This window comes from Roseinatronobacter sp. (assembly GCF_051859525.1).
Taxonomy (GTDB): Bacteria; Pseudomonadota; Alphaproteobacteria; order Rhodobacterales; family Rhodobacteraceae; genus Roseinatronobacter.
The window spans coordinates 1-44633 of the sequence record NZ_JBHYFM010000024.1 but is presented as its reverse complement, the minus strand read 5'-3'; the positions used below and the strand labels follow the sequence as shown (position 1 = coordinate 44633).

Genomic DNA, 44633 nt, shown 5'->3' with positions numbered 1-44633 from the left:
GAACCGTCGCAATAAGCCGCAGCATAAACTGCCCGCCAAAATCGTGGGAGCGCCCCCCCGCGGTCGGGCACTTCGCGTCCCCCCGAACGTCCGCAACAGGCAAACACCAGCAGCCCTACACTTGCATCCGCGATTGCACACCACAGCTACAACAGGTGTCGCTGGTGGATGATCTGGGGAATTTTCTTCTTCACCTTGAAAAACCCCGCTGTGGCATGCGGCCAGATGGCCAGATCCCAGCCGCGCTGCCATTCGCACAGCCGGACGCCCGCTGCATCCAGCGCGGGCACGGCCTGTTGCACCCAATCGCGCAGCGGGCCTTCGGGGATATAGGCTGTGATGATCTGCGACGCCCCTGCGTCAGTGGCCCAACGTGCCAGATCCTCCGGCCTGCCCGCGCGCAAGGCCACCGCATGCGGCGCCCCCACACGCAGTGCGGCGTCGTGCAATGCGCCGTCTTCAAACGCTGTCACGGCAGGTGACACGCTTTGCGATGATCGCAGATGCGATCCCGCAAGCGTGGCCACGCCGCGAATATCATAGGGGCCAAGGTCAAAATCCTCTGGCCGGCAATCTTCTTCGGTGATCAGCAAAACAGCGGGGTGACGCGGGTCCGGCGCTATGGGCTGCCGCAAAGGGGCAACGGCGGGCAATCCGTCAGGTTCACTCCCCTCCAAGCCCTGCACATCACGGCACAATTCGTTGTCACGCGGGGCAAAACGCCCGCCGGTGAATTTTGCAATATTCCAGCCCTGCGCCGCATAGGGTTTGCCGCGCGTATGCAACCCCGCCACCCAACGCCAGCCCAGCGTGTTTGACGCAGGATCGCCATCCAGCAAATGCCGCAAGAAGAAATCCGCCCCCAACCGCCACGGCAGCCCCAATGTGAAGATCCAGATCGAGGCGAACCACATGCGCGCGTGATTGTGCAGATACCCTGTTTGCACCAGTTCGCGCGCCCATGCGTCAAAACACGCCAGTCCGGTGGTGCCTGTTTCTGCATCGGCTACAGCGCGGCGCAATCCACGGTCACGTTCCAGCACGGCCAGATCATGCAACACGCCCTCGCGGTAACTGGCCCAGATTGCGGGTCGGCGCTCCAGCCAGCCCTTGAAATACCCGCGCCAGACCACTTCCTGAATGAATTTTTCTGCCTGCTCGGGCCCATGCGCCGCCAATGCGGCGGCGACCACATCTTCTTCCAGCACCAGCCTGCGGCGTAGATAGGGCGACAGGCCGGATACATCGCGGTGCCGGTCCGGCCCGTAGTCAAAATTCCGGCCCGCGGTGTAATGCCGCCCCATACGCGGCACAAAATCATTCAGCAGCGCCTGACCCGCAGCGCGCGTTGCAGTCTGGTCGCGCATCCGCCCTGCCCCCTTGTCATATCGGTCCCATACCTAGCCTGATGCGCAGGCGGTTCAATGGGGGCGCGGGTCTGTCATTCCGGTGTTCTGGTGAAATCGAAATCATCCAGCCGCGCGCCACGCCGCGTGATCTTGTCGGCGGAAATGCGAATGCCCGACAGGTCGTTTTGTACCTGCGCGAAATGACTTTCCAGCTTGGCCACACGCGCGCCAAGGCGGTCTGCATCCTCGACCAGCAATTGCACTTCACGGCGCACGGCGCGCGCCTCGGACCGCAGGCGGGTGTCTTTCATCACGGCGCGCAGGGTATTGAGTGTGGCCATCATGGTGGTGGGCGACACAATCCAGACCTTGGCCGCAAACCCGTCGCGCACGACATCGGGCAGGTTGGCATGCAGTTCTGCGTAAATCGCCTCGGATGGCAGGAACATCAGCGCCCCATCTGCGGTTTCACCGGGCAGGATATAGCGTTCGGAAATTGCCTTGATATGCGCGCGCATGGCCTGTGCCAGTGCACGGCGCGCCGCCACGCGCGCCGCATCATCTGGGGCGCGTGTCAGCGCCTGATACGCCTCCAGCGGGAATTTCGCGTCCACGGCAAGCGGTTGGGTCATATGGACCAACGCATCCACCCGCCGCCCGTTCGACAGGCTGGCCTGAAGGCTGAAGGCATCGGGCGGCAGGGCGTCAGACAACAACGCTTCCAGTTGCACTTCGCCGAATGCGCCGCGCGCCTGTTTGTTGGACAGGATATCCTGCAAGGACAGGACATTGCCCGACAGCGCCTCAATCTTGGCCTGTGCGGCGTCAATGACTTGCAGCCGTTCGCGCAAGGCCCCCATGCTGTCTGCCGTGGTTTGCGCATTGCCCGCCAATGTGTCGCCCATATAGCGCCCCATATCGGCCAGCCGCGCCTCGACCAGTCCAATCACCTGCGTCTGGCTTTGGGCAACATGCGCCAGCCCGCCTGCAAGCTGGTTCTGGCTGTCCGACAGGCGGGACAGGCGCGCATCCAGCCCCGACAGACCGGAAACCGCGCGCAGAACGCGCCACAGCACAAGAACCGCAACCACGCCAAGCGCCAGCGCAATCAGCAGCGGGTCGTTCCAGTCAATGGTCATTTGCGACCAAACAGCTTTTCAATATCATCAAGGCCCAGTTCGACATAGGTGGGCCGCCCGTGGTTACACTGGCCCGAATGGGGCGTTGCCTCCATCTCGCGCAGCAGGGCATTCATTTCGTCCAGCCGCATGGCACGGCCCGACCGCACCGAGCCGTGACAGGCCATGCGCGACAGCACCGCGTCAATGCGCGCCTGCAGGCTTTGGCTTGTGCCCAGATCGGCAAGGTCGTCCAGTATGTCGCGGATCAGCGCGCGCGCATCCACTGTACCCAGAAGTGCGGGCGTTTCGCGCACCACGATTGCGCCGCCGCCAAATGCCTCGATCACCAGTCCCGACGTCGCCAGATCATCCGACAGGGCCAGAAGTTGCGCGGCATCCGCATCGGGCAGTTCAACGATTTCGGGGATCAGCAGCGCCTGCGCGGCAACACCGCTTTCGGCACGCTGGCGTTTCAGCCGCTCATAGACCAACCGCTCATGTGCGGCGTGCTGGTCCACGATGACCACGCCGCGCGCGGTCTGCGCGACGATATAGTTCTGGTGCAACTGCGCACGCGCGGCCCCAAGGGGCGCATCATCGGGCACCGGAACAGTGGTTTCCGGCGCTTCATGGCGTGCTGAAACCGCCTCGGCCCCCGACCAGAAGGCAGCGGGCGCATCATCCATCTGGAACGGGGCCTGTAACTGGTAGCTGGCGGCGCGGGCCTGTGGTGACGGGCGGTCCATTTGATAGGGCGCTTGATGATACGGCGCGGGCGGCGCGGTTTGCGGGTGCATCGCGCCCAGCATTGCGCCCGCAACTGTGCTGGAGGCGCGGTGCCCCGCATTGGCCAGCGCGTGGCGCAACCCGCTGACAACCAGCCCGCGCGCCTGCCCTGGATCGCGGAAACGGACTTCGGATTTGGCAGGGTGGACATTCACATCCACCAGTTCGGGCGCGCAGGTTATGAACAGTGCGGCAACAGGGTGGCGGTCGCGCGACAGGAAATCCATATAGGCCGCGCGCAACGCCCCAACCAGCAGCTTGTCACGCACGGGGCGGCCATTGACGAACAGATATTGCGCCACGGCTGCCCCGCGCGAATAGGTAGGGAGGCCCGCAAGCCCCGTCAGGTGCAGCCCGTCGCGTTCCGTATCAATGCGGATGGCGTTGTCGGTAAATTCGCGGCCCAGAATCGCGGCCATCCGGTCTTCCAGCGCGTCAAACAGCGCGCCTTGGGCGGCATCGGCGCGGAAAATCTGGCGCGGGGTGTCATTGGACACATCGGTCAGGGTAAAGCTGACATAGGGTTCGGCCATGGCCAGACGTTTCAGCACATCGGCGATGGCCTGTGCCTCGGCGCGGTCGGAGCGCATGAATTTCAGCCGCGCGGGCGTGGCATGGAACAGGTCGCGCAATTCCACAAGCGTGCCGTGTTGTGCGGCCTCGGGCCGGACCGGCCCCACGCGCCCGCCATTGACGGTAATGCGCGCGCCATCCCCGCCTTGACTGCGCGAGGTGATGGACAGCCGCCCCACCGCCCCAAGGCTGGGCAACGCTTCGCCGCGAAACCCGAAGGACCGGATATTCAGCAGATCGGTCCCGTCAATCTTGGAGGTGGCATGGCGCGACAGCGCCAGCGGCAGGTCATCAGGGGCCATGCCATGCCCGTCATCGCGCACCCGTATCAGGGTCTTGCCACCATCACCGTAAGCCACGTCAATGCGGGTCGCGCCCGCATCAAGTGCGTTTTCCACCAGTTCCTTGACCGCAGATGCAGGCCGTTCCACCACTTCGCCTGCCGCGATGCGGTTGGCGCAGGCTTCGTCAAGCTGGCGGATCTCGGGGCGTATATTGCGGTGCGCGGTGTTCATGCCACAACATAGCATGGGTGCCGCGCCCCTGCCAAGGCGCTATTCCAGCCCTTCGGGTTGGCCCACCACGACGAAATGCAGCGCATCCGCGTCAAACAGGCGCGCGGCCATGGCATTGACCTGATCCAGCGTCAGCGCGTCAATCAGGTCGTTGCGGATATTGACATAATCAATATCGAAGCCCTGATATTGCATCGACGCCATGGTGGATGCAATCGCGGCATTGCCGTCAAAACGCAGCGGGTAAGCGCCCGTCAAATAGGTCTGGATGCGCGACAGGTCGTCGTCCGAGATGCCGCTTTCGGCAATTTGCGCCCATTCTTCGCGCAACAGATCGATCGCCGCGGCGGCATTCGCATTATCCGTGGACATGCGCCCCTGATAGCTTTCGCCCAACAGCCCTGCGGCCAGAAAGCTGCCCACCCCATAAGTCAGGCCGCGCTGGACACGCAGACTTTCCATCAGCCTTGTGCCAAAGCGGCCACCGCCGAACACTTCGTTCACGACGAAAGCGGTCAGAAAATCGGGGTCGTCGCGGGCAATGCCATCATGGCCAAAAGCAATGACGGATTGCGGTCCATCGAAGGGAATCACCGCTATCCCCGGGGGGGCGGAAAATTCGGCGCGCTCCGGAACAGGCGCACCTTCTTGGGGAATGCCGTCAAACAAGCGGTCAATCAGGCGTGCAAGTTCGGGGGCATCAATATCGCCTGCCGCGCCAATGAACACACGGTCACGCGCAATCGCCCCCTGATGGGCCGCCTGCAATCCCGCGACATCCAGCGCGGCCACAGTGTCCACGCTGCCGTCACTGGCCCGCCCATAGGCGTGGTCGCCATAGGCCGCCTGCGCAAAAGCTTGCGACGCCAGCGTGTTGGGGTCCAGCGCATCACGGCGCAGTTTCGACAGCATCTGACTGCGCACCCGTTCAACCGCATCCGCATCGAAACGCGGATCGATCAGCGCCGTGCGCACATGGTCAATCACATCATCCGCATCTTCGGTCAGAAACCGCACCGAGACGGACACTGTATCGCGCCCCGAGTCGAAGCTGATACGCGCGGCCAGTTCCTCGCTGCGGGCGGCATAGGCCTGGGCGTCCATATCCCCCGCCCCTTCGGACAAAAGCGCGGTCATCAGGCTGGTCGCGCCTGCGGTGGCGTCCCCGTCCAGCGTTGCGCCGCCCGCAAAAATCAGTTCCAGCGCCACAAAAGGAATGCTGCGTTCCTCGACCAGCCATGCCTGCAAGCCAGAATCCGATGTGACAGGGGTAATGGACACTTCGGCACGCAGGGGGGCGGCAAGGGCAATGAACAGACCAGCGGTCAGGGCCAGCAAACGGGTCATTGTGTCACCTCGGATGGGCTGCTTGCGGTGGGTTGGGTCAGGTAGCCGGTGACAGAATTGCGGCGGTCCAGCAGAAACTGGCCTGCGGCGATCACGTCATCGGGGGTCACGGCGTCCAGCGCGTCAACCCAGCCCGAAATATCATCGACGCCAAGCCCCACGGACAGGCCGACACCATATTGACGCGCGCGCCCCTGCATATCATCCAGCGCGTATATTTCCGACGCCCTGATCTGGCGGCGCACGCGGTCAAACTGCGCCTGATCGACACCGTCTTCCAGAAAATCGGCCACGGCTGCGTCAAGGGCCGCTTCCGCATCCTCCAGTGACACCCCGTCCACCGGCGCAATCCCAAGGCTGAACGTGCCATAATCACGCGCCATGCCATTATATCCGGCCCATGCGGACAGTGCGATACCCTGTTCAAAGTTCAAGCGCCGTTCCAGAACCGATGTGGTGGAACTGCCGCCCAGAAGTGCCGCCAGCATTTGCAGGGCCGCCGCCTGCGACTGGTCGCCTGCGCGGCGCACAGGTGCCAGATACATGCGGCTGACATATGGCGTGCCGACGCGCGCATCTTCAAACACCAGCCGGCGTTCGGCCAGATGCGGCGGCTCATTGGGCCGGATAACAGGCGCAATGTCGGGATTGGCGGGCACGGGGCCATAAATCTGCTGCGCCATGTCCAGCGCGTCTTCGGTGTCCACATCGCCCGCAATCACCAGAATCGCGTTATTCGGGCCATAATGCAGGTCATAAAAATCCATCGCATTCTGACCGGTCAGGGTTTCCATTTCATGGCGCCACCCGATGATGGGAGTGCCGTAAGGATGCGCCTTGTAAAGTGTGGCCATCATGGCCTCGTTGAACTGTCCGCCCACGCGGCTTTCCAGCACCTGCCCGCGTTCTTCCAGAATGACGGCGCGTTCGGGCAGCCAGTCGGATTCGGTGAAGGACAGGTTGACCATGCGGTCGGCTTCCATCTGCATCATCAATTCCAGACGATCCGATGCGACGCGCTGGAAATAGCCGGTATAATCCCAACTGGTGAAGGCATTGTCGCGCCCGCCATTGGCCTCGACCACGCGGGAAAATTCCCCCGATTCCATGGTGTCGGTGCCTTTGAACATCAGGTGTTCCAGAAAATGCGCTATACCCGATTGCAGCGGCGGTTCATCCGCGGCGCCGATCTTGTACCACACCATATGCACCACCACGGGGGCGCGGCGGTCCTCGATGATGACGACCTCCAGCCCGTTATCCAATGTGGTGTGGGTTACAGGCTCCGCATTGGCGACACGCAGTGCCAACAGGCCGATCACGAAAAAAGCTGTCAGTCGGAAAAACATAGGATTCGCATACCTTTGGGCCGGAATAGCTGAACTGCCGCAGAAGGTACTGCCACCGCGCACAGGTTCAAGGGGGACCAACGCGGTTGTTACCGCGTCAGACCTGACGGATGCGGTTTGCAAAATACCCCGAACCGGGGAAGGCGCGGATCAGTTTTCCAGCAATTCGCGCGGGGGCGCCGTCGGCGTGCGCGCCCCTGCACGGCGCCAGCGTTCCAATTCGGCGTATTTGTCCAGCCACATATGTTCATAGGCGTCATAATAGACATTCACGCCAAACACACGTTCCAGAAGTCGCCCGCGATTGCGCTGGCGGTGTTCCAGATCCTCGGCAGCGAGTTGGGCGCGAATATCGCCGCTGCGGCCGAAACGGCTGGCGTAATTGACGATACCGCCATCAGCCACACCGGGATTAAGCGCCGCCGCAGGGCTGCCGCCCAATGCGCGCGCGACATCGGCGCGCGGCTGCGGGTCAACACGGTTGCCACCGCCCGGATTTGGCGCTGGCAAGGCCGCCAGATCGTCCGGCATTTCCAGCGGAAGTGTGGGCAGGATTGCAAATTCATCAGGGCCGCGATCCTGTGCGCCTGCATGCATCAATATCGGATCACTGGAGTCCGAACAGGCCCCCAATGCCAGCACGGACGCGCCAAGGGCTGCGAAAACCACCTGCCTGACTGCCATCGCCCTACCCCCTTCACTTCTACCGTTCGCGCTTGGTCTTAGCGCATTCCAATCGTAACGTCACGCCCTGTCGCAACCCCAAAGCACAAATTCGCGCTTTAGTCTGCATCCTTGCCTTTTTCAGCACGTCCGGAAAACAGGATCAGACCAAACGCACCCGCAAAGACCGCAACATCCGCAATGTTGAAAGAATACGGATTTTGCAGTCCGCAACAAGACATGTTGATGAAATCAGCGACCGCGCCCCAACGCAACCGGTCAATCACATTGCCCAGCGCGCCCCCGATCAGCAACCCTGCCGAAACCTGCATCCATTTCCGCGCCCCGTCACGACGCACCCACATCCAGACCCATAGGCAAATGGCCAGTGCAATCGCAATAAGAACCGCGCGGGCCGTCCAGCTGCCAGAGCTGAAAAGCCCGAAATTTATGCCGGTATTCCAAGCCATCGCAAAGTTCAGATAGGGGTCGAATACCGGAATGAACAAGCGTTGCTGCAAGCCCATGACGTCCACAACGGCCCATTTGCTGGCCTGATCGGCCACCAGAACACTTGCCATAACCCCGATTGCGATGCGCATTGCCCCAGCCCCGTTCAGTGCCGGAAATGGCGTTGGCCGGTAAAGACCATGGCAAGGCCCGCCTTGTCGGCGGCTGCGATCACTTCGTCATCGCGCATGGACCCGCCCGGCTGGATAATGGCACGCGCGCCTGCGGCGGCGGCGGTCAGCAACCCGTCCGAGAACGGGAAAAACGCATCCGACGCCACGACCGACCCTTCGGTCGGTGTTGTATCCAGCCCCAACACCTCGGCCATGTCCTGTGCCTTGCGCGCGGCAATGCGTGTGGAATCCACGCGCGACATCTGGCCCGCGCCCACGCCCACGGTCGCGCCGTCCTTCACATAGATAATGGCATTGGATTTGACATGCTTGGCCACTTTCCATGCGAACAGCAGATCAGCCAGTTCCGCATCGCTGGGCGCACGTTTGGTCACCACTTTCAAATCATCGGGACCAATCATGCCATTGTCGCGGTCCTGCACCAGAAACCCGCCCGAGACCTGCTTGAAGGCAAGCCCGCCAAGGGCGGGATTGGCCAGCCCCTTGGTGGTCAGCAGGCGCAGGTTCTTCTTGGTGGCGAAATGGTCGATTGCGGCCTGATCGGCGGCGGGCGCGATCACGACTTCTGTGAATATGCCGGTGATGGCCTTGGCAGTGTCCAGATCCAGCTTCATATTCAGCGCGATAATCCCGCCAAACGCCGATGTCCGGTCGCAGTCATAGGCGCGCGCATAGGCTTCGGCCAATGTTGCCCCGCGTGCAACCCCGCAAGGATTGGCGTGTTTGATGATCGCGCAGGCCGGTCCGTCCGAAGGCAGGAATTCCGACACCAGTTCAAAGGCGGCATCAGTGTCGTTGATGTTGTTATAGCTTAACTCTTTGCCCTGATGCTGGACCGCTGTGGCCACGCCGGGGCGGTCGGACCCGTCACGGTAGAAGGCGGCCGCCTGATGCGGGTTTTCGCCGTAGCGCAATGTCTGCGCCAATGTCCCCGCGAAGGCACGCCGGCGCGGCGCGGCATCGTCAATGGCGCCCGCCATCCATGTGGACACGGCCGCATCATAGGCGGCTGTGCGCGCATAGGCGCGTTGCGCCTGCTTGCGCCGGAAGGCCAGCCGCGTCTTGCCATCCTGCGCGTCCAGTTCGGACAGCAGCGGCAGGTAATCTTCCGGATCGGTCACGACAGTCACGAAATCATGGTTCTTGGCGGCGGCACGAATCATTGCGGGGCCGCCAATGTCGATATTCTCGATCGCTTCTGCGTAATGTGCGCCGCGCGCAACGGTTTCTTCAAACGGATAAAGGTTCACCACCAGCAAATCGATGGCCTTGATCCCGTGCGCGACCATGGCGCCCACATGCGCTTCATCATTGCGCAGCGCCAGCAAACCGCCATGCACGCCCGGATGCAGGGTTTTCACGCGCCCGTCCATCATTTCGGGAAACCCCGTCAGGTCCGACACATCCTGCACGGCAAGCCCCGCTTCGCGCAAGGCGCGCGCGGTGCCGCCGGTCGAGACAAGCTCGACCTTGCGGGCGGCCAGTGCCTTGGCCAGATCAATCAGGCCGGTCTTGTCGGAAACGGAAATCAATGCGCGCTTCAATGGGGCAAGGTCAGTCATGGGGGAAGGCATCCTTGGTCAGGTCTTACGGGTCGGCATCTACAGGTCGGGCACAGCCAGCGGGTTTTCCTGCGCCGTATCACGCAGGGCAATCGGGGTATCCTGCGCTTTTGCAAGAACCCAGTTCACCTGGCTGGTATAGTCTTGCGCGCGCAAGGACAACACGATCTGGTAGCTTGCGCGCGGATTCAGGCGCGCTTTTTCAAGATAGACAGACGGCGCAAGCGTCAGGGCATGGCCATCGGCGCGAAACACCCATATTTCGCCCGACCGCAACACAATGGACACAGCCGTGCCGTTCATGTCCACCGAAGCGTCCACTTCGGGGTGCAGATGGAACCGCAAGCTGTAGACGATACCCGCGCCGCGCGTGCGCGCCAGAACATCGTCAAAGCGTTTGCGCGCCGCCCGTCCGCCCGACAGCAGCATGTCTTCGCCACTCAGGACGCGGCCATCTGCCGACAGGTCCAGAAAGCGCGTATGCTCCAGCCCGTGCGTGTCCAGATACCCGTCATGCGACAGGGCGACCGCGCGGGAATAGGATGTATGGCGAAATTCGCAGCCGACCGTGCGCGGCCCGTCTGTCAGCTTCAGCCGGTTGCGATCCGTGCCAGTGAACCGCGCCGAGGAATAGCCGTCAATGGACAGCGTCGAATGTGACGCACTGGCGCGGCTGGCGCGCTGCCAGTCAACGCCCAGACTGGTGCCGTCACCGCATGAAACAATGACCGGCCGCCGGTTGGATGTCAGTTCAAACGCCAGTGTGGACGCATGTGCGCGCGACGCGGCCGCCGCAACGGGTGGCGCGGCCGCATCAATGATGACCGTGCTGCGCCCTGCCGACAGGCGCGCAAACCCCATGGCCTGCCCTGCCGTGCCCTTCGGGGGCTGCGCGCTAAGGGCATCATGCACGGCAAGGGCGGCCATCAGGTCGGCCTCGTTTCCGCGCCCGCCCCCATGAAACCGCGCCAGCCCGCCATCTGCATGGCGCAGAACACGAAGCGCACCTGCCACACGCGCCAGCACCCCCAGCATGCGCCCGTCCGCCGCGCGGCCTTGTTCGTCCAGCGCCTGTGCCGCCCATGACAGCAGAACAAAAATCTGCAACAGATCTTCGGGACTGCGCGTGGCAATCCCGCCATCCGCGCCGATCTGGCGGTCACAATCGGCCACCAATGCACGCGCGGTCGGATCGATCCGCCGTTCCCACCCTTCCAGCGACAGCGCGGCAAACAGCAGGCCCGCATGCGCCGTAATTCGCGGCAGGCCGGGCGCGGCCCTGCCCGCGCGCCGCGCCAGAAAGGTCGCGTGATGCGACAATGCGCGCAGAAAACGGTCCTGAAACACCTTGTCCTGTCCCTGCATCAACATGATTGCATGGGTAAGCCAGTTCATAAGCCTGCGCCCTGCCACGCCCGCTGTCCAGCCCGGCCCCTGCCCGCGCCCGTAGCGCGCAAGCCAGTCCGCAAGTCCGGACTGTGCCAGTCTGCGTGCGTTCTGGTCGCCAACTGCGGCCAGATCATCCAGCCAGTCAAACCCGTTCAACGCATCAATCGCAACGCCCGATACCGCCTGAAACGGTACCGCCCCATCATGTTTCAGCAATTCACCGGCCATCAGGAAATTTCCCGCCAGCATCTGTTTGCCACGCGCGAATTGTCCGGTGCCGCGCGGTTGCGGATGGGCAACCAGCGCGGTCACAGGCTGCCCGCGGGCCAGCAAACGCGCGGCAAGCCGGTCCATGAAGCTTACCTGTTGTGTGCCTGTCATTGAAAACTGCGTCACTGGGAACCGGACCTGTCTGGAATCACACTCTGATTTCGGGGGCGCTTGTTGCGGTGCAGAATAGCCCAGATCCCGGCGCTTTGTCAGCCTTTGCGCGCAAGTCTTGCGGGCGGCAAGTCAAATTACCCTATATGTTGCAAAACTATCATATAGAACCCGTCCATACCGCCAAACTCCGGCCAGTAATCAGGCCGCGTGCGAATACCCCCTTCGGGCGTGCGCCACGCGTCAGGCAGGCCGCGCAGATCGACGCGCAGGGCCTGAACATTATGGCGCGCCATGGCGGCACTGGCCTGTGCCTCGCCTTCTTCGGGCAGCAGCGAACAGGTGCAATAGACCACGCGCCCGCCAGCACGCAAAAGCCCCTGAGCGGGGTCCAGCACACGGTCCAGCAACTGGCCCTGCAAGGCACATAGCGCCTTGATATCGGCACGGCTGCGCAGATGGGGCACTTCCGGATGGCGCCGGATTGTGCCTGTGGCCGAACAGGGCGCATCCAGCAAAACCGCATCAAAAGGGGTGTCGGGGGTCCAATGCAGCGCATCGCCCTGCGCGACATGGGCCGCAAGCCCGGTGCGTGCCAGATTTTCGTGCAGCCGCACCAGCCGCGGGCCGGAAATATCCAGCGCTGTGACCTTCGCACCGGCTGCGGCAAGTTGCATGGTCTTGCCCCCCGGTGCCGCGCAGATATCCAGCACCGACAGGCCCTGCATATCGCCCAACAGGCGCGCAGGCAGGCTGGCGGCCATGTCCTGAATCCACCATGCGCCAGTGTCAAAACCGGGCAAGGCGCTGACCTGCCCTGCCTGATGCAGGCGCAGGCTGCCGGTGGGCAAAAGCTGCGCATCCAGCCCTTCGGGCGGACCGGCGGGGTCACGCAGCGTCAGATCCAGCGGGGCGGGCTGTTGATGCGCAACCTCGATCGCTTGGGTGATCTGGGTGCCATAGGCGTTTTGCAGCGCCCCGCGCAACCATGCAGGCAGGCGCGGCACGGGGGTTTGCGCCCAATCCTGCGCGCTGTGCTGTGCCATCTGGCGCAAGACCGCATTGACCAGACCGGTCAGTTTCGGCTCCCCCGCCCAGCCGCGTGTCAGCGCAACCGCGTCATTGATGACCCCGTGCGCAGGCGCGCCCAAGGCCAGCATTTCAACCGTTGCAAGCCGAAGCACCCATAAGACATTTTCCGGCGGCGATTTGCGCAAGGCGCGGCGCAGCAGGTGATCCGCCCGCCCCATCTGGCGCAACGCGTCCTGCGCCAGCCGCGCAGCGCGCGCGCGCCCGTCAGGGGGCAGCGCTGCAAACCTGCCTTCGGGCGTGACGCGGGCCTCGGACAGGCTGCGATGGTGTTCGAACACGGCTGAAATCAGGTCCAGTGCGGCAGAACGCGGGGCAAGTGTGGCAGATTGAGGCATGAACGGTTTCTTGTCCTTTGGTGCAATCGGGGTATATCAGGGGAAGTGATATGACAAGCAGGCCCCACATGTCCCCGACAGACGCAACACCCACACCCGAAACAGATGCAGCTTCCGAAACCGACCGGCGTGCCACCCTGCCGCCCGCCGCCCAACGCGCACTGGCCGAGGCAGAAGCCCGCCGCGCAGCCGCGCAGCCGGACGAACGCCCCCGCGAATTGGGCGGGCGCAAAGGTCCGGAACCCGTGCGCTATGGCGATTGGGAGAAGAAGGGTATCGCTGTAGATTTCTAGCGCCTGTCGCGTTCGTTCGCATTCACGCGACATGATCCAACTTATTGGTTTTGCATGTTCGAGTAGCTCAAAACCGGTTCCCACGTTTGCGCAACATGCCTTTACGCCAGTCGCAGGCAACTACGCGCGCGCCCAGTGCCGTTTTTTGTATCGCTGGCTTGAGGCAGGCGATGGGCTTGGGTGAAGCCCTTGCTATCGGCGGGCCGGGGTCTGCCGCTCCGGCGTTGGTGTAGTTCACTTTATGCAGGCAGCATACTCCTGCGATAAATGCTTGGCCTGCCATCAGCCAAATCGGCGGGCCGCGGGACGGCCGGCCGATGGCGCGGCGGGCTGCGCCCTTGATTCCGCGCCTTAGAATGTTCCTCTCCTTACCCGCGCGTGGCCTGTGGTCAGTTCACAGGAACAACCATCCCCTTCTCGCGCGCAAGCGTGCGCATGCGGGCCTGAAGTTTTTCAAAGGCGCGCACTTCGATCTGGCGGATCCGTTCGCGGCTAACCTCGAATCGCTGCGACAGGTCTTCCAGTGTGACGGGGTCTTCGCTCAGGCGGCGCGCGGTCAACACGTCACGCTCCCGCTCGTTCAGTGCGTCCATCGCCTCGACCAGCAATTCGCGGCGCAGTTCCAGTTCGTCGCGTTCGGCATAATCATCGGCCTGATTGGCGTCTTCATCTTCCAGCCAGTCCTGCCAGCTGGATGCCCCGTCTTCGCTGCCAATGGTGGCATTCAGTGAACTGTCGCCGCCGGACAAACGGCGGTTCATGGCGACCACTTCATCCTCGGTCACATTCAGTTCGCGCGCGATCTGTGCGACATTTTCAGGGCGCAAATCCCCGTCTTCCAGCGCGCCGATTTTGGACTTTGCCTTGCGCAGGTTGAAAAACAGCTTCTTTTGCGCGCTGGTGGTGCCCAGTTTCACCAGAGACCATGACCGTAGCACATATTCCTGAATGCTGGCCCTGATCCACCACATGGCATAGGTGGCAAGGCGGAACCCCTTGTCAGGGTCGAACCGCTTCACAGCCTGCATCAGGCCCACATTCGCCTCCGAGATCACCTCGGCCTGCGGCAGACCGTAGCCGCGATACCCCATCGCAATTTTTGCAGCCAGCCGCAGATGGCTGGTCACCAGCTTATGCGCCGCATCCGTGTCCTGATGATCCACCCAGCGCTTGGCCAGCATGAATTCTTCCTCCGGTTCCAGCATAGGAAAACGGCGGATTTCCTGCATGTAACGGTTCAGTCCCTGTTCGGGGCTTGGCGCTGGAAGATTTGCATAGCTGCTCATGGAACGATTCCTTATCACGGCCGGATTTTGCAGGTATGCGTGACACAGTCACAATTCAAGCAAACCTACGTTAAATACATTTCTAACAAGTAAACGCACAAGCGCGAGGGATTGAAACACTCCTCACCCGGTTGTGTGATCCGGTGAGGTTTGCAGCGTGCCAAGCAGGGCCGCGAAATCCTGCGGCAAGGGGGCCGCGAATTCCATTGCTTCGCCGCTGACGGGATGAATGAAGCCCAGTGTGGCGGCATGCAGGGCCTGACGCGGAAAACGCGCACAGGCGTCAATCGCGTCTTCTGGCAGGGCCTTGGGGGATAATTTGCGCCGCCCGCCGCCATAGACCGGATCACCCACCAGCGCATGGCCCGCATGCGTCATATGCACCCTGATCTGATGGGTGCGTCCGGTTTCAAGCCAGCATTCGACCAGTGCCAGTTGGGCCGGTGTGCCAAATGCCTGAAGCACCCGCGCGCGCGTCACGGCATGCCGCCCGCCCGACCACATGACCGCCTGACGCTGGCGGTCGGTGCGGTGGCGCGCAAGCTGGCTGGTGATTTTCATGATATTGGACGCCTCGAAGCTGACGCCGCGCGCGCCGCGCAGGCGCGGGTCGCCCGCATCGGGGCAGCCATAGACCAGCGCCAGATAGCGCCGGTTCACGCTGTGGCGTTCAAACTGCGCCGCCAGACCGTGATGCGCGCGGTCCGATTTCGCGACCACCAGAAGCCCGCTTGTATCCTTGTCGATCCGGTGCACAATGCCGGGCCGCTTTTCACCGCCCACCCCCGACAGGCTGTCGCCACAATGGTGCAGCAATGCGTTCACAAGCGTCTGGTCGGGCGATCCGGGGGCGGGGTGCACCACCATGCCCGCCGGCTTGTCAATGACGATCAGGTCATCATCCTCAAACAGCACATCCAATGCGATATCCTGCGCGACAGTGGCAATCTCGGCCCCGTGCACGACATGCAGCACCAGCACATCCCCTTCGGCGACCTTGCTGCGTGGATTGTCCAGAACAACCCCGTCACGCCGGACAGCGCCATCCGCAATCATGCGCATCAACCGCGAGCGTGACAGCGCCGCGCCCTCTGGCACATCGCGGGCCAAGGCCTTATCAAGGCGCGCAGGTGGCTGCGGCCCGATAATGACCTGCAATTGTGTGAAAGGCGTTTCTGCCATGACCCTTCCCCCGGATATGCCCCCGCCAGAAGGACAATCCCCTGACGTGCGTCTGGTCAAACGGCTGGTCGTGGTATTGACCAGCGTGATGATCCTTGGCGTCATAGTCATCATCGGACTGCTTGTCACCCAGATAGCCCGCAGCCCTGCCCCCTTTGCCTTGCCGGACAATATAACACTGCCGCAGGACGAAGCGGCGCGTGCGGTCACCCTGTCGCGCGACTGGGTTCTTATTGTTACCGAAAACCAGACACTTCTTGTCTTTGACCGGCGCACGGGCTCGCTGACGCATAGTGCGACACTGATACCGTTGAACGGGCCGGAACAGGGCCAGTAGGAACGCGGCCCTGCGTATATGCCGGAACGGGCCGGCCTGCCGAAACCGGAATTATCCGGAAACAGACTGTTTCCAATTAAGAATATTGTCAAAAATGAGACAATGTTTAAGAAGTTTTAAGTAATTTTGTTGTGAGGTGGAACATGTCGTTATTCAAGAAATTAATCGCTGTGAAGGCAAGCAAGCTGTCGGTCCTGAAGCCTGTGGTCAAGCCTGCCCCTGTTCAGAAGGTTTGCAACATCAGCGAAGCGCGCGAAAAGCTGATCCAGAAGAAAATTGCGGAACTGGAAGCCAAAGCCGCCAAGCTGGAAGCGAAAGCCGACAGCGTGCGCGATCACTATCAGGACAAAGCTGATGGTGTGCGTGACCTGTATGAAAAGAAAGCCGATTTCTATTCCTGCAAAGGTGGCCGCCTGGGAGAGAAATTTGCAGCAAAATTCAGCGCGTTGGGTGACAAGAAAGCTGGTGCACTGGAAGCCATCGGCGAAAAGAAAGCCTTTGCGCTGGAATGCGCGGCTGACAAGCTGAAGGCCAAAGCAGACTTGCTGCGTGAAAAGCTGGCAAAAGACGAAGATCCCAGCGACGATGATCTGGATGATGACGATGATGACATCATTGATGATGAGGACGACAACGGTGATGAAACCGGTTCCGAGCTGCCGGAAGACGCGACTTCGGTCAAATTCTTTCTGGATGTCGAGGAAGATAACGGCCTGAACTACATGTATTACCTGACCATTCAGGCTGGTGAGGATGATGAAGACTTCACGCTTGAAAGCGCCTATGAACAGGCATTGGCATATCTGGAAGACAGAAATCTGGAACTGAAAGACCTGACTCAGGTCGACATCCAGAATGCCGACGGTGAAAAAATCGCCGAATATCAGTTTGTCGATGGCGCATTCGTCAAGGTAGGCGAATCGATTGACGGTCTTTGGGTCGAAATGTCGGAAGAACAACTGGCCGAAAGTATCGACGAGGACGAAGACGAGGACGAAACGACCGAAGGCTGATCTTGTCCTTCAACCTTCATATCGATGCTGGTTCAAAACAAAATGCGCCCCGGTCGGGCGCATTTTTTCATTCCGGCATTCTGGCGCGCCAGAATTCGACGCGGTCGCAATCAGGCGTACTCGATAACCGCGCGGCTGCGCTGCTTCTGCCCGCAAATCAGGATCGCATCCAGAAGGCGCGTTTGGGACACCGGCTTCATCAGCGTGCCATCGCATACGGGTCTACGCTCGCTGCCAAAATCATCGCCGCTAACATCATCAGATATCAGAATAATTTTCATGTCCGGCAATGCCTCGCGGATCGCAAGGCAGAAATTCATCGCCTTGTGGACACCGCCAAGATGCTCAACATCGACGATCACAAAGTCTAGTGTGATGCCACTATTCACCAGCCAATCAAGCGCACGATCAGAGTAGGACACCGCCATGATGTTCACGCGAAGCAGGTCATAGACCCAGTTCTGCATATCCTGCGCATCGTCACTATACCCCATGAAGGCCGCCGCCACCCCGTCGAAACGCGGGACCGGGGGAATACTCATATCATTTCCATAGTCATACATGAGTGCCATCTTTCATTAGGGTACAGGCTAAGGTTGTGCCTGAACGTACACGTCTATGTATTGATCCTAGCATGTGAATTATCACATTTACAACTTAAAAGTGTATTACAGGCTAAGAGATCACGTGATACTGATCAACTTGGGGTTGCGCATATCCTTGTCGACATCGTAGGCAGTCAGCGAAACCCTACTCGATACCCTTGAATTCAACGCCATTGCGTCGATAAAGGCAAGAAAAAAATGTGTGAAAATTCCCATCGGGCAGAACTGGCGCAACCGGCGAACCCGCTAGAGTTGTGGGTTCTTGAAACGCTGCTTACCGTCCAATCTGAATCAGGTGGCGAATTGAAACTAAAAGAGATTCTCGCTCTGATTGAGAAAGAGACGACAGAAACCCGTTAACCACAGGGTGATCTGCGTCACCATTCAACTGGCCACCCGTTGAGTTGTCATCGCGCAAGCCCAGCAGAATTTCCGGCGACACCTCCAGCGCGCGCGCAAGTTTGAACACTGTTGATATGCGGGGGCTACCTGTGCGGCGTTCTTCGATATCTTTCACAGCACGATTGTTCAAACCGGCCTTGCGCGAAAGTGATGCGGCCGAAAAGCCGCGCGATTTCATATAATAAAGTAAATTTCTACGGAAAACTTCTGATTCGGTTTCAACCTCGGACATCTGCTACCCGCTTATCAAATGCACTATCAATCTATACGGTCTTGGAAATTAACAGAATTTAAAATTGCAATATTTATAGTGATAGAGGCTGAGATGCCAAACAGCAAGCGATGTGTGACAGAAACCTGAAACACCAAGTCGTATCGGGCGCGCGGTTCCCCGGCGCCCGATAATTTTGCCCAGCGACCTACTGGTCCAGAAAGCTGCGCAACTTGCGCGAGCGGCTGGGGTGTTTCAACTTGCGCAGCGCCTTCGCCTCGATCTGGCGGATGCGTTCACGCGTGACGCTGAATTGCTGGCCGACTTCTTCCAGCGTGTGATCGGTATTCATGCCGATCCCGAAGCGCATGCGCAAAACACGCTCTTCGCGCGGTGTCAGCGACGACAGAACGCGCGTGGTTGTTTCGCGCAAATTGTCCTGAATGGCTGAATCCAGCGGCAGCAGCGCGTTCTTGTCCTCGATGAAATCGCCAAGCTGGCTGTCTTCTTCATCCCCGATGGGCGTTTCCAACGAAATCGGTTCCTTGGCGATTTTCATCACCTTGCGCACCTTATCCAGCGGCATTTGCAGCTTTTCTGCCAATTCCTCGGATGTGGGTTCGCGACCGATTTCATGCAACATCTGGCGGCCTGTGCGCACCAGCTTGTTGATGGTTTCGATCATGTGCACAGGAATACGGATGGTGCGCGCCTGATCGGCGATGGACCGTGTGATCGCCTGCCGGATCCACCATGTCGCATAGGTGCTGAACTTATAGCCACGGCGGTATTCGAACTTGTCCACCGCCTTCATCAGGCCAATATTGCCTTCTTGAATAAGATCAAGGAATTGCAGCCCGCGATTGGTGTATTTCTTGGCAATCGAGATCACCAGACGCAGGTTCGCCTCGACCATTTCCTTCTTGGCCTGACGGGCCTCTTTCTCGCCCTTCTGGACCTGACCGACAATGCGGCGGTATTCCTGAATGTCCACGCCCACATACTGGCCAACCTGCGCCATGTCGTTGCGCAATTCGTCAACCTTGTCGCGCGACCGTTCCATCAGCGCCTGCCAGCCGCGTCCGCCTTTTTCAATCATGCGGTCGCACCAGGTCGGGTCCAGTTCGGACCCGCGATATTCGTCAATGAATTCACGCCGGTTGATGCGCGCCTGATCGGCCAGTTTCACCATGGCGCTGTCAATCGACATGATCCTGCGGTTGATGCCATAAAGCTGGTCAACAAGCGCCTCGATCCGGTTGTTATGCAGGTGAAGCGAATTCACCATTTCCACAATCTCGGCGCGCAGTTTCTGGTATTTTTCTTCCTGCGCGTCAGAAAACCGCCCTTCTTCCAGAAGGGTGGCATTCATCCGCTGGTCCTGCATTTCCGACAGCAGTTCAAAATCGCGCGCAATCCGGTCCAGTGTTTCCAGAACACGCGGTTTCAGTGCGCTTTCCATTGCGGCAAGCGACACGTTTGACTGTTCGTCGTCATCCTCGTCGTCGTCATTGGACGAAATCGGGTTTCCGTCCGCATCCAGTTCCGGCTCGTTGCTGCGCTCGCGCTTGGGTGCGGCGGCGGCGGCGGTGTCGGGCAAGCCTTCGGTGACGGGGATGCCTTCGTCTTCGTCCAGCGCGTTGCCGAAGGTGGTTTCAAGGTCGATCACGTCGCGCAGCAGCACATCTTCGTTCAGAAGTTCGTCACGCCAGATGGTAATCGCCTGAAAAGTCAGCGGGCTTTCGCACAAGCCCAGGATCATTGTGTTGCGCCCGGCTTCGATACGCTTGGCGATTGCAATCTCGCCTTCGCGTGACAGCAGTTCAACCGACCCCATTTCGCGCAGATACATGCGCACAGGATCGTCTGTGCGGTCCAGCGTCTCTCCGCCCGACCCCGACGATACCGCAACCTCGCGAGAGCCGCCGGTTTCCACCAGCTCGCCGCCCTTGGCTTCCGGCTCGTCGCCCTCCTCGTCGTCTTCGACAACATTGATGCCCATTTCCGACAGCATCGACATCACATCCTCGATCTGCTCGGATGCGACCTGTTCGGGCGGCAGTGATTTGTTCAGCTGCTCATAGGTAATGTAACCCCGTTCCTTCGCCTGCGCGATCATGCGCTTGATCGAGGCCTGGCTGACGATCTGTCCGCCTTCGCTGTCCTGATCATCGGGTCTGGTGTCGTCGGTATCTTTGGCGGCCATGAAAGCTCCCGAAAAACTAAGGCGAGGCATACGGACTTGCGAATCGATTCGCCGAATCACAAGGCAACCTGCGCGGACTGACCCTGATGTAGGGAATAGAAACGTGTTTTTCCAGTTCCCCAACGCAATTTGACCACGCAAACCGTGCGGAACTGCAACGATTCGGTCACTTTTTCTGCTTTATCCAGACTTGTGATTCGATGAACCGGCTTAACTGGCCCGAAAGTGCGGCGCGATCCTCGCCCAGATCGGCGGAATCCGACAGGTTTGAACGCTCGGACCGGTTGCGCAATTCCGCCGCCTGCTTCAGGCGCCATGTCAGACCTTCATCGGGCAGATGGGCCAGATCCTCGACCGCGTCGCGCAATTCCGCATCGGCCCCGCGACGGGCCAGTAGTTTGGCAAATTCCTCGCGCAGGCACAGGCGCGCCAGATCAATGTCATCATTGCGCACGGGCGGCGCGATACGCACATGGCCCAGTTCCATCAGCGTGGAAACATGTTCGGCGTCAGGTGCGGGGTTTCCCGACAACAGGTCGCTGCGCAACCTGTTATTGCGCGCATCGCGCATTTCCGCGCGTTCCAGATCCGCTTCGAATTCATGCACAAGGTCGCGGTGTCGCAGCAGGATCGCCAGAATGATCTCCTCGCGCATTTTTTCCGCGACGGCGGTGCCCTCGGCACCGGCCAGCAAGGTATTGCGTGTTTCAGCCAGCGCGGTTGCGGGGGGCGGTTGCCATTTCCCGCCACTGCGCCACCCGCCACGTTTCGAAGTGCCGGAGCCGCGCAGGAATGCGGCACGCAGGGTCTTGAGTTCATCCGCGTAATGCGCGCGCAGGCCCGCATCAGCAATCTTGCCAAGTGCTGCGCGCAAACGGTTGTCCAATGCCGCGCGGCGTTCGGGGCTGTCGAATACCTGGCCTTCCGTCTCTCGCTGCCACAGCAACCGCACCAGTGGCACGGCCCCGTCCAGCAGCTTGCGCATGGCACCCGTGCCGCCGCTGCGCAGCACATCATCGGGGTCCATTTTTTCGGGCAGCAGGCAAAACCGCAAGGATTGCTCGGGACTCAGCAAGGGCAGCGCCAGATCCATCAGCCGGTGACCTGCCTGCAACCCTGCCCTGTCCCCGTCCAGCGCAATGACGGGTTCAGGCGAAATGCGCCAGATCATGCGCAACTGGTCTTCGGTTATCGCAGTGCCAAGGGGGGCCACAGCCGCCGAAAAACCGGCCTCGACCAGGGCTATGACATCCATATACCCTTCGGCGACAATCAGCGGCTGGTCCTTGCCCGCGGCCCCGCGCGCAGGCCCCGCATTATAAAGCGACCGCCCCTTGTCGAATAACTGCGTTTCAGGCGAGTTCAGGTATTTCGCGCGCGCATTCGGGTCCATGGACCGCCCACCAAACGCGATACAGCGCCCGCGCAAGTCACGTATGGGGAAAATGATCCGCCCGCGAAACCGGTCATAGGGCGCACCCCCATCATCAGGACGCGCGGCCAGCCCCGCATCGATAATCTTGTCTGGGGCCACGCCTGCCGCAGTCAAATGTTGCCACAAACCGTGGCGGCTATCAGGTGCGAAGCCAATCTCGAATCGGTCCAGCGCCTGCGCGGACAATGCCCGCCCCGCCAGATAATCGCGCGCGCTTGCAGCCGCATTCGTGTTCAGTTGCAGCCGGAAATACCGCACCGCCTGTTCCATGACCTGTGCCAGTTCCGACAGTCTGTCGGCCTTCTGCGCGGCCTTGGGGTCGCGGGCCGGCATGGTCATCCCAGCCTCGCGGGCCAGCACCTCGACCGCTTCCATGAACCCCATGTTTTCGGTTTCACACAGGAATTTCAGCGTGTCCCCCTTGGCGTGACAGCCAAAGCAGTAATAGAATCCCTTACGGTCATCTACATGAAAAGACGCAGACTTTTCCTGGTGAAACGGGCATGGCGCCCAATAATCGCCCTTCGCCTGATTGGATTTGCGCATGTCCCATGTAACCTTGCGCCCGACCACCGAGGAGATCGAGACACGATTGCGCAATTCATCCAGGAAACCGGGGGGCAGACTCATGGGGCGAATAATGACAGATCACGCAGCTTTGTTGAAGCGGTGAAGCGTCTTCGCACTAAATATTGAAACTGGATGACGCAGGACTGCGTATAATCAATGTATAAAGAAGGAGGATAACATGTTCAGCAGACGCGGTTTCATGCTTGCAAGCGCGGCGGCCCTGTCCGGCACGGCGGCAGGCGCGCAAGGCCACAGTTTTCCCCTGTCGCTGTCACCGGATGAGTGGCGCGCCCGCCTGACACCTGCGCAATTTGCCGTGTTGCGCGACCACGCAACAGAAGAAGCCTATAGCAACCGGCTGCTGGGTGAGCGTTCCCCGTTGCTGAACGAAGATCGCGCGGGCACTTATAACTGCGCGGGCTGTGGTCAAGCGCTGTACCGGTCGGAAACAAAATATGACAGCCGCACAGGATGGCCCAGTTTCTGGGATGTGATCGATGGCGCGACCGGAACGATGGAGGACCGGACCTTGTTTTTCATGGTGCGCACTGAAGAGCATTGCAGCAATTGCGGCGGACATCTTGGCCATATCTTTGATGATGGTCCCGCCCCGACCGGCCGGCGGCATTGCATCAACGGGCTGGCAATGACATTCACCCCCGACGACACTGGTGTGGTTGAAGGATTCCCCGTAAGTGCATAGCATATTTCAGAAAATCAAGGACGCGCTGATCCCTGAGGCACAGCCGGTCAAGCCTGCCATTCCGGACGGACAACACGCCATCGCCGCGCTTCTGGTGCGTGCGGCGCGCGCAAGCGAGGTGTATGACGACCGGCAGGTCGCACAGATTGATGCGGTCCTTGCGCGGCGTTTTGGCCTGCCGATGCCAGAGGCGGACGCGCTGCGCCTGCGCGCTGCCGAATTCGAGGAACGCACAGGTGACACTGTCCATCTGACGCGGGCCATCAAGGACATCATTCCGCTGGACGACCGCCCTGCCCTGCTGGAGGACCTTTGGCGGGTCATTCTGGCTGACGGTGGCAGGCACGAGAATGAGGACGGCCTGATGCGCCTTGTGTCCAACCTGCTGGGGCTGGCGGATCGCGATTCCGCCTTTGCACGCCAGAAGATCATGGCGCGCAAGGCAGCTATGGCTGACGATTAAAGCCCCTTGGCACGGTAGCTGGCAGCAACCCGTTCTATTGCCACGATGAAGGCCGCAGTGCGCAGATCCTTTACATCGTCGCGTTCATGCCACACTTCGGAAATGGACTGATAGGCCGTGCGCATGGTGTCATCCAACCCTGACCGCACCAGTTGCAATTCATCCGCGCCTTGCAGATACCTGCGCTTGAAATCGGGTTTCAATTCCCAGCCAAGTTGCTTGTCAGCGGACAACCGTTCCAGTTCCTTGACCAGCAGCAAGGCATGCGCTTCCTCGTTGCGGCGCTGCATTCTGCCAAACCGGATATGGCTAAGGTTCTTGACCCACTCGAAATAGGACACGGTGACCCCGCCCGCATTCGCGTAAAGGTCCGGAATTATGACGATATTCTTTTCACGCAGAATTTCGTCGCCGCCTGCGGTGATCGGCCCGTTCGCGGCCTCGATGATCAGCGGCGCGCGAATACGCTCTGCGTTGTTGATGTTGATGACCCCTTCAAGCGCGGCCGGTATCAGAATATCGCATTCCGCTTCCAGAACGGACGCGCCCTCGGCGATATACTCGCCCCCCTCGAACCCCTTGACGCCCCCTGTCTGCATGATCCAGTTGCGCACGGCATCGGGGTCAAGGCCCCGCGGGTTCACGATTGCCCCGTCACGTTCGATCACACCGGTAATCAGGGCCTCATCCTCATCGCGCAGGAATTTGGCGGCGTGATACCCCACATTGCCCAGCCCCTGAACAATCACGCGCTTGCCTGACAGATCCCCTGTCAGGCCGGTCACCTTGACGTCATCAGGGTGGCGGAAAAACTCGCGCAGGGCATATTGCACCCCGCGCCCCGTCGCCTCGACCCGGCCCTTGATCCCGCCCGCATTCAACGGCTTGCCTGTCACACAGGCGCGGGCATTGATATCCGTGGTGTTCATGCGGGCATACTGGTCCGCAATCCACGCCATTTCACGTTCACTGGTGCCCATATCGGGCGCGGGCACGTTTTGCGCAGGATGGATCAGGTCGCGCTTGGCCAGTTCATAGGCAAAACGGCGCGTGATCTGTTCCAGTTCATGTTCTTCATATTTGCGCGGATCAATACACAAGCCCCCCTTTGCGCCGCCAAAAGGGGTTTCGACCAGCGCGCATTTATAGGTCATCAGCGCGGCAAGGGCTTCAACTTCGTTCTGGTCCACCTCTGGCGCGTAGCGGATGCCGCCCTTCACGGGTTCCATATGTTCGGAATGGACCGCCCGGTAGCCCACGAATGTTTCGATCTTGCCGCGCAACCGCACACCGAAGCGCACGGTATAGGTCGAATTGCAAATCTGGATTTTTTCGGCCAGCCCGGGCGGCAGGTCCAGATGCGACACCGCGCGGCGGAACATCAAATCCACATTCTCGCGAAATCCCGGTTCTTTGACATCCAGCATGGTCACCTCTCCTTGAATTGCGCAGACGGGCTGCGCCGGTTCTTCATCCCTCAAGGATAACAGGTTAAAATGTTTAAGAAACACGAAACGCCAGAAATATGCGGAAAAAACAGGCGTTTTACGAACACCGCAATGCGGTCAGACCCCAACAGCCTTGCGCACCATATTCCAGTAGACATCCTCGACATGTGACAGGCTTAGCCGTCCGCCTTCACGATACCAGGTGTTGACGCCTGTCAGCATGGCAATCACTGCAAATGTTGCCAGTTTCGTATCCGGCAGCTGGAAAACACCTGCCGCGCGTCCATGTTCAAGAACATCTTGCAGGCGGGCCTCATAGTTGCGGCGCATGGCTTCGATGCGCTTGAAATTTCCCTCATCCAGATTGCGCAATTCCATATAGGCGATGAAAACGGCATCACTTCGGGCGCTGTGAAACCGGATATGAAACCGTGTGAATTGCTCCAGCCGCGCGACAGGGTCGGCGCAGTCCGGCAGGGCTGCGTGACTGTCCAGCAAGGCCTGCAAATGGTCATGCATCATATCATACAGCAGGCTTTGTTTGTCGGGGGTATACATATACAGCGCCCCCGCCTGCACCCCGACTTCGGCCGCGATCTGCCGCATGGACACTGCCGCATATCCATGGCGTGCAAAGAGGCGCTGCGCCGCAGAACGAATTCGCGGTCCGGTCACTTCGGCAGAGGAGTTTTTCTTGCGCGCCATTCCCCGCTTTTGGCCCCAAATCCCGCCCAAGTGCAAGCACAACCGGCCTGAAAGCTTCGGGCGCAGCGCAGCTAGCCCTTGCACCCGTGCAGGAAGTGACGCATTCTGACGGTCGGATTTTCTGGGCAAGTTACGGGTATTTCATTGCGTCAGCGCATTTGCAGAAACGGGCTTTTGCTGGTCGTCACAACGGGGCTTCTGGCCTGCACCAGCGGGCCGGAATTCCCCGAACGCACGGCCGCAACCAATGCGCCGGCCCCCACGCTTTTGCCCATATCGGCTGTGTTGCGCCAGACGGCTGACGGGCCGAATTCGGCCCTGCTGACCGACACATCCGCCGATGCACGCGCCAGCGCATTGCGCGCGCGCGCCGACCGTTTGCGCGGGCCGGTTATTCCCAATGCCGAAAGCGAAGGAATGCGCGCGGCAGGGACTGCGTTAAGGTAGCGTCAAGCGCGCCTGTCTTCAGGGCGTCCTACCGGTGCAACGGGGACCTGTTCTGCAACATGACATCACAACATCAAAAAGGGCCGCGACTGCGGCCCCTTCATTCATCGACTGCCCCAAGGGCGCGCAGGATTATTGCGGGCTTAATCCGCGCATCCGTTCGCCGCGGCGGCGCAGCAATTCAACCACGGTCAGCAATGCGATAGAGATCATCACCAGAATCGTTGCCACCGCCAGAATTGTGGGGCTGATATCTTCGCGGATACCGGACCACATTTCGCGCGGGATTGTGCGCTGCTCCACGCCCGCGACAAACAACACCACCACGATTTCATCAAACGAGGTGATAAAGGCAAACAACGCGCCGGAAATCACCCCCGGCAGGATCAGCGGCATCGTGATCTTGAAAAACGTGCGGGTGGGCGACGCCCCCAGATTTGCCGCAGCCCGCGTCAGCGAATGGTCAAACCCCACCAGCGTCGCCGTCACCGTGATCACCACAAACGGGGTGCCAAGCGCGGCATGCGCCAGAACCACACCCAGATAGGTCTGCGCGATATTGATGCTGGAGAAGAAGAAGAACATCCCCGCCGCAGAAATGATCAGCGGCACAATCATGGGCGAGATCAGAATGCCCATGACCAGCCCCTTGGCGGGCATTTCAGACCGCGACAGGCCAAGGGCCGCAAGCGTTCCAAGGGTGGTGGACAACAAGGTCGCGGCAATGCCGATCCCGAAGGAATTGCGGATCGACCGCATCCAGCTGTCAGACCCCAGAAAATCCCGATACCAGCGCAGCGAATACCCTTCAGGGTTCAGCGTCAGCATTTCGCGCGTGAAGGTGAAAAAGGGCTGCGCATTGAAACTTAGCGGGATCATGATCAGGATCGGCGCCAGCAGGAAAAAGAAGATCGCGAAACAGATTACCCGAAAGCCGTAATGCCACAGCTTGTCCTTGGTCGTGTAATAGGCGGGAAGTGCCATCTTGTTGCCCCTTTACCCGAGTTTCAGGCTGTCAGCGCCGACAAGCCGGTTGTAAAGCCAATACAGCACCAGCACCCCGACCAGCAGCATTGTCCCAAGTGCAGCCGCAAGGCCCCAGTTCAGGGACTGCTGGATATGGCGTGCAATCTCGTTTGAAATCATCCGGCCGGACTGCCCCCCCACAAGCGCGGGCGTGATGTAGTAACCAATGGAGATGATGAAAACCAACACCCCACCGGCCCCGATACCGGGCAATGTTTGCGGGAAATACACGCGGCGGAACGCTGTCCACGGGGTCGCGCCCAGACTTTTGGCAGCGCGGGTATATGTGACGGGAATGGTACGCATGACCGAATATAACGGCAACACCATGAAGGGCAGCAGAATATGCGTCATGGCAATGATTGTGCCAGTCTGGTTATAGATCATGCTTATTCGGTTCGCGTCCGATATCAGCCCGATATTCACCAGCAGTTCATTAATGACGCCTTGTTGTTGCAACAACACAATCCACGCAGATGTTCGCACCAGAAGCGATGTCCAGAATGGCAGCAACACCGCGATCATCAGCAGGTTCGCGTATCGCATTGGCAATGTCGCCAGAAAATATGCGATTGGAAACCCAAGTGCGAATGTCATAAAGGTAATAGCAAGACTTAATGCCAATGTGCGCCCGAACAGGGAAACATAGATGCGGCGGTTTTCATCACGCTGCACGATATTTCCGGCCTCGTCATATTCGCGGTCCAGCGCTGCGACATAGTAGGACAGGGTCAGCGGGCGCCCCTCTCGTTTGATGACGCGCCATAATTCCGGCTGCCCCCACAGGCGGTGCGCATCCATGAACGCGTCTGAATAGGGGGCTTCAAAATCCGACACGGCGCGCGCAGTCCGTGAAATCGCGCTGCGCGCCGCGCTAAGTTCATAGTTCAGGCGAATCCCCAGCGGGCCGATCGCCTGTTCGCGGCGCGGGCGGCCCAGATCCTCGACCATATCCGCATGCAGGGCCGCGAAAACTGCCTCATCCGGCACGCCCTGCCCGTCCCAGCTGTCCAGTGCCTGAAGGGTGCGTGGCAGCGCATTGACGATCTGGGGGTTATCAACCGACCGCCACATCATCTGCGCAATCGGGAAAGCAAAGAAAATCAGGATGAACGCCAGCAACGGGGCCACAAGTGCCAATGCTGTCAGTTTGCGGCGACGGTTCGCGCGCTCCAGTGCCCTGCGCAACGGCGTGCCATCGGCAGTCACCAGTTTTTCACGTTTGGGGGGCGCAGCTTGGGTCGCATCGGCCTGAGACATAGGTAAATTCCTTGCGGCATAGGCAGGACAGACAGTCACGAAGTCAGGTGTCGGGCGCGCGACTCTGCGCGCCCGACAAGTTCATTCAAACCGGATTATTGCAGCATCCAGTTTGCAAAACGCTCGCGCAGTTCGTCGCCGTAATCGACCCAGAAGTCGTTATCCAGAACGATTGGCGCGAAATAGTTGTCCGGATTGGTCGGCATATGCGGTGCCATGTCGATCCCCAGATCGGCATGTTCCCCCACCAGTTCGGCCGAAGATGCGCGCGCCGGACCATAGCTGATGAATTTTGCCTGATCAGCCAGACGCTGGGTGTCGGTGGCGAAATACAGGTATTCCATCACCAGTTCCTCGTTCGGGCCATCAGCGGGAACAACCCAACCATCCCATTCAACGACCTGACCATCCCAGATGATCGCAGCATCCATGCCTTCGACTTCGATGGCATCGAACATACGGCCGTTATAGCCTGTTGCGAAGGCAACTTCGCCATCGGCCAGAAGCTGGGGTGCCTGCGCACCTTCGGTCCAGAAGATGATGTGGTCCTTGATGGTGTCGAGCTTGGCAAACGCACGGTCCACACCTTCGGGCGTGCTGAGGACATCGTAAATGTCTTCTGGTGCTACGCCGTCAGCATACAGCGCCCATTCCATGTTCGTGCCCGGACGGTCTTGCAATGCGCGGCGGCCGGGGAAGTTCTCGACGTCGAACAGGTCGGCAATGCTGCTGGGGTGTTCGCCATCTTCAAAAGCACCCGGACGATAGGTCAGAACCGTTGAATACACGATCTGCGGGATGAAGCACTCGCCAAGGCTGCCTGGCAGGAAGTCCTCGGTCGGTGGTGTGCCATCCGGCGCAGCCGCCAGAAGCGCGTCATGGTCGATCTGCATGATGATGCCTTCGTCACAGGCAAGCTGTGCATCCGATGGCAGCATGTCGACCAGATCCCAGGTCACATTGCCCGCCTGCGATTGGGCGCGCAGACCGGCCAGCGCATTCGCGGACCCGTCATCGTTGTTGATGGTGACATGAGGGTTCATTTCCATAAACGGCTCATGATAGGCGCGCTGCTGGCTGGCCGTGTAGGCCCCGCCCCATGACACGATGGTCAGCGAAACCGGGTCTTGTGCGGCTGCACTCAGCGCCAGCACACTTGCAGCGGCGCTTAGACCAAACAGTTTAGTAGTCGATGACATAGATAACCTCCTAGGTTGGTTAATCACGCCAGATATACTCTGGCGTTTTTCAAGCTGTCCCGTCCCCGGTCCATGCATGTATTGGCCGCACACTGCCCTAAGCGTGGTCCAGCGCGCGACAATCCGTCGGCATCCAGCCGATTTCGATCATGTCACCCGGCTTGTGGCGCACCTGATCAGGCGCGTTGCGGGTTTTCATGATGAAATTCTCGTTTCCGGCCACTTTCAGGCGGGTGCGGAACACATCGCCCATATAGATGAATTCCTTCACCTCGGCCTTGATCGTGTGCGCATCCTCGGCCAGCCGGTCCTTGTTGGCCTCCACCCGCTCGGGGCGGATTGACACAGTTGTGCGGTCACCCACCTTGGTCACATTAACCGGCTTGGCGTCGATCACTTCACCGCCGTCCAGTTCCACAATGCAGGTTTCGCCTTTTATTTCTTTAACAACGCCGTCTAGTGTATTGTTTTCACCAATAAACTGGGCAACGAAGCTGTTGCAGGGCGCCTCATACAACACATCTGGCGGATCAAGCTGCTGGATGCGCCCGTCATCGAACACCGCGACATTGTCGGACATGGTCAGGGCTTCGGTCTGGTCATGCGTCACATAAACCGTGGTGATGCCCAGATCATGCGCAAGGCGCGTGATTTCGAACTGCATGTGTTCGCGAAGCTGTTTGTCCAGTGCGCCCAACGGTTCGTCCATCAACACAAGTTCCGGCTCGAACACCAACGCGCGCGCCAACGCGATGCGTTGTTGCTGCCCGCCCGACAGTTGCGCGGGCCGGCGGTTGGCGAAGGCCCCCATCTGAACCATGTCCAGCGCCCGCATGATTTTCTTTTCCCGATCGGACTTGCCCAACCCGCGCACTTCCAGCGGAAAAGACAGGTTTTCCCCGACCGTCATATGCGGAAACAAGGCATAATTCTGGAACACCATTCCAATGCCACGTTTATGCGGCGGCACCGAATTGATCGGGCGGCCATCCAGCAGGATTTCCCCGTGGGTGGCTGTCTCGAACCCTGCCAGCATCATCAGGCAGGTTGTCTTGCCGGACCCGGAAGGGCCAAGCATGGTCAAAAACTCCCCCCGTGCCACTGAAAGGTTCAAGTCCTTGACCACCAGTGTCTCGCCATCATAGCTTTTCTGGACGCCATCGAATACGACAAATCCGTCGCGCTTTTCTGATGCGCTCACGCTGATCTCCCCGTGTGTCGGCGGTATTCCGCTCTTTTCATGACACTAGTAAAACCAACGAAACCCTACATTGCAACCGGTAAGTATAGATAAGGCCCAATTACATTTATTTCAGCATTATTTCCGGAAAATCTGCATCAAACAAGGACAATGAACCGCGCCATTGCGGCAAGAGGGAAATTCGGGCCGCGCGGTCCACAGGCAATGAAGCGGACATTACCCTGTTGGCGACCGCTTGAATTCAGAAGATTTGGGAAAAATGGTGCGGTCGAGAAGACTCGAACTTCCACGGGAGTTACCCCACAGCGACCTCAACGCTGCGCGTCTACCAATTCCGCCACGACCGCACATGACTTGGTTTCGGCGTCATACTCGGTCAATCCGGACTTGTGAAGGGGAAAAACGCGCGTGTTCTGCGAAAGCAAGCTGCTGGCGCAGGGGGGCCATAGAAGAAGGGCGCGCAGATGCCCGCGCGCCCTTGCCTGGCGTTCGACCGGCGCCAGCGTGCCGGTGCGGCGGCCCTGCTTAGTCTTGCGGGATCGCAAATACCGGCAAGGCCGCTTCTGCGGCAGGTGCAGCTTGCGGCACCGGCTGGCCAAAGACCGCATCACGCAGCAAACTGTCGCGTTCAGGCTGCATCGGCGCAAAGACCGCGCGTTTTGCGGGGTCGAATCCCAGCTCGAACCATGCCAGCGCCAGATCATCACGCTTGGTCGCGCCGAACCCCTGAACCAGATGGTGGCCCATCAATTCACCATAGGCCCGTTCGCCAAGGGTTGTCAGCAGCAGCGCCGCGCCGACAGCAACGTCCATATTGTCCTGACGATAGCCCACGGCCAGACAAATGCGCGCAGTGTCGGTCAATTGTTGCGGACTCATGCCGGTTTGCAGAACAAAGGCACTGACAGATTGCATCACCTCGTCATGCGGCTGCACGGATAATGCGGATACAAACGGTTTCAGCGACGGCGCGAACGCAAGGCATTGATCGGCGATTTCAGCCGCGCTTACGCCCTGAACCTGCGCAATCAGTTCCTCGCCATCCGCCATGGCATAGGTGCGCGCAAGGCAGAACTGTTCATTCAGCACCTGCGCGGGGTCGGTCATGGTGTCGCGTGTGGTGAAGCCGCCATTGGCGTTGGTCAGCAGGTTCACACGGTCGCAATGCGATGCAAGCGACCGTTCGCCCTGCCCGCCCCCGCCGAAGAAATTGGGGATGGCGGGCGCCGCGACTTCGGTTGCACCGGCGTCGGGATTGCGCGCAGCCGGCTGTGCCGATGGCACGGACAAGGCCACTTCGGTCGTCGCCTGCGGGGCCTGCGGCGCGGCCGGTTGGGCGGCAGCAACTGTGACCGGCTGCTGTGGTGCGCCCAATTCGCATGTGCCGCGCGTACAGGTGAACATGGCAGGTGTCACATTGAACGCCTGAAAGTCATTGCGCACATACCCTTCCGGCGTCGATACAAATACTTGCACAGTGCAGGCCTGCGCGCTGCACCAGAACGCGCTGCCCGTTACGGAAGTGTCTAGAATATAGTCTGTGCGCCCGTCCCCGTTCAGGTCTGCAAGCTGGATAAAGCCCGCGCGCTGGACAAGCTGCATCGCGCTGGGATCGGAGGATGCGGCGATTTCGTCAACCGCACTGGCCACCGCAGCAGGCAGGCCGTAATTGCCCGCGCTTTGGGCCGGACTGCGGCCTGACATTTCATCGCGGACCACAAGAACAAGACCGCGCAACCCTTGCGGATGGCTGGACACGGTCTGCGCAACCTGCGGCCCGCCGGAAATTGCGCGCTGATGCGCCGTCAACAGGATATTGCGTTCGAATTCCGACAACTGGCCGGTGCCCGCAAACCCCAGAAACACCTGATACTCGGAAATGCCCGCGCGCGATCTGGGACCGATTGCGCCATCAGGGGTGCCGACGTTCCAGCCGAAATGGTTTAGCGCTGTCTGCACAGAACGGTTCTGTTCGCGCTGTGCGGTGTTCACGGCCGGGCGCGGCGCGGTGCGCTGGGGCTGTGCACGCTGCTGGCGGGCGCGCTGGTCATTGGCGATGGCACCGCCAATGATGCCCCCGATAATGCCCCCGACAATACCTTCTTGTGCGCGCGCATCATCCAGCGGGACGGCCGCGACGCTGATGGACAGCGCGGCTATTAGACTGTATCTGGCAAACATATGAATTCTCCTGGCTGAAATAACATACACTCACATTAGCGTGAGTTTTCGCGCAGGCCCATCTTTTTTTGCCCCACCCCCAAGAGGACCGAATGAGCACAGGCCCACGCGATACAGCCCCCCGCGATACAGCCCCCCGCGATACCGGCCCCCTCGAATGGTGCACACTGCCCGGATTGTCGGATTACGCCCAAACCCTGCGCGCGATGGAAGACCGCGTCGCACAGATTGCGGCAGGCCGCGCCCCAGAAGCGATCTGGCTGCTGGAACACCCGCCCCTGTATACCGCGGGCACAAGCGCGCGACCACAGGACCTGACGGACCCCGACAGGTTTCCTGTATTCAATGCAGGACGCGGCGGACAATATACCTATCATGGTCCGGGCCAGCGTGTGGCCTATGCCATGCTGGACCTGAACAGGCGCGGGCGCGACGTGCGGTGTTTTGTCCACCAGATGGAAGACTGGGTTATTGCAACCCTCGACCAGTTCGGAATACGCGGGGAACGCCGCGCAGGGCGTGTCGGCGTCTGGGTGGTGCGCCCCGACAAGCCCCCCGCCCCTGACGGCACCCCGCGCGAGGACAAGATTGCCGCCATCGGCATCAAGCTGCGCCGCTGGGTCAGCTTTCATGGGGTGTCGATCAATGTGGAACCGGATCTGGACCATTTCGACGGAATCATCCCCTGCGGCATCAGGGATCACGGCGTCACATCACTGGTCGATCTGGGCTTGCCCGTCACCTTGGAAGATGTCGATCTGGCGTTGCAACACACATTTCAGCAAGTCTTTGGCAATACACCGCCGGACCAGCCATGATTCGGCGCGGCAACATGTCACAGGCCCTTTGATCCAGATCAAAAAATCCCGCAATTGCGATATATTGACGTTGCCCAAACGCATGTCACATTCTAGAACCATGATATACCGTCCAAGCAGATTCACACGAGTCTGCGCACACAGGACGTAACACGCGCGGGCGGGGAACGTCCCCCGCTTACGAAGGAAAGCAGTCGCGAACAACGCGACAGGAACCGGGAACTGGAGTAGCCAATGGCCGACGCAGCCACCCATGATCACGGGCACGAAGACACCCGCGGGTTCTTCACCCGCTGGTTCATGTCCACGAATCATAAAGATATCGGGATCTTGTATCTCTTTACCGCCGGTATAGTCGGCTTTATCGCAGTCGCATTCTCGATCTATATGCGTCTGGAGTTGATGGAACCCGGCGTCCAATACATGTGTATGGAAGGCGCGAGCTTTACCGCACAGGACGAGTGCACGCCCAATGGCCATATCTGGAACGTGCTGGTGACCGCGCACGGTATCCTGATGATGTTCTTCGTGCTGATCCCTGCCCTGTTCGGCGGATTTGGCAACTACTTCATGCCGCTGCATATCGGTGCGCCGGATATGGCGTTCCCGCGCCTGAACAACCTGTCCTACTGGCTGTTCGTCGCGGGTTCTGCGCTGGCTGTCGCATCTGTTCTGTCACCGGGCGGCAACGGGCAGCTTGGGTCTGGCGTGGGCTGGGTTCTGTATCCGCCACTTTCCACCAATGAGGCCGGCTATTCCATGGACCTTGCGATTTTCGCGGTCCATGTGTCGGGCGCATCCTCTATTCTGGGCGCAATCAACATTATCACCACCTTCCTGAACATGCGCGCACCGGGCATGACCCTGTTCAAGGTGCCGCTGTTTGCGTGGTCCGTCTTCATCACCGCATGGATGATCCTGCTGGCGCTGCCGGTTCTGGCCGGTGCCATTACCATGCTGCTGACCGACCGGAATTTCGGAACCACCTTCTTCGATCCCGCAGGTGGGGGCGATCCGATCCTGTACCAGCACATCCTGTGGTTCTTTGGCCATCCGGAAGTGTATATCATCATCATCCCGGGCTTCGGCATCATCAGCCATGTGATTGCGACCTTCTCGCGCAAGCCGATCTTTGGCTATATGCCAATGGTCTGGGCAATGATCGCGATTGCGGTTCTGGGCTTCATCGTCTGGGCGCACCACATGTATACGGTGGGCATGTCGCTGACCCAGCAGACCTATTTCATGATGGCGACCATGGTGATCGCGGTGCCCACTGGCATCAAGATCTTCAGCTGGATTGCGACCATGTGGCGCGGGTCGGTGTCGTTTGAAACACCCATGCTGTGGGCCTTCGGCTTCCTGTTCCTGTTCACCGTGGGCGGTGTTACCGGTCTGGTTCTGTCACAGGCACCAATCGACCGTATCTATCACGATACCTACTATGTAGTGGCGCATTTCCACTATGTGATGTCATTGGGGGCGGTCTTCGCATTGTTTGCAGGCATCTATTTCTGGATGGGCAAGATGTCGGGGCGGCAATACCCTGAATGGGCTGGCAAGCTGCATTTCTGGGCCATGTTCATTGGTGCCAACATCACCTTCTTCCCGCAGCATTTTCTGGGCCGTCAGGGCATGCCACGCCGCTATATCGACTACCCCGAAGCCTATGCGCTGTGGAACTATGTCAGCTCGATCGGGGCATTCATCAGCTTCGCGTCCTTCCTGTTCTTCATCGGTGTTGTGTTCTACACGCTGAAATTCGGCCGCCGCGTCACCGATAAGAACTACTGGAACGAGCATGCGGACACGCTGGAATGGACCCTGCCCTCGCCCCCGCCCGAACACACGTTCGAGCAGCTGCCTAAGCGCGAGGACTGGGACAAGCAACCGGCGCATTGACGCGGCATAAGCAATGCCAGCATCATGGACGATAACACCAAAGGCCCCGGGCACTTCGCCCGGGGCCTTTGCCTTGGCAACCGCAACGGGTGCCGAATACAAGCTGCACCTTCGACCGAATATTTCCATGGGAAACCGTGGTTTTGTGAGGGTCATCGGGCTAAGCGCGTTTTTCCTTGCGCTGCCGCTGATCGGTGTTCTGGGGACACCGATTCTGTGGGGGTTATTGCCGTTTCTGGGTCTGGCGCTGTGGGCCTTGTGGTATGCGCTGATGCGCAACCGCACTGACCGCGAATCGTTGCAGGAAACCCTGCGCCTGACACGCGATGAAATCACGCTGACACATATCACCCCGCGCAAGCCGCCGCAGCATTGGCAGGCAAACCCGTTCTGGGTGCAGATTTCGCTGAAGGAAAAGGGCGGGCCGGTTGAAAACTACCTGACGCTGCGTGGCGGCGGGCGCGAAGTGGAACTGGGGCGGTTCCTCAGCCCCGAAGAACGCGCAACGCTGCATGACGACCTGTCGCGGGCGCTGCGTCATTTGCGATAGGGCGGTTATATGCTGTGGCCTGAAGGGGACATTGGGGAATACCCAAAGGCGCGGTGTCAAGGCCGCAGGCCGCCGCGCGCAGCGCGAACCCCGTTGGCCACAGCGGCGGCGCGCATACGGTCCTGCGCGCATTCCGGCCCCTGCCCCCATGGCCTGAACCGCAGGCGAAAGGCTTGCAGCCGTTTGTCAGCTGCCGCATCGGGGTAGCCAATCATATCAAGGCTGTCAGCCAAGGGGCGATCCTGCGCCACCCCTTCGGGCCAAAGCGCCAGCCCCTGCAACGCCAGTCTGCGCCAGTCGAACCGCGCGCCGGGGTCTTCCTTGCGGTCCGGTGCCATATCGGAATGCGCAATCACATCCACAGGGGCGATCCGCCACCGTTCAAGGATCTGGCGCAACAGGGTTTCCAGCACCGTCATTTGCAAATGTGAAAACGGCCGGTCGCCACGATTGGCCAGTTCAATCCCGATAGAACGTGAATTGATATCGGACGTTCCGCACCACTGACCGGCCCCTGCATGCCACGCGCGCTGGTCTTCAGCCACCAGTTGAAACAACGTGCCCTGCGGCGAAATCAGATAATGGGCGGACACCTCGAAGGCGGGATCGCACAAACGTTGTAACGCCGCCTGCGTGGTTTTCATGCCAGTGTAATGCAGCACCACCAGTTCGGGTTGCAAACCATTGCGCCGCGGCCCGAAATTCGGCGAAGGGTGCCACAGGGCCGTCATCTGGCCCTATTGACGCGCGCGCACAGAGGTTGCGGCCTGACGGAACGGTGTCGGGTCCCACCAACAGGCAAAACCGTCGCCATCAGGGTCCAGATGGTTCGGGTCGCGTTCCGGCCCTCCTGCCATCAGAAACGCATCTTGCGCCAGATCCTGCGTTGCGAATTGCGAACAGGCCGCTTCCCAACGCTGCCAGCGCAGCGGGTGGCGGCGGGTGTAGCGCTGTTCGCCGACATTGTGGCGTGTGGACAGGGCATAGACGAACAGGTTTGGCCCGTCGCCCGTGCCAATTTCATCCTGACTGACGCGCACCTGCGGAACATGGTCGCGTGTCACGACGCGGTTTTGCTGCGGCGTGCCAAAAGGTTGCGGGGTAAATTGCTGGTCACTGACGCCTGCACTGCCGCCGGACGGTGCCTGTGACGGCACCTGTGGTGCGGCGCTTGCAACCTCGAACTGGCCCGTGGGCTGCTGTTGCTGAACCGGCGCCGCAGGCACAGGCTGGCCGCCGCGCAGCGCCGCCACAGCTTCGGCACCAATGGTGTTGCCTGTCTGAACCTGCTGGGGGGCGACCTGCTGTTGCGCGGCGAATTGCGGGGCAGTGCCCTGCCCCTGCGCGGCCTGCTGGCGCCGGATGCGTGACAATTCTTCTTGCGCACGCATATATTGCGCATAATCGCTGAACCCGACACCACGTCCGGTCGCGTCAACCACGTTGGAATAAGGTGGGGCAGTGTTACAGGCCGCAAGTGCGACCAGCGCGGCCATTGCGAAAGCAGGGGCAAGGGAAATTCGTGTCACGTTCATTGTGCCTCGGACAGTTTTGCCGGAACTTACCACCATTTTTCGGGTTTGGAAACAAATCCGGCCGCCCCCTCAAGAACATGTGCAGTCTTCAACAACTCGCCTTCTTCCCAAGGGCGGCCGATCAGTTGCAACCCGAGTGGCAGGCCCTGCGCATCCAGTCCGGCAGGCAGGGCAATGCCCGGCAAACCCGCCAGATTGACCGTGACGGTGAACACGTCATTCAGGTACATCTGAACGGGATCGGCATTCGCCATTTCCCCCAGACCAAACGCGGCGGACGGTGTCGCAGGTGTCAGGATCGCATCGATCCCATCCGCGAACACCGTGTCAAAATCGCGCTTGATCAGGCTGCGCACCTTGCGCGCGCGGTTGTAATACGCATCATAGAACCCCGCCGACAGAACATAGGTGCCGATCATAACACGGCGCTGCACTTCCGCCCCGAACCCTTCGGCGCGGGTTTTTTCATACATCTGGGTAATGCCGTCACCTGCCGCCAGTTTGGCGCGGTGCCCATAGCGCACCCCGTCATAGCGCGCCAGATTGCTGGACGCCTCGGCGGGGGCAATCACATAATAGGCAGGCAAGGCGTATTTCGTATGCGGCAGGGAAATATCAACAATCTCCGCGCCCGCATCGCGCAGCATCTCGGCCCCTTTGTCCCAAAGCGCCGCAATTTCGGCAGGCATGCCGTCAATACGGTATTCGCGCGGAATACCGATTTTCTTGCCACGAATATCGCCTGTCAGCATTGCCTCGAAATCCGGCACAGGCAAGTCGGCGCTGGTCGAATCCTTGGGGTCATGACCGCACATCGCCTGTAGCATGATGGCCGCATCGCGCACGGTTTTCGTCATTGGCCCTGCCTGATCCAGACTGGACGCAAACGCCACAATACCCCAGCGTGAACACCGCCCATAGGTCGGTTTAATGCCCACAGTGCCGGTAAACGCCGCTGGCTGCCTGATGGAACCGCCCGTATCCGTGCCCGTGGCCGCAAGGCACAGATCAGCCGCAACCGCAGCCGCCGACCCGCCCGAAGACCCCCCCGGCGTCAGGTCGCGCGCGTCCGCTTTCCACGGGTTCACGGCATTGCCATAGACCGAGGTTTCATTACTGGACCCCATGGCGAATTCATCCATGTTCAGCTTGCCCAGCATGACCGCGCCCGCATCGCGCAATTGCGCGCTGACCGTGGATTCATATTCGGGGCGAAACCCGTTCAGAATGCCGCTGGCCGCCTGCGACGCCACGCCTTCGGTGCAAAACAGATCCTTGATGCCCACGGGAAGGCCGCACATTGCAGGCGCATCCCCTTGCTGAATGCGCGCATCTGCGGCCTTCGCACGCTCCAGCGCCAGATCGGGAGTTTTATGCACGAAGGCGTTCAGACGGTCGGCACCATCAATGGCGGTCAGGCAGGCTTGCGTCAACTCGACAGATGTGACGTCCCCCGCACGCAAACGGTCGCGCGCTTCGGCCAGTGTCAGTTTGTTCAGATCGCTCATTCGACCACCTTCGGGACTGCAAAAAAACCTTCGCGGGCATCGGGGGCATTGGACAGGATGCGCGCCTGAATATCGCCATCGGTCACCGTATCCACACGGCGCTTCAACCGCATGGGCGTAACCGAGGTCATCGGCTCCACGCCATCGACGTCAACTTCGTTCAATTGCTCCATAAAGGTCAGAATGCGCGACAGGTCCTGCGCCAGTGCGGGCAGGTTTTCATCAGGAACGGCAATGCGCGCCAGATGGGCGACCTTGCGCGCGGTTTCCAGATCGATTTCGGACATGAGGGCTCCGGCTTGCACGGGGAAAACGGGTATTCAGGGCGGTTTAGCGGGATGAGACGAAGGGTGCAAGCGGCGCGACATGGCAGGCCGCCATTCCTGCCTTGCCGCGTCCCCTTCGCGCCATCCTCGCGGGATCAGTTACGGGATCAACTTTGATATGATCAACTCGGCCGCAGCCTCGGGGGTGATGGCGGTTGTGTCTATGCGAATTTCCGGCGCATCAGGGGCTTCATAGGGGGAATCGATCCCTGTAAAGTTCTTCAACTGTCCCGCGCGCGCTTTCGCATACAGACCTTTGACATCACGCCGCTCGGCCTCCTCAAGGGGGGTATCGACAAACACCTCGATAAACTCGCCCTCGGGCAGCATGGCCCGAACCATCTCGCGTTCAGACCGGAAGGGCGAAATAAACGCTGTAATCACGATCAGGCCCGCATCGGCCATCAGTTTGGCCACTTCACCCACGCGCCGGATATTCTCCACGCGGTCCGCCTCGGTGAAGCCCAGATCCTTGTTCAGCCCATGGCGCACATTGTCCCCGTCCAGCAGGAAAGTATGCCGGTTCATGCGCGCCAGTTTCTTTTCCACCAGATTGGCGATGGTGGATTTCCCCGACCCCGACAGGCCCGTCATCCACAAGACCAGCGGCTTTTGGTTCTTCATGCTGGCATGATGCTCACGCGAAATGTCTGTCGCCTGCCAGTGAATATTCTGTGCACGGCGCAGTGCAAAATTCAGCAGCCCCGCGCCAATCGTGCGGTTCGTCATCTTGTCGATCAGGATGAACCCGCCCAGATCGCGGCTTTGGGCATAAGGTTCAAAGGGGATTTCGCGGTCGGTGGTCAGGGTTGCCACACCAATCGCGTTCAGGTCCAGCGTCTTACTGGCCAGATGTTCCATTGTATTGATATTAATCTGGTATTTTGGCTGTGCGACAACAGCACTTACGGTCTGGGGCCCGATTTTCAGCCAATAGGCGCGACCGGGGACCATGTCGTCATCATCCATCCAGATGATTGTCGCCTCGAACTGGTCGGCCACCTCGACAGGGTTTTGCGCCGCCGTGATGATCTGCCCGCGCGAGCAGTCAATCTCATCGCGAAAGCACAGCGTCACCGCCTGACCCGACACAGCCATGTCCAGATCACCATCCATGGTGACAATGCGCGAAATCGCCGTTGTCTTGCCAGAGGGCAGCACACGCACGTCATCGCCAACCCGCACCTGTCCGGTGGCAATCGTGCCAGCAAACCCGCGAAAATCCAGATTCGGGCGGTTCACCCATTGCACCGGCATACGAAACGGCTTCGCCTGTTCCGCAGTCTGGTCCAGCTCGACCGTTTCCAGATGTTCCAGCAACACAGGCCCGTCATACCAGGCCGTCTTGTCGCTGCGGGTGGTGATATTATCGCCCGCAAGTCCCGAAATCGGCACAGGTGTGAATTCCGCGATACCGATGCTGGCCGCGAAGTCACGATATTCGGTCACAATCCGGTCGAATACAGCGCGGTCATAGTCCACAAGGTCCATCTTGTTGACGGCCAGAACGATGTGACGAATACCGACCAGATGCGCCAGATAGCTGTGACGGCGCGTCTGCGTCAGAATACCCTTGCGCGCGTCAATCAGGATGACCGCCAGATCGGCAGTCGAGGCACCTGTGATCATGTTGCGGGTGTATTGTTCATGACCGGGCGTGTCCGCGACAATAAACTTGCGTTTCTCGGTCGCAAAAAACCGGTAGGCCACATCAATCGTGATGCCCTGTTCACGTTCCGCCGCCAGACCGTCCACCAACAGGGCAAAATCAATCGCCTCGCCCTGGGTGCCCATGCGTTTGGACTCCGCTTCCAATGTGGCAAGCTGGTCTTCGAAAATCATTTTGCTGTCATAGAGCAGCCGCCCGATAAGGGTCGACTTGCCATCATCCACAGACCCGCAGGTGATGAAACGCAGCATGGTTTTGTGCTGATGCGTTTCCAGATATTTGTTGATATCTTCGGCAATCAGCGCATCGGTCTTGTATATCTGTGTCATTGCGTCATGCCCCTCAGAAATAACCTTCTTGTTTCTTCTTTTCCATGCTCGCAGCCTGATCATGGTCGATGGCGCGGCCCTGACGTTCCGATGTCGTGGTAAGAAGCATTTCCTGAATGATTTCCGGCAGGGTTTTTGCCCTGCTCTCGACCGCGCCGGTCAACGGGTAGCACCCCAAAGTGCGGAACCTGATCGAGCGCGTGACCGGCTTCTCGCCCGCGGCCAGCGGAAAACGGTCATCATCGATCATAAGCAGCAGCCCGTCGCGCATCACGGTCGGGCGCTCATCCGCGTAATACAGCGGCACAATTTCTATATTTTCCAGATAAATATACTGCCAGATGTCCAGTTCGGTCCAGTTGGACAACGGAAAAACGCGCATCGACTCGCCCTTGTTCTTGCGCGCATTATAGGTCCGCCACAGTTCCGGCCGCTGGTTTTTGGGGTCCCAACGGTGGCTTGCCGTACGAAAGCTGAAAATACGCTCTTTCGCGCGGCTTTTTTCCTCATCCCGCCGCGCACCCCCGAAGGCCGCGTCAAACCCGTGCAGGTCCAGCGCCTGTTTCAGCCCTTCGGTTTTCCACATATCGGTATGCAATGCGCCATGCTCGAACGGGTTGATCCCCTGTCGCACTGCATCGGGGTTCTGATGCACCAGAAGTTGCATGCCCGCCTTGCGCGCAGCCCTGTCGCGCAGGGCATACATGTCGCGGAATTTCCAGGTTGTGTCGACATGCAATAGGGGGAATGGCGGGGGGGCCGGGTAAAACGCCTTCCTGGCCAGATGCAGCATGACCGCGCTGTCTTTTCCGACGCTATACAACATGACAGGCTTGTCGGCCTGCGTGACCACCTCGCGCATGATGTGTATCGCTTCAGCCTCCAGCCGCTGAAGATGGGTCAGATGAGTGGCATGCATGAATGAATTCTCTTTTGCGTAAGCGTTCCACAACACCTAGCAACCAGATTTGCACACGTCACCTCCCATATGGGAGGTGACGTGATTTCATGCATCACAACCTATCTGATAATCCCGTCATTGGAACTGGATCGATCACGTCTGCGATCATATCCGGACCATTCCATCCAAGCCTGACGCGCCCTGAGCGCATTGCGCGGAGCCGGATTTCCGTGCGATTGCAGAATGCAATCCCGAAAGGCGGGTGTTGTGCCGCCTGCTGCAAAAGCGCCTGTTGGCGACGATCACAACCACCGATCAGCGTTGCAGCAATGTCAGGGCAATCGAGGCCGACGACATCGACACCTGCATATCCCTGATCTGGGACATTACCAGAAAGCGCTTGACCAGCTTGTCCATATGCTCCGGCTCGGACAGGGCCTGAAGATTGGGGACATTGAACCGCCGCGACACCGCAGTTTTCAGGCGCACGACCTGTTGATCAACATCCAGCGCCCCGAATTCCTTGGGCAATCCCAACGCCGTCTCCATCACTTTGCGCAATGGTGCATTGCCCAGAACAGCAAACCATTGCGCGTTCTCGGACGTGTAGCCCTGCACCAGTTCCGGCAATTCCCGCTGCAGGGACATGGCCATGCGCATATCCTGATCCTGATCCCCGACGGCGCGTTCAAAACTGCGCGTCTGGAATTGTGCAACAATGCGGTCCTTCAGGTCATCAGCCGCTGCAACGGTTGCGCCAGGCACAAGAAACTGAAGATCCTGCGCCAGCGCCTTGTAGCGTTTGTCCGTCAGGCGGTTGGCAAGGGCAGTGCGGTCTTCAACCCCATCATCAATGATCTTGCGGATGAATGCAGTGCTGTTGATATCATCCTCCAGCCCGTAAGCCTGCAGAATGACGCGAAATGTGCGGCGGTCCTTGACCAGATCTTCGGTGGAGGTGAGGGATGCGAAGTTTTTGGTAAAATGTTCAAGATCATTCTTGATCACGGGAGAGGCCGAAAAACTTGCCTCCTGCCTCTCGCGCGTCTTGTTCAGGAAGGCCCAGCCGGCAAGCCCCCCGATGGGAATGACCGGCTGGAAACTCATTGCGGGGCCGAGGCAAACATCCTCGCCTCTCTCGGCAGCAGGGCGCGCAACGCCTTCAGCGCCGCATAATACTCCGCATCCATGACAGCTGTCGTTGCATCGTCCAGCAATTTGCGGCTGTCATTATCGGTGAACACCTGACTAAGCTGTTCGATGGCCCGCAATAATGGCTGGCGGGCATCTTCGGGAACCGCATCACCGGACAACACAAGTTGTGCCAGATAGCAGGTGCGTTTTACCGGCGTATTGGCCTGTTGCGGGTGGATCGCATCGCGCAGGCGCAGGACATGCGCGTTCGGTGTCCTGACAGACAGGCTGGCACGCCGGTCGCCATTTTCAATAACCGCCCCGTTCAGCAGAACACGTTCATGCGGGGCCAGACGAATGACAAGGTTGGTCATCACACATCCACCTTGCCCGACAACCCCCGCATGACTGCCAGATTGATATCGACCAGAACATCCGCACTGTCCTTGCCGTCCAGAACAGTGTCGGTATGGCGCAGTGAGAATTGCGCAAGGCCAAGAAGTTGCAGACGTAGCTGGTCGGGAAGCTGGTTGCCAGGTGTGGCAAGGTCGATCGCCAGTTCCACCCAGAGCCTGCGGTTCTCGTGCATGGCTTCGGCGAGAGTTGCAAAACTGAATGGCTGCGCCTTGAGTGCCGCATTCAGCCGCGCCGTGATTTTTGAAATCAGTTCATATTCTATTGT

The 44633-nt window shown here is 59.8% G+C and carries 41 protein-coding genes and 1 tRNA gene; 9 read left to right on the top strand and 33 right to left on the bottom strand.

The genetic code is table 11. The features are described 5' to 3' along the window. Positions 1–146: 146 nt before the first annotated feature. The 10 genes from ACTIE1_RS14140 to ACTIE1_RS14095 all read right to left on the bottom strand — a co-directional run bounded on the left by ACTIE1_RS14140 (position 147) and on the right by ACTIE1_RS14095 (position 13106). Positions 147–1367: an FAD-binding domain-containing protein gene (locus ACTIE1_RS14140; RefSeq protein WP_439560799.1), complete on the bottom strand. Its 1221-nt coding sequence runs from the start codon at positions 1365–1367 to the stop codon at positions 147–149. 74 nt (positions 1368–1441) lie between these two features. Continuing rightward, positions 1442–2488 carry a DNA recombination protein RmuC gene (locus tag ACTIE1_RS14135; protein ID WP_439560800.1) on the bottom strand — a complete coding sequence of 349 codons (1047 nt, stop codon included), beginning with the start codon at positions 2486–2488 and terminating at the stop codon, positions 1442–1444. Next, positions 2485–4344, bottom strand: coding sequence for a DNA mismatch repair endonuclease MutL (gene mutL, locus ACTIE1_RS14130; RefSeq protein WP_439560801.1), 1860 nt, complete (start codon positions 4342–4344; stop codon positions 2485–2487). Before mutL ends, ACTIE1_RS14135 begins: the two co-directional genes overlap by 4 nt. 39 nt (positions 4345–4383) lie before the next feature. After that, the gene (locus ACTIE1_RS14125) at positions 4384–5691 is read right to left on the bottom strand and encodes a M16 family metallopeptidase (protein WP_439560802.1); all 1308 of its coding nucleotides are present in this window, start codon (positions 5689–5691) and stop codon (positions 4384–4386) included. Continuing rightward, positions 5688–7040 carry a M16 family metallopeptidase gene (locus tag ACTIE1_RS14120; protein ID WP_439560803.1) on the bottom strand — a complete coding sequence of 451 codons (1353 nt, stop codon included), beginning with the start codon at positions 7038–7040 and terminating at the stop codon, positions 5688–5690. Before ACTIE1_RS14120 ends, ACTIE1_RS14125 begins: the two co-directional genes overlap by 4 nt. A 150-nt stretch (positions 7041–7190) precedes the next feature. Then, on the bottom strand, positions 7191–7724 hold the full coding sequence (locus tag ACTIE1_RS14115; RefSeq protein ID WP_439560804.1) for a DUF3035 domain-containing protein: 534 nt from the start codon (positions 7722–7724) through the stop codon (positions 7191–7193). Between the two features lie 98 nt (positions 7725–7822). After that, complete coding sequence (gene lspA, locus ACTIE1_RS14110) at positions 7823–8305, bottom strand: signal peptidase II (protein ID WP_439560805.1); 483 nt, start codon at positions 8303–8305, stop codon at positions 7823–7825. A gap of 14 nt (positions 8306–8319) precedes the next feature. Continuing rightward, a complete protein-coding gene (gene purH, locus ACTIE1_RS14105; RefSeq protein ID WP_439560806.1) occupies positions 8320–9909 on the bottom strand; it encodes a bifunctional phosphoribosylaminoimidazolecarboxamide formyltransferase/IMP cyclohydrolase in 1590 nt (529 codons plus the stop codon). A gap of 39 nt (positions 9910–9948) precedes the next feature. After that, a complete protein-coding gene (locus tag ACTIE1_RS14100; RefSeq protein WP_439563453.1) occupies positions 9949–11652 on the bottom strand; it encodes a heparinase II/III family protein in 1704 nt (567 codons plus the stop codon). A 164-nt stretch (positions 11653–11816) separates the two neighbouring features. Continuing rightward, positions 11817–13106, bottom strand: a complete 1290-nt coding sequence (locus ACTIE1_RS14095; RefSeq protein ID WP_439560808.1) for an RsmB/NOP family class I SAM-dependent RNA methyltransferase — start codon at positions 13104–13106, stop codon at positions 11817–11819. Between the two features lie 68 nt (positions 13107–13174). Between ACTIE1_RS14095 and ACTIE1_RS14090 the strand changes: the two genes are divergently transcribed. Then, a complete protein-coding gene (locus tag ACTIE1_RS14090) occupies positions 13175–13399 on the top strand; it encodes a DUF1674 domain-containing protein (protein WP_439560809.1) in 225 nt (74 codons plus the stop codon). A 389-nt stretch (positions 13400–13788) separates the two neighbouring features. Here the strand turns inward: ACTIE1_RS14090 and rpoH are convergent, their stop codons facing one another. After that, complete coding sequence (gene rpoH, locus ACTIE1_RS14085) at positions 13789–14685, bottom strand: RNA polymerase sigma factor RpoH (protein ID WP_439560810.1); 897 nt, start codon at positions 14683–14685, stop codon at positions 13789–13791. A 123-nt stretch (positions 14686–14808) separates the two neighbouring features. Further along, entirely contained in the window at positions 14809–15867 is a 1059-nt protein-coding gene (locus ACTIE1_RS14080; RefSeq protein ID WP_439560811.1) for an RluA family pseudouridine synthase, read from the bottom strand. On the opposite strand from ACTIE1_RS14080, the gene ACTIE1_RS14075 reads away from it, so the two are divergent. Both ACTIE1_RS14075 and ACTIE1_RS14070 read left to right on the top strand, forming a co-directional pair. Then, a complete protein-coding gene (locus ACTIE1_RS14075; protein ID WP_439560812.1) occupies positions 15866–16204 on the top strand; it encodes a DUF6476 family protein in 339 nt (112 codons plus the stop codon). The genes ACTIE1_RS14080 and ACTIE1_RS14075 overlap by 2 nt on opposite strands. 143 nt (positions 16205–16347) lie before the next feature. Next, the gene (locus tag ACTIE1_RS14070) at positions 16348–17217 is read left to right on the top strand and encodes a hypothetical protein (RefSeq protein WP_439563452.1); all 870 of its coding nucleotides are present in this window, start codon (positions 16348–16350) and stop codon (positions 17215–17217) included. 110 nt (positions 17218–17327) lie between these two features. On the opposite strand, the gene ACTIE1_RS14065 is transcribed toward ACTIE1_RS14070, so the two are convergent. The 4 genes from ACTIE1_RS14065 to dnaG form a co-directional block, all read right to left on the bottom strand. After that, a complete protein-coding gene (locus ACTIE1_RS14065) occupies positions 17328–17759 on the bottom strand; it encodes a hypothetical protein (RefSeq protein WP_439560814.1) in 432 nt (143 codons plus the stop codon). A 337-nt stretch (positions 17760–18096) separates the two neighbouring features. Beyond that, positions 18097–18456 (bottom strand): helix-turn-helix domain-containing protein, encoded by a 360-nt coding sequence (locus ACTIE1_RS14060; RefSeq protein ID WP_439560815.1) that lies wholly within the window; start codon positions 18454–18456, stop codon positions 18097–18099. A gap of 187 nt (positions 18457–18643) precedes the next feature. Continuing rightward, positions 18644–20641, bottom strand: coding sequence for an RNA polymerase sigma factor RpoD (rpoD, locus tag ACTIE1_RS14055; RefSeq protein WP_439560816.1), 1998 nt, complete (start codon positions 20639–20641; stop codon positions 18644–18646). Between the two features lie 166 nt (positions 20642–20807). Next, positions 20808–22706, bottom strand: coding sequence for a DNA primase (dnaG, locus tag ACTIE1_RS14050; protein ID WP_439560817.1), 1899 nt, complete (start codon positions 22704–22706; stop codon positions 20808–20810). A gap of 118 nt (positions 22707–22824) precedes the next feature. Between dnaG and msrB the strand changes: the two genes are divergently transcribed. Beyond that, complete coding sequence (msrB, locus tag ACTIE1_RS14045) at positions 22825–23349, top strand: peptide-methionine (R)-S-oxide reductase MsrB (RefSeq protein ID WP_439560818.1); 525 nt, start codon at positions 22825–22827, stop codon at positions 23347–23349. After that, positions 23342–23812 carry a TerB family tellurite resistance protein gene (locus ACTIE1_RS14040; protein WP_439560819.1) on the top strand — a complete coding sequence of 157 codons (471 nt, stop codon included), beginning with the start codon at positions 23342–23344 and terminating at the stop codon, positions 23810–23812. The genes msrB and ACTIE1_RS14040 overlap by 8 nt, the downstream gene beginning before the upstream one ends. Here the strand turns inward: ACTIE1_RS14040 and ACTIE1_RS14035 are convergent. Both ACTIE1_RS14035 and ACTIE1_RS14030 read right to left on the bottom strand, forming a co-directional pair. Next, positions 23809–25239 (bottom strand): Glu/Leu/Phe/Val family dehydrogenase, encoded by a 1431-nt coding sequence (locus ACTIE1_RS14035; RefSeq protein ID WP_439560820.1) that lies wholly within the window; start codon positions 25237–25239, stop codon positions 23809–23811. The genes ACTIE1_RS14040 and ACTIE1_RS14035 overlap by 4 nt on opposite strands. A 138-nt stretch (positions 25240–25377) precedes the next feature. Beyond that, positions 25378–25965: a TetR/AcrR family transcriptional regulator gene (locus ACTIE1_RS14030; RefSeq protein WP_439560821.1), complete on the bottom strand. Its 588-nt coding sequence runs from the start codon at positions 25963–25965 to the stop codon at positions 25378–25380. Positions 25966–26109: 144 nt separating this feature from the next. Here ACTIE1_RS14030 and ACTIE1_RS14025 point away from each other — a divergent pair, with 144 nt between their 5' ends. Beyond that, positions 26110–26412, top strand: coding sequence for a hypothetical protein (locus tag ACTIE1_RS14025; protein WP_439563451.1), 303 nt, complete (start codon positions 26110–26112; stop codon positions 26410–26412). Between the two features lie 132 nt (positions 26413–26544). Here the strand turns inward: ACTIE1_RS14025 and ACTIE1_RS14020 are convergent, their stop codons facing one another. The 6 genes from ACTIE1_RS14020 to ACTIE1_RS13995 all read right to left on the bottom strand — a co-directional run bounded on the left by ACTIE1_RS14020 (position 26545) and on the right by ACTIE1_RS13995 (position 33279). Beyond that, a complete protein-coding gene (locus ACTIE1_RS14020) occupies positions 26545–27396 on the bottom strand; it encodes an ABC transporter permease (RefSeq protein WP_439560823.1) in 852 nt (283 codons plus the stop codon). Between the two features lie 12 nt (positions 27397–27408). After that, a complete protein-coding gene (locus ACTIE1_RS14015; protein ID WP_439560824.1) occupies positions 27409–28698 on the bottom strand; it encodes an ABC transporter permease in 1290 nt (429 codons plus the stop codon). A gap of 95 nt (positions 28699–28793) precedes the next feature. Continuing rightward, positions 28794–29897 (bottom strand): ABC transporter substrate-binding protein, encoded by a 1104-nt coding sequence (locus ACTIE1_RS14010; protein WP_439560825.1) that lies wholly within the window; start codon positions 29895–29897, stop codon positions 28794–28796. 97 nt (positions 29898–29994) lie between these two features. Next, positions 29995–31098, bottom strand: a complete 1104-nt coding sequence (locus ACTIE1_RS14005) for an ABC transporter ATP-binding protein (RefSeq protein ID WP_439560826.1) — start codon at positions 31096–31098, stop codon at positions 29995–29997. 260 nt (positions 31099–31358) lie between these two features. Then, a tRNA-Leu gene (locus ACTIE1_RS14000) sits at positions 31359–31445 on the bottom strand. 178 nt (positions 31446–31623) lie between these two features. Next, positions 31624–33279: a peptidoglycan-binding domain-containing protein gene (locus ACTIE1_RS13995; protein ID WP_439560827.1), complete on the bottom strand. Its 1656-nt coding sequence runs from the start codon at positions 33277–33279 to the stop codon at positions 31624–31626. A gap of 92 nt (positions 33280–33371) precedes the next feature. On the opposite strand from ACTIE1_RS13995, the gene lipB reads away from it, so the two are divergent. The 3 genes from lipB to ACTIE1_RS13980 all read left to right on the top strand — a co-directional run bounded on the left by lipB (position 33372) and on the right by ACTIE1_RS13980 (position 36549). Next, the gene (lipB, locus tag ACTIE1_RS13990; RefSeq protein ID WP_439563450.1) at positions 33372–34097 is read left to right on the top strand and encodes a lipoyl(octanoyl) transferase LipB; all 726 of its coding nucleotides are present in this window, start codon (positions 33372–33374) and stop codon (positions 34095–34097) included. A 234-nt stretch (positions 34098–34331) separates the two neighbouring features. Beyond that, entirely contained in the window at positions 34332–35999 is a 1668-nt protein-coding gene (gene ctaD, locus ACTIE1_RS13985) for a cytochrome c oxidase subunit I (RefSeq protein ID WP_439560829.1), read from the top strand. A 73-nt stretch (positions 36000–36072) separates the two neighbouring features. Next, positions 36073–36549: a DUF2244 domain-containing protein gene (locus ACTIE1_RS13980; RefSeq protein ID WP_439560830.1), complete on the top strand. Its 477-nt coding sequence runs from the start codon at positions 36073–36075 to the stop codon at positions 36547–36549. Positions 36550–36605: 56 nt separating this feature from the next. On the opposite strand, the gene ACTIE1_RS13975 is transcribed toward ACTIE1_RS13980, so the two are convergent. From ACTIE1_RS13975 to flaF, 9 genes are all read right to left on the bottom strand, one after another. After that, positions 36606–37280, bottom strand: coding sequence for an N-acetylmuramoyl-L-alanine amidase (locus ACTIE1_RS13975; RefSeq protein ID WP_439560831.1), 675 nt, complete (start codon positions 37278–37280; stop codon positions 36606–36608). Between the two features lie 6 nt (positions 37281–37286). After that, positions 37287–38078 (bottom strand): hypothetical protein, encoded by a 792-nt coding sequence (locus tag ACTIE1_RS13970; RefSeq protein ID WP_439560832.1) that lies wholly within the window; start codon positions 38076–38078, stop codon positions 37287–37289. Positions 38079–38110: 32 nt separating this feature from the next. Beyond that, positions 38111–39592: an Asp-tRNA(Asn)/Glu-tRNA(Gln) amidotransferase subunit GatA gene (gene gatA, locus ACTIE1_RS13965; RefSeq protein WP_439560833.1), complete on the bottom strand. Its 1482-nt coding sequence runs from the start codon at positions 39590–39592 to the stop codon at positions 38111–38113. After that, a complete protein-coding gene (gene gatC, locus ACTIE1_RS13960) occupies positions 39589–39879 on the bottom strand; it encodes an Asp-tRNA(Asn)/Glu-tRNA(Gln) amidotransferase subunit GatC (RefSeq protein ID WP_439560834.1) in 291 nt (96 codons plus the stop codon). Before gatC ends, gatA begins: the two co-directional genes overlap by 4 nt. A gap of 138 nt (positions 39880–40017) precedes the next feature. After that, positions 40018–41916: a sulfate adenylyltransferase subunit CysN gene (gene cysN, locus ACTIE1_RS13955; protein ID WP_439560835.1), complete on the bottom strand. Its 1899-nt coding sequence runs from the start codon at positions 41914–41916 to the stop codon at positions 40018–40020. 13 nt (positions 41917–41929) lie between these two features. Next, the gene (gene cysD / locus ACTIE1_RS13950) at positions 41930–42835 is read right to left on the bottom strand and encodes a sulfate adenylyltransferase subunit CysD (protein ID WP_439560836.1); all 906 of its coding nucleotides are present in this window, start codon (positions 42833–42835) and stop codon (positions 41930–41932) included. 297 nt (positions 42836–43132) lie between these two features. Then, positions 43133–43924 carry a DUF1217 domain-containing protein gene (locus tag ACTIE1_RS13945; protein WP_439560837.1) on the bottom strand — a complete coding sequence of 264 codons (792 nt, stop codon included), beginning with the start codon at positions 43922–43924 and terminating at the stop codon, positions 43133–43135. Beyond that, positions 43921–44325 carry a flagellar biosynthesis repressor FlbT gene (flbT, locus tag ACTIE1_RS13940; protein ID WP_439560838.1) on the bottom strand — a complete coding sequence of 135 codons (405 nt, stop codon included), beginning with the start codon at positions 44323–44325 and terminating at the stop codon, positions 43921–43923. Before flbT ends, ACTIE1_RS13945 begins: the two co-directional genes overlap by 4 nt. Then, on the bottom strand, positions 44325–44633 hold a 309-nt coding region (gene flaF / locus ACTIE1_RS13935; RefSeq protein WP_439563449.1), incomplete at its 5' end, for a flagellar biosynthesis regulator FlaF. The genes flaF and flbT, both read right to left, overlap by 1 nt.

Excerpts from the sequence above, each read along its gene's own strand:
- ACTIE1_RS14075 (WP_439560812.1), top strand. The coding sequence starts at position 15,866 with ATGACCCTTCCCCCGGATATGCCCCCGCCAGAAGGACAATCCCCTGAC.
- ACTIE1_RS14100 (WP_439563453.1), bottom strand. The coding sequence starts at position 11,652 with ATGGACCGGCTTGCCGCGCGTTTGCTGGCCCGCGGGCAGCCTGTGACC.
- gatA (WP_439560833.1), bottom strand. The coding sequence starts at position 39,592 with ATGAGCGATCTGAACAAACTGACACTGGCCGAAGCGCGCGACCGTTTG.
- ACTIE1_RS14070 (WP_439563452.1), top strand. The coding sequence starts at position 16,348 with ATGTCGTTATTCAAGAAATTAATCGCTGTGAAGGCAAGCAAGCTGTCG.
- ACTIE1_RS14135 (WP_439560800.1), bottom strand. The coding sequence starts at position 2,488 with ATGACCATTGACTGGAACGACCCGCTGCTGATTGCGCTGGCGCTTGGC.
- flbT (WP_439560838.1), bottom strand. The coding sequence starts at position 44,325 with ATGACCAACCTTGTCATTCGTCTGGCCCCGCATGAACGTGTTCTGCTG.
- ACTIE1_RS14030 (WP_439560821.1), bottom strand. The coding sequence starts at position 25,965 with ATGGCGCGCAAGAAAAACTCCTCTGCCGAAGTGACCGGACCGCGAATT.
- ACTIE1_RS14090 (WP_439560809.1), top strand. The coding sequence starts at position 13,175 with ATGTCCCCGACAGACGCAACACCCACACCCGAAACAGATGCAGCTTCC.
- ACTIE1_RS13975 (WP_439560831.1), bottom strand. The coding sequence starts at position 37,280 with ATGACGGCCCTGTGGCACCCTTCGCCGAATTTCGGGCCGCGGCGCAAT.
- purH (WP_439560806.1), bottom strand. The coding sequence starts at position 9,909 with ATGACTGACCTTGCCCCATTGAAGCGCGCATTGATTTCCGTTTCCGAC.
- lipB (WP_439563450.1), top strand. The coding sequence starts at position 33,372 with ATGAGCACAGGCCCACGCGATACAGCCCCCCGCGATACAGCCCCCCGC.
- ACTIE1_RS14080 (WP_439560811.1), bottom strand. The coding sequence starts at position 15,867 with ATGGCAGAAACGCCTTTCACACAATTGCAGGTCATTATCGGGCCGCAG.
- ACTIE1_RS14010 (WP_439560825.1), bottom strand. The coding sequence starts at position 29,897 with ATGTCATCGACTACTAAACTGTTTGGTCTAAGCGCCGCTGCAAGTGTG.
- ACTIE1_RS13945 (WP_439560837.1), bottom strand. The coding sequence starts at position 43,924 with ATGAGTTTCCAGCCGGTCATTCCCATCGGGGGGCTTGCCGGCTGGGCC.
- ACTIE1_RS14060 (WP_439560815.1), bottom strand. The coding sequence starts at position 18,456 with ATGTCCGAGGTTGAAACCGAATCAGAAGTTTTCCGTAGAAATTTACTT.
- mutL (WP_439560801.1), bottom strand. The coding sequence starts at position 4,344 with ATGAACACCGCGCACCGCAATATACGCCCCGAGATCCGCCAGCTTGAC.
- ACTIE1_RS14035 (WP_439560820.1), bottom strand. The coding sequence starts at position 25,239 with ATGCTGGATGTCAAAGAACCGGGATTTCGCGAGAATGTGGATTTGATG.
- ACTIE1_RS14065 (WP_439560814.1), bottom strand. The coding sequence starts at position 17,759 with ATGAGTATTCCCCCGGTCCCGCGTTTCGACGGGGTGGCGGCGGCCTTC.
- lspA (WP_439560805.1), bottom strand. The coding sequence starts at position 8,305 with ATGCGCATCGCAATCGGGGTTATGGCAAGTGTTCTGGTGGCCGATCAG.
- msrB (WP_439560818.1), top strand. The coding sequence starts at position 22,825 with ATGTTCAGCAGACGCGGTTTCATGCTTGCAAGCGCGGCGGCCCTGTCC.
- ACTIE1_RS14020 (WP_439560823.1), bottom strand. The coding sequence starts at position 27,396 with ATGGCACTTCCCGCCTATTACACGACCAAGGACAAGCTGTGGCATTAC.
- cysN (WP_439560835.1), bottom strand. The coding sequence starts at position 41,916 with ATGACACAGATATACAAGACCGATGCGCTGATTGCCGAAGATATCAAC.
- ACTIE1_RS14125 (WP_439560802.1), bottom strand. The coding sequence starts at position 5,691 with ATGACCCGTTTGCTGGCCCTGACCGCTGGTCTGTTCATTGCCCTTGCC.
- rpoH (WP_439560810.1), bottom strand. The coding sequence starts at position 14,685 with ATGAGCAGCTATGCAAATCTTCCAGCGCCAAGCCCCGAACAGGGACTG.
- ACTIE1_RS14015 (WP_439560824.1), bottom strand. The coding sequence starts at position 28,698 with ATGTCTCAGGCCGATGCGACCCAAGCTGCGCCCCCCAAACGTGAAAAA.
- rpoD (WP_439560816.1), bottom strand. The coding sequence starts at position 20,641 with ATGGCCGCCAAAGATACCGACGACACCAGACCCGATGATCAGGACAGC.
- dnaG (WP_439560817.1), bottom strand. The coding sequence starts at position 22,706 with ATGAGTCTGCCCCCCGGTTTCCTGGATGAATTGCGCAATCGTGTCTCG.
- ctaD (WP_439560829.1), top strand. The coding sequence starts at position 34,332 with ATGGCCGACGCAGCCACCCATGATCACGGGCACGAAGACACCCGCGGG.
- ACTIE1_RS14140 (WP_439560799.1), bottom strand. The coding sequence starts at position 1,367 with ATGCGCGACCAGACTGCAACGCGCGCTGCGGGTCAGGCGCTGCTGAAT.
- cysD (WP_439560836.1), bottom strand. The coding sequence starts at position 42,835 with ATGCATGCCACTCATCTGACCCATCTTCAGCGGCTGGAGGCTGAAGCG.
- gatC (WP_439560834.1), bottom strand. The coding sequence starts at position 39,879 with ATGTCCGAAATCGATCTGGAAACCGCGCGCAAGGTCGCCCATCTGGCG.
- ACTIE1_RS14115 (WP_439560804.1), bottom strand. The coding sequence starts at position 7,724 with ATGGCAGTCAGGCAGGTGGTTTTCGCAGCCCTTGGCGCGTCCGTGCTG.
- ACTIE1_RS13995 (WP_439560827.1), bottom strand. The coding sequence starts at position 33,279 with ATGTTTGCCAGATACAGTCTAATAGCCGCGCTGTCCATCAGCGTCGCG.
- ACTIE1_RS14120 (WP_439560803.1), bottom strand. The coding sequence starts at position 7,040 with ATGTTTTTCCGACTGACAGCTTTTTTCGTGATCGGCCTGTTGGCACTG.
- ACTIE1_RS14095 (WP_439560808.1), bottom strand. The coding sequence starts at position 13,106 with ATGCCTCAATCTGCCACACTTGCCCCGCGTTCTGCCGCACTGGACCTG.